The organism is Pedobacter punctiformis, from assembly GCF_027213715.1.
Lineage (GTDB): Bacteria > Bacteroidota > Bacteroidia > Sphingobacteriales > Sphingobacteriaceae > Pedobacter > Pedobacter punctiformis.
In genome coordinates this window covers 1-57671 of record NZ_JAPWGM010000008.1, presented here as the reverse complement: position 1 = coordinate 57671, position 57671 = coordinate 1, and the positions used below count along the sequence as shown (strand labels likewise).

Here is a 57671-nt window from a genome sequence, read left to right as displayed (position 1 = left end):
TCCAAAAAGATTGTAATAAAGGGCAGGGCTGGAGCAGCTATAAAATGCTGACACTCGTTTCCTAATAAAAATCAGACCATCTGATTTAAATGAAATCTAAAGTATTGAATTTCTTATTCAAAATATCTGCATTGTTAGCATCCAGCCATTTATCTAAAATGGTTCCATATACCTGTCTGAAATCGAGTTGATATTTTAAATCACCTGTATCTAAATCGCCCAGGTTAGGTGCTGAATTATAAATCCCTTGTTTTTTTAAACGCCCCCCAAAAACAAATAGGTTATTTGCGGTTCCATGATCGGTTCCGTTGCTTGCATTTTGTTCTACGCGTCTGCCAAATTCAGAGAAAGTGATGACCAGTGTATCTTCCAGTTTATTGTTACTCTTCAAATCTTTTAAAAATGCAGCCATGCCCTCGCTATATTGCTTAAGCAAATTGCCCTGCTGCTGATTTTGGTTTACGTGAGTATCAAATCCACTTAGTGAAACATAATAAACCCGGGTTTTTAAGCCTGATGAAATAAATTTAGATACGGTTTTTAACTGATTGGCAAAACCAGATGTAGGGTAAGTATATTTTGACTGATAAACCTTAGAGGTATTTTGAATGTAGCTGGCAGAGGATGAGGTTTCAATCATGGTTTTATACAGATAGCCTAAATTATCTTCGTCCAGATGTTCCTTATCGTTTTGCAACATCGTTTTAAAGAAAGGATCATTCGTGTTTCTGAATAGAGCGGCCGGATCTTTTAGCGCAATTCCTTTTTTGGTTTGTCCTTTTAAAGCAAGTGATAAAGAATCATCCACTTCAATAGCGGTATAAGGGAATTTACAGGTTTGACAATTGCTATCGAGGTAGCGGCCTATCCAGCCGGTAGATAAAAATTGATTACTATCGCTGCCAGTTTGCCAAATATCCATCGATCTGAAATGAGAACGATCCGGGTTGGGGTAGCCCACATCATTGATAATGGTCATCCAACCCTGATCATAAATTTCCTGCAATGCAGCCATATTAGGGTTTAAGCCCTGCATATCGTTTAGCTTAATAACATTTTCAGGCTTAATGGCTATACTTTTACGTTTTTGATAGTAGATATCATTTCCGAAGGGAACAACTGTATTTAAGCCATCGTTTCCACCTGATAGCTGTACAACAACCAAATTTTTATACAAACTTAATTCATCCAAAGCCATGGCTTCAAGCGGTTTCATAAAAGCTGGAACGAATAAAGAACCTGCTGCAACAAAACCTGTATTTCTTAAAAAATTTCTTCTGTTCATCTTTTTAACGGTTATGGATGTTAACAAAGTTGATATTCGGGCATACTGGTAATTTCGATTGTGGTACTTCTCAGTCCTTTATTATCAGCAACCATATTGGTTATTTTGGAGTTTAATTTTGGCTGTAATAAAAATTCAGCTAAATCTAAAGGTCTGAAATCCTTTGGAAAAGTGTCTAAAAATTTTGGCCAGTCTGCTTTGGCATTTACAAATGATTTAACCACATTTTGTTTGGTTGTTCTGTTCAGGGCAATTACAGCTTCATCTTCGGGGTCGGCTTTACCACTAAAATCTATCTCTCCATCGTTTAATATAAGCGAAGGGATTCTCATGCGCAGCATTAACGAAGAACTATCTATCCAGCTTTGTCCGCCGGGCCAGCCTGCAACATTTGGTGGATTAAATAAATATTGCCCCAAACTGCTTTGTAACTGGATTAAAACCTGTGGTTTATTATAGGTAACATAAAACTCACGACTTAAACCGACAAGAAATTCTGCAGGCGATTTAATTTTGGAACCTACATTTTCAGGGCTGTAAAACCAATCAGAAGTGAACATCTTTTTCATCAGTTCGGCAATATCATATTTAGAATTATAGAAATGCGCAGCCAATTCTTTAACATGATCTTCATTTGGCGTATCGTTAACAAAAAACTTATAAATTTTCCTGGAAATGAAAGAAGCCGTTTCAGGTTTTTCTAAAATTAAATCTATAATGTTTTCGCCTTGAAAATTGCCAATCTTTCCGAAAAAGGTTTTCGTGTTGGCATCATGCAAATTTGGCCTGAAAATAAATGAACCATCTTTATCGTACATCCAGCCGGTAAAAGAACGGGCTGATTCTTTTATGTCCTGCTCCGTATAATTTCCCCTTCCTAAAGTAAACAGCTCCATAAGTTCGCGAGCAAAGTTCTCATTAGGCTTCCCTTTTCTGTTTTGCTGATTATTGAGGTATTGCAACATAGCAGGCGATTTAGAAACCTCGACTAACAACGTTTTAAAGCTTCCTAAAGCATTTTCTCTTTGTATATTATTAAGCTGTTGAGCAAAAAAAGGGTTGTTGCTACGACAGGCAAAATGACCGTGCCAAAAGAGCGTCATTTTTTCTCTTAATGGATTTGCCGTATTAATCATCTGGTTGATCCAGGCAATGTTAAGGTCCCTGCTTTTTTCATTCTGTGTTCTGATAATTTCCTGGCGTTGCTTTCTTTCATCATCTGTCAGATCCTTTTTGGCATATAGTCCTAGCTGAGCCAAGAGCTGTTTTTTAGATTCTGCCGTATCAATTAGGGTAATATCCATGTTCTGCTTAGGTTCTTTAAGCAGGCCACTAACTACTTTATCTAGATTTTTTTTACTCAGTTTGTGCAAATCGGGATAAGATATGCCGAAGCCAGCCCGGTTGTAAAGATGTTTAACTTTAAGGAAATTATCTTTTGCATTCATGTTGGACCATTTTACTGTATGACATTAATTAAACGTTAGGGTTTAATCTTTGTTTTCTTTGTTATTTTCGCTTATGTTTTTTCAACTACTTGATGATGACCCGGGTTTTCCAGACCCTGCACTGGCAGAAGAGGATGGTTTGCTGGCCGTTGGTGGCGATTTAAGCCTTGAAAGATTACTTATTGCCTATTCGCATGGAATATTTCCATGGTTTAGTGAAGGAGAGCCTATTTTATGGTATTCGCCACATGAACGTTGTGTAATTTATCCCGGAAAGATAAAAATAAGCAAGAGTATGACCAAAATTTTAAATAATGAGCAATTTAAGGTAACCGTTAATACCGCATTTGAAGAGGTCATAAAAAATTGTGCAAATACGGTACGTAAAGATCAGGATGGTACCTGGATTACAGACGATATGCAAAAAGCATATATTAATTTACATAAAAATGGCTATGCACACAGTGTGGAGGTTTGGGAAAAGGAAAAGTTGGTTGGCGGATTGTATGGAATAAAAGTTAACCGGGTTTTTTGTGGAGAAAGTATGTTTAGCCTGGTCAGCAATGCTTCAAAAACGGCGCTTATTTATTTAAGTAAACTGAATATTGATTTGATAGATTGTCAGTTACCAAACGACCATTTAATGAGCATGGGGGCTGAAATGATTGACAGGAAGCAATACTTGAGCGTATTAAATGCTTAAATATTTAAAATAATCATGTTAAGTTTCCATTTCAAAACCTTAATTAATTTTAGTTGAGTTTTCCTGTTCAAATAAATGTTCAATCCGCTTATCAGGAATAAACCAGATGCAGGCTACAATAAAATACATAAACATGCCAAGCCAGGGGCTTATAAAACTTAGGCCGATGCCCGCAATATAAAATAATAATGAAAGTTTACCCTTACTATCATTGCCAATAGCCTCCACAATAAGCGAATTTTCTCCATTACTTTTGATAACCATAACGAGAATGGTATAGCCAATTGCAGCTAAAAAAAGTACAATTCCATAAACGATTACCGGCCAAAGGGCAAAATGATTTTCTCCCATCCACCCTGCAGCCACCGGAAATAAGGAAAGCCAAAAGAGAAAGAATAAGTTGGCCCACAATATTTTTCCATTAATTTTTTTTACCGCATGTAATAAATGGTGATGGTTATTCCAGTAGATGCCCACATAGGTAAAGCTTAACACATAACTGATGAATTTAGGAATAAGCGGTTTTAAGGTTGCCAGAGCGACACCTTCAGGCACTTTAATTTCTAAAACCATAATGGTAATAATGATGGCAATAACACCATCGCTAAAAGCTTCTAACCTCGCTTTATTCATAATACGCTGCTCTTGTGTTTAACAGATACAATATCTATTAATTCCTCCAAAAAACAAAACCCATAATGAGCAGATCATTACGGGTTTTTTAATATGATTTGTTTTGTTGTTAAAGCTCTCTGATCCAGATGTTTTTAAAACTAATGGCCGGGCTTGGATCGCCGTGGTCCTGTAGTTTAATAGAAGCTGCGCCATGTTTTTTATATTCGGGCGCCCCAATCCATCTTGTTTCTCCTTTAAGTTCGAAATTGTTTTGCAGCAACACTCCATTTAAAAACACAGTAACATGAGCCGGAGATTTTAAACTTCCATCTTCATTAAAACGCGGAGCATTCCAAATGATATCATAATACTGCCATTCGCCTGGTTTTTTATTGGCATTTGCCAAAGGAATACCTTGTTTATAAACACTTCCGGTTTGGCCGTTAACATAGGTTTTATTGTTGTAGGTATCCATAATCTGAATTTCGTAACCATCATCACCAGGGCCTGTGGAAGCTAAAAAAACACCGCTATTTCCCCTGGCCTGACTTGTGCCTGTAATATTTGTTGGTATTTTCCATTCCAGGTGAAGCTGATAATCCGTAAATTTTTTATTGGTTTCAATATTACCTGTACCTTTTTTAACGGTAAAAAAACCATCATCTATAGTCCAGGCAGCTGGTTTTGAAGGGTCTTTAACCGAATGCCATGCATCCAGATTGCGGCCATTAAAAAGAATAATAGCATCCGAAGGTGCATCCTGAGGGGTATTACCCGGTGTTATAATTTTAGGAACAGGTTCCCAAATTTCAGTTTTGGCTGCTTCTGTTGCCGGATCAATTTTTTTATCCTGTGCCAACGCTTGCACTGCAAATAAAGTGGGGATAAATAATAATGCGTATTTGCTCATAATTGTGGATTAACTTTTCTAAAGTTAGCCAGTTTATTAAGAAATGGAAATTTCGTATTCAATTTATTACCTATCAGGCCAGCTCATCCACAACATAGGTTTCTCTTACTAAAATTTCATCTGCAAAAATCTCCTCTTTCTCTGTAAGCTCTTTAATCGGACAATAACCCGTTATGGCTCTGTATAGTAAACCCGTGCCTACAGCAATACTGGCTAAGCCAATTACCGGGTGAGAAAAGACCGAAGTGATTCCTTTAAAGAGAAAATAGCCACCTGTAGCTGACGATAAAATTCGTTCAGATTTAGATACGTTAGTGAAAAAATCAGGGTTTTTCCAGGCTTCCTTTGCATTAGAAATAACATTGTTTATTTCTTGATTTGTCATAGTTGTACATTTTTATAATAAGTATAACAAACCAGAAGCAATTGAGTTTTAAATGTTTATTCTTAAATGAAATAAATTTTTAATTCAGGATATCGCGGATATCTTCTTTACTTAAAGATTTAAAGAAACTTTCTTCTGTAGTAATTAAAGAGTTGGCCAGTGATTTTTTACGGTTTTGCAGGGCAAGAATTTTTTCTTCAACCGTATCTTTCGCAATAAATTTATAAATAAACACCTTTTTATCTTGTCCTATGCGGTGTGTACGGTCAATGGCTTGTTGTTCTACTGCCGGATTCCACCAGGGGTCGAGAATAAAAACATAATCTGCCTGGGTTAAATTTAAACCTACACCACCGGCTTTTATAGAGATCAGAAAAACCTTGAGTTCCGTATTTTGTTGAAATTCGGAAACAATTTCACCACGGTTGCGCGTAGCGCCATCTAAATAGGCAAAGGGAATATGCTCTGCTTCGAAATGTTTTTTAAAAATATCGAGGTGTTTTACAAATTGCGAAAATACCAAAACCTTATGTCCGCCTTTAAGCACATTATCGAGTGTATGGATCACATTTTCAAATTTACCTGAGTCTGAAATGTAAGCACCATCAATCATAACCGGATGGTTGGCCAGCTGACGTAATGCAGTTAAGCCTTGTAAAAGCTGAACTTGTTTTTGAGCAAAAGTGCCATCATCCATACTTTGCAAAAGATCGTTACGGTAGGCCGACTTCGTTTTTTCGTAGTAAGCCGCCTGATCTTCGCTCATATCACAATAAATAACCTGTTCGGTTTTTGGCGGTAATTCTGCCGCAACCTGTTCTTTTGTTCTGCGTAAAACAAATGGTTTTATAATCGATTGTAGTTTTCGGGCCTTTTCTTCATCTTTTCTTTTTTCAATCGCCTGAACGTATTCTTCATTGAAAAAGGCCTGCGTTCCGAGTAAACCCGGGTTTAAAAAAGTAAGCTGCGACCATAAATCACCTACAGAATTTTCAACCGGTGTACCACTTAAAATTAATTTATGCTTCGATTTTAAACTTCTTACCGCCTTGAAAGATTTTGAAGATGGGTTTTTAATATTTTGACTTTCATCCAGGATAATGTAGTTAAAGTAGAAGTTTTTTAATTCTTCAACATCAACCCTTGTTACCCCATAAGTCGTAATCACAATATCGTAATTGGCAAAATTTGCAACATCTTTATTCCGGTTAGTGCCGGTATGCGCTAATATTTTAAGCTTGGGCGTAAATTTCTTTGCTTCAGTTAACCAGTTATAAATTAACGAAGTTGGCATAATAATTAATGAGGTTGTTTGGGTTTGTGCCAGCTGATCGTCTTCCTTAACTTTTTGCAACATGGCAAGGGTTTGAATGGTTTTTCCCAAACCCATATCATCAGCCAGGCAACCACCAAAATTGTATTCACGCAAAAAGCTGAACCAATTGTAACCCGCTTTTTGGTAATCACGCAAACTGCCCTTAAAGTGCACAGGCATTAAAGTATCTGCTATATTTTCGAAGTCAGAAAGGCGCTGTAATTTTCTTTCCAGCGTAACATTAGCCAGGCTATCTTCAGCTAAATCGTTAATCAGGCCAATGTGATGTTTCTTTAATTTTAATGATTTACCAGCTTCGGCGAGGCTGAATAAACTGCCATATTGCGCAAACCACTTATCCGGAATAATAGCGACCTCTCCATCAGGCAATAAAAATTCACGTCTTTTATGTAAAATATGCTGCTTTAATGAAAGGAAGGGGATTTGATATTTTCCAAACCAAACGGTGGCATAAATGTCAAACCAATCATTACCTTCTTTTACTTCCAGATCGATTTTATTGGCCCCAAAAACAAAACGCTTTTGCCCTGTAGCCTGTTCTATTTCAAAACCGGCAGCTTCTAAAATCTCAATATGTTCGTTAATCCAGTTGATTGCACCGTAACTGGGATTTTCTTCTTCAGCTGCTACTTCCAGATTACTGAATAATGCGCTGGTTTTTTTAAGGCCGAGTGAAAGAAGCAGGTTAAGTTGTTTCTTTTCCCATTCAGCTGATCTTTTAATCCGATGGAAAATATAATTATCTGTTGTTTTTTCTAAACGGACAGTAACGCGGTGTGCATTTTCGACCGGAAAAACATATTCTCCGTATTTAAAATAAAGTTGTAACTGAGACAGGCCGCCATCTACATATAAAACTTTTATAACAGGAATAGCCTCAAACTGCTCGGTTTTAATCTCAAACCCTTCTGCATAAACATGATGTTTTTCAATAAGCGGTGCTACAAATTTTTCGAAATAGGTTGCTTCTGTAGCCTTTGGGATTGCGATGTAACGTTTAGCCAAAAACGGTTGCAATTTTTTACCCTCAATATCCTGATCAAAGAAATACAAAACGTCATTCAGTAAAAGCCATGCCGGTTTATTACTAATGATCTGTGCATCTTTAAACATAAATTCAATACGCAGATTCTGATATTTTATGGTTGGAAAATAGCGGGTTTCCGTTTCGTTTCGCCTAAAATGGAAAAGTATAGATGCAGGTTCGGCGGCAAGTTCGATTTTACGTTCAACAGGCCATCCGTCCTTATCCATCACATACAATTCGTTTTTAACTTTTAACAGCTCTAATGCTTCGGCAAGTTTTTTCTCAATCTTCGGTCTTACACTGTCATAAAATTTAGCATCAAAAACCCTGGTGAAGAATTCTGTAGGGCGGATTAGTTTTTTATAATACTTTTTAATCAGCGAATCCTGCTCAATATCATCTAAAATTTTAATCAGTTTTAAATCGATCTCGGTAAGAGAAGCCCTGAACTCCTGCGCAGTATGTGTAAAAATACGCTGGTATGTAAAGGAAAAATCGCCCTGTGGATTTAATTGAACTACATGAGGTTCAATTAAATAGCCTAAATACTCATGTTTGCATAATGAGTAAACAATTTTGCAGGCTTTAGAACTATCGACGCGTAACATTAGTGAGGCTAAAATTTTTAGAAGTTATGCTTCTAAAAAACTCTAAACTTACAAAATAATCGGGCTTTTCGGAATTGAAAAACGGTTTTTTTTATAATTATCTTCTTTTTATGATGGACGGTCAAATTTTAAGCAAATTACTATTGAGATGAAAAATTTTAAATTAACAATTTAGTAATCATAGGAAATTAATCGTTTACCAGGATGCATGATGTTTCCTGAAATTTGCATCATTTCATTTTTTAATATTCATGCTTTTTTGTGCTGATTAGCATTTGTTAAATTAGATATTCTGTATGTAGCCATTATTTTGTCTATTATTCGTTATTTTTATTTATATTTTGAATATAATTCGTTTTTGTTTGTATATTTATGAATGATTTTAGAAAACGAATTTTCTTTAGACAAGATCGATTTACAGATATTGTCCTTATTACAGGATAATGCACGGATCTCAAATGCTGATTTAGCCCGTGAACTTGGAATGGCGCCTTCGGGTATATTGGAGCGTGTAAAAAAACTGGAACAAAAAAATGTGATCCAGCAATATACCACACGCATTAATCCTGCGGCACTGGAACAGAAATTATTGGCTTTCATATTTATAAAAGTTAACGCAGGTCCAGGTGGTGATATGAAAATTACCGAGGGATTAACCGGAATTCCTCAGGTACAGGAAGTACATCACATTGCCGGTGATGATTGTTATCTGGTTAAAATCCGGACTTACGATTCTGCATCCCTTATGGAGATTATGCGAACGCATTTTAGCCAAATTCCAAACATGTTAAGTACCCGAACCACCATTGTACTGGAAACCGTTAAAGAACAGCAACAATTGGTCATCCCTGAAAAATAAAATTAACCAAAATGACATCTGCACCTCAAAAACCGTCAACATTAAAAGTTATAATTGCCTTTGCCTTAGTTTACATTGTGTGGGGCTCTACTTATTTCTTCATTCGTATTTCTGTACATAGTATTCCACCATTTATGCTGGGGGCTTTACGTTTTACAACCGCCGGGTTAATTATGCTGGTCTGGTGTATAATAAAGCGGGAGAAAATTTGGGTAATTAAAGATATTAAACAATCGGGTATTAGCGGTTTAATGATTCTTTTTGGTGCCAATGGGAGTTTAATTTGGGCTGAACAAATGGTGCCCAGCGCTGTAGCTGCTATTCTGGTATCTGCTGCTCCGGTATGGTTTGTACTGCTGGATGTTTCAAACTGGAGGGTTAATTTCAAAAATACCTCTACAATTTTAGGTTTGATTATAGGCTTTTTAGGTGTATTACTGCTTTTTGGTGAGCAATTTTCAAATTCTTTAAAAGGAGGAGGAGCAGAAAATCTTCCTGCTATGATGGTTATTATTTTAGGTTCGATGTTATGGGCTGGCGGTTCATTATATTCCAAGTACAAAGCCAGTGGAAGTTCAGCAACGGTAAATACCACCTGGCAAATGTTAATTGCTGGAATTGCATTTATTCCGGTTAGCTTAATTGCGGGAGAGCCTGAGCATTTTGATCCCTCTTCTGTACCTGCTGAGGCCTGGTATTCCTTAATTTATTTGATCATATTTGGTTCTATCGTTGCTTTTAGTGCCTATGTATGGCTGCTTAAAGTTAAGTCTGCTACTCAGGTAAGTACCTATGCTTATGTTAATCCGGTTATCGCATTGTTACTAGGCGTGCTAATCGCTAACGAAGAAATTTCATGGTTACAGGCCGGAGGTTTGTTTGTAATACTGGCCAGTGTTTTATTGATTAATTTTTCCAAGTACCGAAAAGCAAAACAACCGGTGTTAAGTGTTGAATAATATATTTGTATAAAAACAAAGCAGGCATCCCGATCATCAGGATGCCTGCTTTGTTTAATGTTGTTGTGGCTTATTTCCAGCCGCCACCTAATGCTCGGTACAAATTTACGATAGATTGTAATTTCTGTAAACGATCATTAATGCTGCTTAACTGGGCTGATAATAAACTTTGTTCAGATGTTAAAACATCTGTATAATTTGTTGATGAACTGTAGCGCAATAATTCTTTTGTAAAATCTACGGCCTTGGTTAATGAAGCAACCTGTTTTGTTCTGGTTATTTCTTTTTCCTCAGCGGTTTGATACGCATATAAAGCATTTGATACTTCCTGACCACCAGTTAAAAGTGTTTGCTGGAAAGTATAAAAAGCCTGTTGTTGCTGTGCTTGTGCAGTTTTTAAACGTGCTTTATTCTGGCCTTTAGCAAAAATAGGTTGTGTTAAACCACCTACAAGGTTGTAAAAAACAGAATTACTGAAAAAATCTTTTAGTTGTAAACTCGATAAGCCACCACTTGCTGTTAAAGTTAAAGCGGGGTAAAAGTAAGTTTTAGCTACGTTTGTGTTTTCAAATGCAGCCCTGAAACCTAATTCAGCAGCAATTACATCAGGACGGTTTTGCAGCAATTGTGCAGAAACACCCGTTTGTAAATTGTTAAAAGGGACTTGCTGATCTAAAGATGTACGGTTAATGCTACCCGGACCTCTGGCCAACAAAATACTCAGCGCATTTTCAGTTTCTTTAATGCTTCTTTTTAAATCAGGCAATGTTACCTGTGCCGCATATAAATTGGCTTCACTTTGTACTACAGCAGCACCATTTACAATAGCACCTTCTTTTAGGGCTTTCATGGTTTCTACATCAGTCTGCCTTATTTTAATGGTTTGCTGCGTAATGGCCAGTTGTTTATCCAAAGCCAAAAGGCTGTAATAAGTATTGGCAATGTTGGCAATTAATTGTGTTTGCACAGCTCTTTTTGCAGCATCACTTTGCAATAAAGTAGCATACGCTCCACGTTTGGCACTGCTTAATTTGCCCCAAATATCAGCTTCCCAGCTGGTGCTGAGTTGTGCTTTGTAAGTTTGGGTTTCTAAATTAATATTTACACCTGCCGGAAAATTTAAGGCTGCTTGTGATTGTTTAGTGTCCGTTACAGATAAATCACCCTGTAAACTTGGAAAAAGTGCAGCACGGCTTTGTTGTAAAGTCGCTTCTGCAATCTTAATCCTTTCAATAGCCTGTTTAAGGTCTAAATTTTCATTTATACCCTGTTGTATCAACGATTGAAGTGTTGTATCCGTAAAAAGGCTTTTCCAGGGTAAATCAGCAATGGTAGCCGTATCCGTTGTATTTTGATCCCGGTAAAGATTATCATTTTTCACCTGAGGGCGTTCGTATTTTTGAGTTACGCAGGCACTAAGGGTTAGAATGGCTAAACCGATTAATATGGAATGCTTATATCTAAATGTCATGGTTTTAAAATTAATGAGGGCGGTTAACCGCTAACTCGTACTCTTCTTCTGTTTGTTCGCGATTGATGCCTTCATCAAAAGGAGATTTGTTGCTTATTTTTTCCTGCAAAGTCTGGAAGATGATAAACAAAGCCGGAATTACAAATACCCCGAATATAGTACCGATTAACATACCACCTATGGCACCGGTACCAATTGATGTATTACCTGCCGCACCAACACCTGATGATAACATTAAAGGTAACAAGCCCAGGATAAAGGCAAAAGAGGTCATTAAAATTGGGCGTAAACGGGCTGTTGCACCATCAATGGCTGCATTAGTAATGCTCATGCCCTTTCGCCGTCTGTCTACTGCATACTCTACAATTAAAATGGCATTCTTGGCAAGTAAACCAACCAGCATAATCAAAGTAATTTGAGTATAGATGTTATTGTCTATCCCGAATATCTTATCGAAAATAAATACACCAGCTAAACCAATTGGCAATGAAAATAATACCGCTAATGGTAAAATATAACTTTCGTATTGTGCCGAAAGCAGGAAGTAAACAAAGATTACACAAAGCAGGAAGATAAAAATGGTTTGACTGCCACTGGTTACTTCCTCACGGGATAAACCAGAGAATTCATACCCATAACCTGCCGGAAGATGGATAGCAGCTTCTTCTTGTATAGCCTTAATTGCATCACCCGAACTAAAGCCCGCATTAGGGTTACCTGTAACTGCGATGGAGGTATATAAATTGAAGCGGGAAATGGCCTGCGGTCCGTAAACTTTTTCTAAGGTAATAAATTCCGAAATTGGCGCCATTGTACCGCTGTTGTTGCGGACATAAATGCTCGTTAAGCTTTGCTGATTAGCCCGATACTTGGCATCTGCCTGGAACATTACCCTATATTGTTTGCCAAATTTATTAAAGTTTGAGGCATAAACACCACCATAATAACCCTGCAAAACACCTAACACATCGCTAACGGTTAGGCCAGCCTGTTTAACCTTTGCTACATTCACATCAATTCGGTATTGTGGAAAGTTTGGGTTAAATGAGGTAGATGCATATTGAACTTCAGGACGTTTACTCAACGCGGCTAAAAATGCGTTACCAACTTCGTTGAATTTTTTAATATCACCACCGGTTTTATCCTGCAACTGAAATTCGAAACCACCACCGGTACCGAAACCCTGAATAGTTGGTGGCGCAAAGAAAATCACTTTTGCACCTTTAATACTCGCCGCTTTAGCAAATAATTCTCCAACAATGGCTTTAACATCTCTTTGACGTTTATCCCAGGGTTTAAGCCTTGCGATAACCATCCCGTAAGAACTCCCCGAACCGCTAATTAAACTTCGGCCAACAACTCTGAACGTAGCCTCTACTTCGGGAACCTTACTTACAATATCGTTGATTTTTACAATAATTTTATCCGTTTCTTCCTGCGAAGTAGAAGGTGGCAGGGAGATGTCAGAGAAAATTGTTCCTAAATCTTCGTTTGGTACGAAACCTTTAGGTGTGGTATTCATAATCCAAACCAGCAAAACTGCAAAAACAGCAATTCCTAAACCGGCAAGCCATCTTTTTTTACCTAAAAAGCTAACCGAGCGTTTATACTTTTGGGTTACAGCATCAAATGAGGTATTAAAAGCTGTATAAAAACGCTGTAAAAAGCTTTTGCTTTTTTCGTGGTCCTCTTTGTGTGGTTTTAAAAACATAGCACACAATGCCGGACTTAATGTTAAGGCATTAATGGCCGATAAAATGATTGATATGGCCAATGTTAAACCGAATTGTTTATAAAATACACCGGATGAACCCTGGATAAAACTTACCGGGATAAATACCGCAGCCATTACAAGAGTGATGGAAATGATTGCACCACTAATGTCATCCATGGCATCTTTTGTCGCCTTTTTAGGGTCCTTATAACCCGCATCGAGCTTGGCATGGACGGCCTCGACGACCACAATAGCATCATCTACTACGATACCAATAGCCAGTACCAATGCAAATAAGGTTAATAAGTTAATGGTAAAACCGAATAAACTTAAGAAGAAAAAGGTACCAATAATGGCTACCGGAACACTGATGGCCGGAATTAAGGTTGAACGAAAATCCTGTAAGAAAATAAATACAACGAGGAATACTAAAATAAATGCTTCAATCAGCGTGTGAATTACCTTTTCAATAGATGCATCAAGGAAGTTGTTTACGTTAACAACCGTTTCGTAATGAACACCTTTAGGGAAAGAAATTGCCGCTTTATCTAGGGTTTTGATTGAATTTTCAATAACTTCTTTGGCATTTGAACCTGCCGTTTGACTAATGGCGATACCTAATGCAGGTTTACCATTAAACTTTACGTAGCTGGCATAACTTTGCGCACCAAGCTCTATTCTGGCTACATCTTTTAGGCGAAGAATTTGCCCGTTTGCATCGGCTTTGATAATGATGTTGCTAAACTCTGTTTCAGTTTTTAAACGGCCGCTATATTTTAAAGTATATTGGAAAGCCTGATTTCCCTGTTCACCAAACTGACCTGGCGCAGCTTCAATATTTTGTTCGGCAAGGGCAACATTTACATCATTCGGAACCAGGCCGTAAACCGCCATAACATCTGGCTTAAGCCAAATCCGCATGGTATAATCCAAAGTACCAAATGCACTTGCATCACCCACGCCACTAATTCTCTTAATTTCGGGGATGATATTGATGTTTGCGTAATTCTGTAAAAACTTCTGATCGTAAGATGGATCATCACTGTAAATGGCAAAAATAAGTAAGTTACTGGCCTGTCTTTTGGCCGTAATTACACCAGATCTGGTTACCTCTGCAGGTAATAAACTGGTTGCCCTGGCTACACGGTTTTGTACGTTAACGGCTGCTAAATCGGGGTTTGTACCCAATTTAAAATTAACAGTAATCGTTGCAGTACCATCATTACTGGCAGTAGAAGTCATGTATGTCATGTTTTCCACACCATTTATTTGCTCTTCCAGCGGAACAACAACACTACTCATAACCACATCGGCATTTGCACCCTGGTAAGAGGCAGATACCTGAACGGTTGGTGGCGCAATTTCCGGATACTGAGAGATGGGTAAAGTTACAAGGCCTAATATTCCCAGTATTACAATTATAATGGATATAACGGTTGATAAAACGGGCCTGTCTATAAATTTCTTAAACATATATGCTAATTTCATCCGGTTGTAAAAACCGGTAAGGATTTAAATGTTATTTTTTTATTTCAACATAAACGGAATCGGTGTTTTTTATATCAGGTTTAATTTTTGTTCCGTCTTTTAACGATTGAAAACCTTCTAAAACAACTTTATCACCTGCTTTAAGCCCTTTGGTAACTACGTAGAAATTTCCTTTAGCCAATTCCATAACCTCAATTTGGGTGTTAATCACTTTGGCCGAATCACCTAAAATGTACACGAATTTCTTGCCCTGTAAATCGATTGTTGATTTTTGAGGAATTAAAATTGCATTTTCAACGTGCTGAGGGATTCTAACAGAAGCACTTGCTCCATTTTTTAATAAGAAAACCGGATTAGGAAATGTTGCCCTTAAACTTGCTGAACCAGTGCTGGTGTTAATCTGACCATTGATGGATTCGATTTTACCATTCTGACTGTAGATTGTTCCGTCGGCTAGAACCAAACTAACTGCCGGAATGTTTTTCATCTGTTGCGCAAGTGTATTTCCTTTGTAAGTGTTAGAAAAATCTAAAAGTTGTTTCTCATTTAACGAGAAGTAAGCGTAAACCTTAGCGGTATTTGAAACAGTGGTTAATGGCTGTGCACTCGAGCTGCTTACCAAACTTCCATTTCTGAAAGGAATACTTCCAACAACACCATTAACCGGACTGGTAATTGAAGTGTAACCGAGGTTAACCTGTGCGTTCGCCAATTCGGCTTTTGCCTGTGCCAATGCAGCTTTTCTGCTTTGAAGGGTGAGCAGGGCAGCATCCAGGTCGTATTTGCTGATAATATCTTTCTCTACCAGCGGCCTGGTTTTATTAACCGTTAACTGAGCGGAATTAACATCGGCCTCTGCACTGCTTATTGCTGCTCTTGCTGTTCTAACTTGCTGCTCATATTGTGGTGCATTAATGGTAAAAAGCAATTGCCCCTTCTTTACCACAGTGCCTTCATCCACCAATATTTTTTCTATAAAACCATCAACTTTTGGGCGGATATCAATATTTTGAATCCCTTCTATTGTTGCAGGATAATCAGAATCAAGTGTTGTAGATTGTTCGTTAACGGCAAATACAGGATAGGCTTGGGGGCCGGCTGCTGCTGCGGCAGCAGCTTTTTTCGCATCATCATTATTTCCGCATGATGCTAAAAGCATACCAATGCTTATGCTAAAAAAGAGAGTTGTTACTTTTCTCATGGATTATTTCTGTGTATTTAAATTTAAATTTCCGGAGGTTAATTATTGTCAAAAAACAGGGTTTTGAATTTCCGCAATAAAGGCCCAAAAATAGAGCCTGAAAAAATATAAATCTGTCGAAATTCTGTCATTTAATCAATCGATTGATTTATTTTTGAATTTAAAATGACTTAAAATCAATATAAATGTACTGATTTTAAGTGTATTAGCCATGTATGTCTTCCAGGGCTTTATGTGTAAATAAATTGCGACAGATGTTAAAGGGTTGTTAAAACAGCCTTTTTATACATTGATTAATGTCCTTAAAATGGACTATTACTGTCGGATTTCAAGACTTCGGTTTAATACCTTTAAAAGGTAAGACAGGGGCAATTAAAGTTTATAAGGGTACATTGCTAACGTCTCCTTCGAAAACCAGTTTTGCAGGTCCGCACAGAAATACGTTGGTAAATGATTTCCCATCGTAATCAAATTCTATTTTAATATCACCCCCTAAAACCTTAATGTCTGTTTTAATATGGCCGGTTTGGTTTTTATAATTTGCAATGGCCATGGCTACCGCGGTTACTCCGGTGCCGCAAGCATAGGTTTCATCTTCAACGCCACGTTCGTAGGTGCGCACAAACAAATGGTCACCCTTATCCTCCACAAAATTGACGTTAATTCCTTCAGTTTTGTAAGTTTCATTATAACGAATGCTTTTCCCCTCATTAAAAACATCGAGATTTTGCAAATCTTCTTTCAGGGCAACATAATGAGGCGATCCAGTATTTAAAACAAAGGCATTTCCATCTGTATTAATGGTATTTACATCAATCATTTGCAGATCGATCCATTCGCCACTTTCTGAAATTCTGGCATGATGCGGCCCGTCAACAGCTAAAAAATCTGTCTCTTTGTCAATGATTCCCAGATGCTTGGCAAAAGCTACAATACACCGGCCTCCATTGCCACACATGGTTCCGGGTTTACCATCTGCATTAAAATAAAGCATCTCAAAATCATAATCTTTATGGCTTTGCAAAAACATCAATCCATCCGCACCAATACCAAAACGACGGTGGCAAAGTTGTGCAACGAGCTCGTAATCAATGTTTTTAACAGGGCTTACCCTGTGGTCGATTAAAATAAAATCATTGCCGGCACCTTGATATTTATAAAAATTAATTTTCATGAAAGCTTCATTTTTAAATTTAATATTTGAGTTGCGAAAGGCCTCTTTGTTATTGAGTTGTTTGATTTAACATTTTTTAACAAAGAACCAACGCTTTTAGTATACAAATATCGTTTATATGGTATTAAATTTGAATAAATTTACGAAAGAAAAATTTTAAGCAGATAAATACTGCTTGGGCATCTCTGCTTAAACAAAGATTAATCTGATGCTCTTGCAACCTTACGAAGTAAAAATTTTTAACACATGAAAAAAATATTAGGAATCACAGTATTGGCTGCATTTATAGGTGGTGCAGCTGCTATAGGTGGTTACAAGCTCTTTGAGCGTAACCAATCTGGCGGTACAATTTCAGAAAAACAACAATTATACTTTGCCAATAATCCACTTAAAGTTTCTTCATCAGGTGAAGTTGATTTTGTACAGGCATCTGCTGCGGTTGCACCGGGTGTTGTGCACATTAAAACAACTTATGCAGCATCAAATAAGAAATCGCAATCTTCTCCTTTTGATATGTTTGATGACTTCTTCGGTGGCGGTGGCCGTCAAATGCAGCGTCAACCATCTGCAGCATCAGGTTCGGGGGTAATTATTAGCCAGGATGGTTACATCATTACCAATAATCACGTGGTGGATAACGCTGAAAAGGTAGAAGTAATTTTAACGGACAGAAGAAAGGTTGAAGCTAAAGTGATTGGCCGTGATCCGAATACTGATTTAGCTTTGATTAAAGTTAATGAAACTGGTTTACCCGTTGTAAAAATGGGTAACTCTGATAATGTTCAGGTTGGTGAGTGGGTTTTAGCCGTAGGTTTCCCGCTTGATTTGAATACTACAGTTACTGCTGGTATTGTAAGTGCAAAAAATCGAAGCATTGGTATTATCGGTCGTGAGCAACAAGGAAATGAAATTACTGAAGAAGAATACCGCGAATATCAGCGTACCGGAAAAAGACCAGATCGTCCGGCAAATACGAGTATTGAATCTTTTATTCAAACAGATGCTGCAATTAACCCGGGAAACAGTGGTGGTGCTTTAGTAAATGCCAGTGGTGAATTAATTGGTATTAACTCTGCAATTGCATCGCAAAGTGGTTATAATCAGGGTTATGGTTTTGCAATTCCAATTAACCTTGCCCGTAAAATTGTAGATGATTTTATGAAATACGGCTCTGTTAAACGTGGTTACATTGGCGTTAACTTTGTACCATTGAGTGCTGATAATTCTTCGGAAATTAAAACCAGTGAAGTAAGTGGATTATATGTTAATGATGTGGTTGCCGGCGGTGGCGCAGCAGCAGCAGGTTTAAAACAAGGTGATGTAATTAAGAAAGTGGATGGTGTGGTTATTAATGATTCACCGGATTTACAGGAAAGAATTGGTCGCTTAAACCCTGGAGATAAAGTGAAGTTGAGTGTATTGAGAGATGGATCTTTAAAAGATTTTACCGTAACTTTAAAAGGCGAGCCCAATGCAGGTGTTTTAGCCAGCAACGCACCAAAAACAGTAGAAGTTTCAAAATTAGGTGCTAGTTTTGCCCCAGCCACTGCGGCCCAAAAATCTAAGTATGGTATTGATAACGGTGTTGTTGTAACATCAGTGGTTACCGGAAAAGCTTTTGATAATATTGGTGTAGAAAAAGGCTTAATTATTACCAAAGTAAATGGACAAGCTGTTAATAGTGTAACCGATGTTCAAAAAGCTTTGCCTCAAACCAGAAACAACATGATTTATATGTCGGGTGTGAGTCCGGAAGGAACGTTTAATTTCAGTTTCCCCGCCCAGTAATAAAAGATTAAGAAAAATGCCTCCAAATTTTGGAGGCATTTTTTATGTGAAGGCTAATCCTGATAAATCGGTTCATGATTTTTATGACAAGCGTCGGCACAGGTTCTGCATGCTTTAGCGCAAGCCTGGCAATGTTCATGATGGTGTTTAACACATTCTTCAGCACATAAGCGACAAACCTCCTCACATAATAATAAATATTGATGGGCGATTACAGAATCTCTTTGCAATAAACGTGCTGCCTGCACACATAAATCAGCACAATCGCGGTCAAGCTTTATACATTTTACCATCATTTTAACGTGTCCCTCTTCAAGACAGGATGAGGCACAATACTCACAAGCCAGCGCACAATCCAAAAGGGTTTGAATTAATGCCTTATGATTTCGTTGTTCCATATCATTATATAATTAATTATAAATGTTTTGTTAATTAATTAACGCCCACCATTTTAAACTGTTTTAAAAAAATAACATCTATAGCATTAAACATGTTCATGTATTTTTCATGTTAAGGATTTAGTTTTGTTGTTGATCGACTGATAGTCAATGTTTACCGATGCTTAATTATATCTTTTTTAATTGTTACCTAATTTGAATCAGCAATAAAAACCAAATTATATGGCTTTAGCTCAAATCAACATCAGCTCTAAACAATATTTCAATTTTATGTGTAAAACAGATTTTGAAAGAAGAATTTATCATGATAGCTATAAAGAGTTTCAAAAGAAATCTAAAGCATATAGTTATGGTCAAAGCTTACATACGTTTAGTGAAATGTGTGCGGCAAATGAAAAAGCAAATTCTTTACACCAAAAACTTAATTATGCAGTTATAAATACCATTGAGGCTTTGGATAAAGAAATGCCTGTGCTAAGCGATACCGATAATAAACCCATATTATTTGAGTTGGCGGAACTTCATATTTATGCTTCGGACTTGCTGAATAAAGCCGGACATGTGGTTTCCATTACGTACGTGAACCCGAAACTTATTTTACATGAGGTTATAGGTGATTTATTGATGCTGAGTTATGACACGAACCACAATGGTGAAACTTTTATGGTAAAAATAAATGCCGATATGATTATAAACTATGAAAAAATAAACGAATTGGTTTACCATTAATGTGTACACTCTATTTTGTATGCTGATTATGGCTGTTTTTAAGCAGAAATACAGAGGGCAACACTTATTTTGAAGGTGCTTTACTGATAAAATCGGATAGATAATATGAAATATCTGCTCGATAAAATAGCCCTAACAGACAATCAATCAATATATTTAGCCTAAAATTTACTTTAAAAAATAAAAAATTGATTTATAGGGATTTAACAGTATCTTTGTCAAAATTAAATAGAATACAATGCAACAAGGAACAGTAAAATTTTTTAATGAAACTAAAGGTTTCGGATTTATCACACCTTCAAATGGCGATGCCGAAATTTTTGTTCATGCTTCAGGCTTAATCGATAACATTCGCGAGAATGATTCTGTAACCTACGACGTAGAAGAAGGAAGAAAAGGCCTAAACGCGGTAAATGTTAAAGTAGCTTAATAAAACTCAACACATAAATCGTAAAAAGTCCCGGTGCAAACCGGGACTTTTTTTATGCCTTAAAATTCCGTTTAAACTATTTAACAATCGGGCATCCCCAACCATCGTATGTGCCATTAAAATTTGCAGCACTTTCTGCTAAGTTTATGGTGCGCTCATTTATACTGTCATAATCTACCGGATCAAGAATGGTTAAATGCAGCATATACCGATAGTCGCCATCCGCTTTGGTATCTTTATTTCTAACCGTAAACCCACTGTCTTCAATACTGGCAACAAAATTTTCGCGGTCATCTTCTGTATTAAAATATAAATAATGATCTACCTGTCTGGGTTTATGATGATCATCACCATGGCTTTCCAGATTCATTAATACCTTTCGGTTGTGCATGGTTTGTAATTGCGCAGGAAGCGGATATAAAAAATCCAGGTAAACAGACCAGTGCGGATCTTCTTTTGTCCCAAAATCATACTCATAATTCGGGTAGTTGATCATTACATCTGCAATAGTTTTATCGTATAAAAATTGATTGTCGAAATAGAAATATAAATCACGGCTTCCATTAGAAGTCAGCCGGCCAATATATATGCTGTCGAATTTATTTTTTAGCTGTCCTGTCAAATGATCTTCAATTTCATAAAGCTTTTCACTCTCCTCGTTTGATGACAAACCATCTGCTCTCGGATCATTCATTTTAACTGAAACCCAGATCAGCACAGGTTTTTCAGCAACCGGAGCTATTTTTCTTATACCCAAATCAACCATTATAGATCCAAGCTGATGATCTACATTTGTAAAATAGGTATCCCAGTCTTCTGTATATTGAATCGGATTTTCCTTTTCAGGTTGTTTTTTATCTCCAAAGAATTTGTCAAAAAGTCCCATACTTATTTTTTATTGTTCATTAAAATCTAAACTTTAGCCTGCATACAAAGGCAATTAACCCAATGTAATTTTATTATTTCTATTTGGATATTTCAATTTTATTTAAGGATTTTAATTTTTCAGAACTTTCTTTTGATAACGGATTGTTCTTTAAATTAAGTTTTTTTAGGTTTTTTAGTTCTAAAAGTTTTTCTACCGGTAAATCTTTCAGGTCATTATTTTCTAAATCAATTTCTTCCAGGTTTTTAAGTTTCCATACGAAAGGAGGTAATTCCTCTAAATAATTATCCTTTAAAACGATTTTATAATAACTGTTTAGAACCTTTTCACTACTATAATTTATGTGATCAGCCATAACAGATAATGTTCCTGTTCTTTCTCCCGAAGGAGTTGTAATAGATTCTGGTGTTTTAACCGGATCAGCCTTTGAGGATAAAACTATAAAATCTTGTTTATCCGTTATTCTTTTGTTTAAATGAATTCCCAGAAATTTATCTGAAAAAGTATAAAGTGGAAGGATTAAAAATAAAACCCCTATTGTCCCCATCAGCAACCTTGAGCCATTATAACCTAGAATCTGCCTAATTATCTTGGTTTTCATTTTTTTAGGAATGTAATCTCTGTCCCACCCTTTTACCGATTTGTATATAAAAAACAAACCAGCAAATAACATTACAACTAAAAAAAGCATTAAAAAAGTTTTGAAATCCATTTTGTATTACATTTTATTTATTTGAGCTCCGTTTATTTTCAATATCTCTTGCTTTTACAATCTGAAAAAGCAAATCAATACAACAACGCCATGGTTTATAAGAATTGAATTATAGTGTTTTGGGATATTAAAAATTAAGGGAAGGGTTTAACCAAAAGACAGAGCGATTGTTAATTACCTTAAAAATATAAATTTTAGATAAAAAATGAAATTTTGGCTATAGAAAGTCCTGAATACGATTTCTGTTTTTCTTAAACAGGGCTTAGAATGTTTCTAAATAAATACTTTATCGCTGTTTTGTCATAATGCTTTATAAATTAAAACTATAATTAGATACTTTTGCAGAAAATAGTTATAAAATCCTAATCAAATGAGTGGTTTCGGAAATGCTCTTTCATCCTCAATCGGGAAGAAATTCATCATGGGTATTACAGGTTTATTCCTGGTACTTTTCTTGGTAGTACATTGTTTCATCAATGCGTTAATCTTTTTTAACGATGGTGGTTTAACTTTTAACATTGGCGCACACTTTATGGCCTCCAACTGGATTATCCGGGCAGGCGAAATAGTGTTGTTTATTGGTTTGCTTGCGCATATTTTTCAGGCGTTAAGGTTAACATTACAAAACCAAAAAGCACGGCCAGTTAAATATGCGGTAAACAATGGTAAAGCAAACAGTAAGTGGTATAGCCGCTCAATGGGCTTGCTTGGTACTTTATTGCTGATTTTCTTAATTGTTCACTTATCTAACTTCTGGGTAGTTTCCCGTTTTACAGGAATTCCTACGGTGGATGCAAACGGACATGAAGATTTGTATGCAGTAATGCGTGAAACTTTTAAAAACCCTTTAATTGTGTTGCTTTATACCTTAGCAATGATTTCTTTATGTTATCACTTATTACATGGTTTCGCTTCGGCATTCCAAACTTTAGGTTGGAACCACACAAAATATAACGGTATAATTAAAGGTGCAGGCGTTTGGTATTCTATTATTATATCAGTGCTTTTTGCAGCTATGCCAATCGCAGTCCACTTTGGTTTAATTAAATAATTTTAGCACGAAAGATATGTCAGATTTGAATTCAAATATTCCAGAAGGCGAATTAACCAGTAAATGGACTAAATTTAAGTCTTCTGTGCCGTTGGTTAATCCATCGAATAAAAGAAGTATAGAAGTAATTATTGTAGGTTCTGGTTTAGCAGGTGCTTCGGCAGCGGCAACCTTAGCCGAAATGGGTTATAAAGTTAAATGTTTTTGTTTCCAGGATTCACCCCGCAGAGCGCACTCTATTGCAGCTCAGGGTGGTATTAACGCGGCAAAAAACTATCAGAACGATGGCGATAGTACTTATCGCTTATTTTACGATACCATTAAAGGAGGCGATTACCGTGCCCGCGAAGCCAATGTGCATCGTTTAGCCGAAGTAAGTGCCAACATTATAGATCAGTGTGTGGCGCAAGGTGTGCCTTTAGCCCGCGAATACGGAGGCTTGCTGGATAACCGTTCATTCGGGGGTACACAAGTTCAGCGTACTTTTTATGCGGCAGGTCAAACCGGTCAACAGTTATTATTAGGTGCATACTCTGCTTTAGAGCGTCAGATTGGTATGGGTAAAGTAGAAATGTTTACCCGCCACGAAATGCTTGAAGTTGTTAAAATCGATGGTAAAGCCCGTGGTATTATTGCCCGTAACTTAATTACAGGCGAAATCGAGCGTCACTTCGGCCATGCAGTCGTATTAGGAACAGGTGGTTACGGAAACGTATTTTATCTTTCTACCAATGCAATGGGAAGTAACGTAACTGCAGCATGGAAAGCACACAAACAAGGTGCTTATTTTGCAAATCCCTGCTATACTCAAATTCACCCAACCTGTATTCCGGTTTCAGGAGATCACCAGTCTAAATTAACCCTGATGTCTGAGTCGTTGCGTAACGATGGACGTATCTGGGTTCCTAAAAAGAAAGATGATACCCGCAAAGCTTCAGAAATTCCTGAAGATGAAAGAGATTATTATTTAGAGCGTCGTTACCCTGCTTTTGGTAACCTTGTTCCGCGTGATGTGGCTTCGAGAGCTGCCAAAGAGCGTTGCGATGCAGGTTATGGTGTAGGTGCATCTAAACTGGCGGTTTATTTAGATTTTAAAGCCAATACAGAACGTTATGGTAAAATTGAAGCTTCTAAAGCGGGTAACCATAATCCTGATAAAGAAACCTGCATGCGTTTAGGTACAGAGGTAATTAAGGAAAAATATGGTAACCTGTTTGATATGTATGCACAGATTACCGGTGAAAATCCTTACGAAACACCAATGCGTATTTATCCGGCGGTTCACTATACAATGGGCGGGCTTTGGGTTGATTATAATTTAATGACAAGTGTACAGGGTCTATATTGTACTGGTGAGGCCAACTTTTCAGATCATGGTGCCAACCGCTTAGGTGCATCTGCGCTAATGCAAGGTTTAGCTGATGGTTATTTCGTACTTCCATACACTATTGGTGCTTATCTTTCTAAAGAGATTTCGGTAAAAGCGATTCCTACGGATCACCCTGCATTTGTGGAGGCTGAAGAAAGAGCAAAAGGTATTTTAGACAAACTGATCAACATTAAAGGAACAAAATCAGTAGATCATTTCCATAAACGTTTAGGACACATCATGTGGGAAAAATGTGGTATGGCCCGTAACGCAAAAGGTTTAAATGAAGCAATTCAGGAAATCAGAGCTTTACGTGAAGAATTCTGGAGTAACGTTCGTGTACCAGGTTCTTCTGATGAATTGAACACAGAACTAGAAAAAGCAGGCCGTGTGGCGGACTTTATCGAACTGGGCGAATTAATGTGTATTGATGCATTAAACCGTAACGAAAGCTGTGGTGGTCACTTCCGTGAAGAATATCAAACGGAAGAGGGCGAAGCATTACGTGATGATGAAAACTACGCTTACGTTGCCGCATGGGAATTTAAAGAAGGCGTAAACTTCGAACTGCATAAAGAAGAGTTGAAGTTTGAAAATATTAAAGTAGCACAAAGAAGTTATAAATAGTAGCAATACCTAAGTATTAAGGTTCAGGTATTTAGTGTCAGGATTACAAACGGTCTTGACAATGAATACCACCACCAGATACTAATATTTGATACTTAAATCTCAATATCATGAGTACAGGAAATATGAACTTAACGCTAAAAGTTTGGCGTCAAAAAAATAACAAAACCAAAGGTGCTTTGGTAGACTATAAACTTGCTGATATTTCACCTGACATGTCTTTTTTAGAGATGTTCGATGTGTTAAATGAGCAATTAATTAATAAAGGTGAAGAACCCGTAGTTTTCGATCACGATTGTCGTGAAGGGATTTGCGGAATGTGTTCTATGTTTATAAATGGCCGTCCGCATGGACCAAAAGATTTGGTAACAACCTGCCAGTTGCACATGCGTTCTTTTAAAGATGGCGATACCATTACGGTAGAACCATGGAGAGCTGCTGCATTTCCGGTCGTTAAAGATTTAACTGTAGATCGTTCTGCATTTGACAGGGTTATTGCTGCTGGTGGTTTTATTTCGGTAAACACAGGTAATGCTCAGGATGCAAACAATTTACCAATCCCTAAAAAACAAGCTGATGCTGCTTTCGAAGCTGCTGCCTGTATTGGTTGCGGTGCTTGTGTTGCAACTTGTAAAAATGCTTCAGCCATGTTATTTGTATCTGCTAAGATTTCTCAGCTGGCTTTATTGCCACAAGGTCAGCCAGAGCGTTATCGTCGTGTACAAAGCATGGTTGCGCAGATGGATGCAGAAGGTTTTGGTAACTGTACCAACACCGGAGCTTGTGAAGCAGAATGCCCTAAAGGAATTTCATTGGAAAACATCGCCCGTATGAACCGTGATTTTGCAACTGCAAAATTTATTTCAGAAGAAGAAGTTTAAAAATATTGCCTTCAATTGTAAACCCAAATCGCGAAAGCAGTTTGGGTTTTTTTATGCGCTTTTAAAAATTATATAGTAAGGCTAAATTAATGTTGTGAAGTTATTTTAGACAAATTATAATTCGTTTTGACCGGAATAATTCTATGTAAGCATATTAAATTCAGGCTTTGTTAAAAATTTTATTTGGCAAAATTTGTTTATCAATTAAAGTTTTAATAAATTTAGTGCTCCGAGACAGGAGAGAGAACATAAAACCCCGGCTATTTTAGCTGGGGTTTTGTGCGCTTAGGGTTTTAGCTTGCTTTTTATCCTGGATTTGAAAAGTTAACATTAATGTTGTACTTCACTCTTACAGGTTGCCCTTTAACCAATGCGGCGTTCCATTTTGGTGAGGCTTTAAAAACCCTTACCGCTTCTGCATCTGTTTCCTTTGAAAGGCTTCGCATAACCTGTATATTCGATAAAGATCCATCTTTTTCTACAATAAAGGCAAGAAATACCTTGCCCTCGGTTTTATTTTTTTTAGCAATTTCAGGGTATTTGATATTCTGCCCCAGATATTGATAAAACTGTTTTATGCCGCCCGGATAAGAAGGTTGCTTATCTACAGATACAAAATCATACACTTTTTTACCTTTAACTTGTGCGTTCGCAGAATTAAAAGACATGGTAATGCCCAGTAGGGCTAAAATGATTAGCTTTCTCATTGTTATAATTTTATGTTTTTTACTTAATTGGTTCTTTTCAGGAGTGTTTTGCTTTTTTTGGTGGTAATGATTACGACTCCATTCTTTGCGCCTTCGCCATAGGTAAGTACAGACTCCCCATTCTTAAGAACATTAATAGATTCTATATCGTCTGGTTTAATGTTTTTAATCGCTGCTTTTTCAGTTTCAATTCCATCAACAATATATAACGGACTATTTTCAAAGTTTACAGGAGAATTAAACCGGCGATAGTTTGTGTTTTCTCTGCTTTTTAAATTTCCCGGAATAGCTATTGCACCAGAAGTGATTTTAGGATCCGGAACGAAAATTGACTTTTCCGGGTCCGAATAACCGGACTTAATTTCCTTTTTCGTTTTAATTTCGATAACACCATTAAGTCCTTCTGCTCCAAATTTGGCTATGGCAGCTGTATCTTTCCAAATTTTAATGGCTTCAATGTTTTGCGGGTCGATATTAAACAGTGAATTTGTGCCTCTTACAAACTGTTTGTTGCCATCAATTATAACTAATGGTTTAAAATTATCTGATAATGGTCCTTCTCTTAAATTAATTTTAAATTTTTTGACAGAATCCGTTTGTTGTGCCATGCTATTTAAAGCAAAACCGGTAAAGAATACCGCAATCATCATTAACTTTCTCATATTAATTTAAATGGGTTAGCGTCCAATTGGTTCAACGGTTTCCAGCTTTCTAAATAAAAAATTTCCCATGGTGGCCTTGCTGGTGATCACAATTGCACCGTCTCTGGCTTTAGATCCATAAATACTAACGGCCGATTGGTCTTTAAGTACCGAAATGGAAGCTATGTTTTGAGGATTTATACTATTTAATACGGAGTTATCTGTTTGTACTTCCCCATCCAAAACCACTATGCCCTTATAATCTGAAGGGCCAATCGTTACTTTATCTGTTTTGTAAAGCAAATTAGGCACTTTAAAAGCAGACTCAGATTTACTTTTTTTGGATTCTATACTGTTGGTTAAAGAAAAATTAACATTGATATTAAACTTTACACGAACTGGTTTACCACCAGTATATCCGGGATTCCACTTTGGACTTCCCCCAATTACACGCAGTGCTTCTTCATCAGTGCCACTACCTAAACCACGGGTAATGGCCACATCACTAAGGCTGCCATCGGTTTCGACTATGAAACTTAAAAATACTTTACCACTAACATTATTTTCCTGAGCGGCTTTGGGGTATTTTATAGATTTGGATAAATACTCATAAAATTTAGTGATTCCGCCCGGAAACGTTGGCTGTTTATCGATAGAAACAAAGTCGTAAATCTTATTGTCTTTCTCTTCATTTTTAGGCGGCGTTTCTATTAAAATCGGTTCAGTAAGATTCTTTGAATGTTTCAGGTTTTTAGCTGAAACACTCAGAGGCGCTGGTGCATTTTTAACATGCTCAGCTAAAACTACTGAACTGCCTGCTAAAGGCTGGCTTACAATTTCCTGTACCATTTCAATGGGCTTTTCCATTGGAATTTGATCGGTAATGGAGATTAACTGCTTATTCTTGCGAATCGTTGCAGAAGAAAATACAATGAAAATGGCAAAAAGCGGAATAAAGATACCGTATTTTAAAATCGCTGCTTTTTTTGAAGGCTCTTTGTGAAGCATGTAAATTCTTTTTTTGATTAAAGATTTATCAAAAAAACCATTTGCAAGTGCATTTGGAGATATTCCGAAGGATTTACTTAGGATAAGCATGGCATATTCGGCTTTATCGCCCTGAAATTCTGCCGCCAGCTCGTCTGCTAAAAACTCGTGAATATTTTTAATGGCCTTTTTATAAAGATAAATAACCGGATTAATCCAGGCAATGATGCCCAGGATTTCAAAAAATAAAATGTCTGCAGTATGCCATTGTTTAATATGGGCTTCTTCGTGGATATCAATAATAGCTGTTTCAGGAAGCTCTGTATCAATAACTTTTTGACTAAAGAAGGAAAATGCAGAACCTGCTTTTGCTGTTTTAAGCAGTTTTTTAACAGTGAATAAATTGTACACTAACCTGCCCAGAAAAAACACAATACCCGCACAATAAATATAAACCAGTAAATTTCCCCAGTTAATGCCGGTTTTATTTTCGGTAACATTTGTTGCTTGTTGTAAAACAGCATCCCACTTTACGGTTGCATAAACCGATTGGGCTGCTTTTTGTTCTGTTAACCACTCCAGTCTTATAAATGGTATACAAAGTGATAAAATGCCTGCAGCAACCAGATAAATGCGGTTTAACGTAAAGTAGGTTTCCTTATCTAAAAGTAATTTGTAACAGCTGTAAAAAACAATTAAGTATAAGTTTACCTGGAGTAGGTAGTGGGCAAAACTCATCTTGGTCTATGTTTAATTTTATTGATCATTTTTAAAATCTCATCCACATCACTTAAATCCAGTTTTTCTTCTTTTACAAAGAAAGAGAACATGCTTTCTACAGAGTTTTCGAAATAATTTCCGAGTAGTTTTTCTGTTGCATGCCGCTTGTATTCTTCTTTACTGATCAGCGGATGATACTGATGCGCTTTGCCAAACGCTTCATGACCAACAAAACCTTTGGTTTCTAAAATTCTGATAATTGTTGAAACCGTATTGTAAGCCGGTTTGGGGATAGGTAGTTCATCAATTACATCCTTAACAAATGCTTTTTCCAACTGCCACAATACCTGCATAATCTGCTCTTCAGCCTTAGTTAAATCTTTAATTTCCATAATAATTGTATAATAATAAGGATAGGGAATATCGTTGCCCTGACTAAAACTAAAACTAATTATTTAGTTTTGCAAGTTTTTATGCAAAAAAAATGTCTGACTAAACTATTAGCCAGACATTTATCCTGTTAAAAAAGAAGCTTATGGTCTTGCTGGCTGCGCAGCAGGCAATTCTTTTCTAGGTATTTGAGCTTCACGCTGTGAAGTATTATAAACAAACGAAGCAATAATTGTAGCTGCTTGTTTTAAATCATCTTCAATAAGCCTGTCGTAAGTATCCTGGTTGCTGTGGTGCGTTCTTGTATTATAATCCATCGGATCCTGAATAAATTGAAACCCCGGAATACCTACAGCATCAAAAGCCTGGTGATCGGTACCTCCCGTATTGCTGGCCGTTATGGTTGTAGCGCCTAAATCATTAAAGGGTGCTAACCAGCTCTGAAAAATCGGACCGGCTGCAACATTACCCTGTAAGTAAATACCACGAATTTTTCCTGTTCCGTTATCTAAGTTGTAGTAAGCAGATACTTTTTTCTGATCAGGAGTTAGAGCCATGGTTTTAGGATCGCCAAAATGTTTTAGTACATAATTTCTGGATCCGAATAAGCCCTGCTCCTCCGAACTCCAAAGGGCAATTCGAATGGTGCGTTTTGGTTTAAAATCTATGGCTTTTAAAATACGCATGGCTTCCATCATTACGGTAGAACCTGCTGCATTATCTGTAGCACCTGTGGCGGCATGCCATGAATCAAAGTGACCGCCAATAATTACGACTTCATCTTTTAATTTTTTATCTGTACCGGGTATTTCTGCAATTACGTTGTAACCTTTAGGATCCTGATCGTAAAAAGAAGTTTTAACATCTGCTTCAATTTCTACAGGTTTGCCTGCACGTAATAAACGCAGTATGTGTAGATAATCTTCAGCTGAAACTTCTAATTCCGGAGAAACCGGTTTAGCATCCAAAGCATAAGAGGCACCGTTGCTGGTAAACAGGGTTCCTTGTCCGCCACGTGCGTAAGTTAAAATTAAACCTACTTTTTCTTCGGTTAGCATGGTAGAAATGGCCGCTCTAATTTCACGAAGTTTCATCATTTGAGCCATCATATTATTGCCATTGCCAGATCGCTGACGATCTCCGGCTGCCTGTGGTTTAGCCTCTGCCATTTTGGTTAAGGTCGTATCTGCATAGCGAACAAAATCAGGTTTAAGCCCGCTTTGTAAAGGATTGCCCTGATCCAGCATTACAATTTTGCCGGCCAGTTTGCCTTTGTACTTCGCTAAATCAGCAACACTGTCTGCTTTAATTAATATAACGTCAGATTTAATTGGCCCGTTGGTGCCAGGTGTCCATGCTTTTGGTGACGCGATAATGGCATGGTAATAAGGAAGCGTAGTTGCCGCATAATATTTATCAATCTGCCAGCCTTTACCAAAGGTACCCCATTCTTCTAAATGAGCATTTTTTAGTCCCCATTCTGTTAATTGTTTCACTGCCCATTCCTGTGCCCTCTTTAAACCGGGAGAGTTGGATAAACGCGGACCATTAACATCTGTTAAGTTAAAAGCAATATCCATCGCTTTTGAATTTTCTAATCCTTCTTTTCTGATTTTTTGAACAATGGCTGCATCTGGCGTGTCTTGTGCAAAAGCAGAAATATAAAAGGCAAAGGCTAATGCAGTTGCTGTAAATCTTTTAATCATACTTAATAATAGTTAGGTTATTTTTAAATATTAAAAATACGGTTTATGCTGTTTCCAATACATTTCTAGTAATATTTTTACATCGTTACCTAGTTGCATTTATATAAAAAATCCGATCCAAATAAATGGAACGGATTTGCCGTGAAAGATTGGAAATTCATTTTTTCAATCTTTTATTTTATACTTTTTCTGGATGCAATAAAATAACCGATAATAAAGAGTACAACAGCAAAGATTAAGCTGGTCCAAACCTCTTGCGTAAAAATTTCAAAGTCGGCAGGGTTTTTTAACTTCTTTACAGCAGTGCTGCTGCTTAACACTAAAGATGGATGACTGTACGGAATAAGGTAAGCATATTTCCAGCTAACATTAGCCGTTATAATGCCCATAATTGTTCCGACAAAGCCAATGCCCATTGGTTTTAGAAAGTCTGCCCAAACCAGGCTCAGAATAAACTGAATAGACAATATGCCCAGTGAAGAAAGAAACAGTTTAAAATAAAATTTGATCAACAAAACAGATGGGTCAAATTCATTTAAATTATATTTTGGAACCAGAACCTGTAATAAATGTCCGAATGCTAAGGTTAAAACAGCAAATAGAAAAAGACAGATAAATATGAGGATTACAGCATAAAGATATTTTGCTGTGTAGATGGAGAATTTGTTTAAGGGCTGTGCAAATAATGTTTTCCAGGTATCGTTTTTATGTTCAATATTGTTAACCGAGAAGGCCATGAAAATGACATAAAAAGGTAAAATAAGAACGCCCATTACACCTAAAGCGGCCCCAATGTAACGCAGCCATAAAAGCATGGGAGGGTAATGCATGGCCAATATTTTTTCTGAGCTGCTGTAAAAACCAAAAGTGATTAAACCACAAATAACAACAGGTAAAATTATGGCTGCCCAAAAGGCCAGGGTTTTTCTTGATTTGTAAAATTCGGAGAAAAGAGAGATGTAGAGTGAGCGCATAATTAGTTGTTTTTGGTAATGTCTAAAAATAAATTTTCAAGATCTTTTCTTTGCTGATACAGACTGCTAACCGTAAAACCATTTTGAATTAACAGGCTGTTTAAAATGCCACTGTCTTTTGCATTTGTAAAGGGAATCGTAATTCTTTTTTCAGTTTGCGCTGTAATACTGTAGCCAGCATTTTTTAAAAATTCGGATGCATTTTCTATGCGGTCAACCTCAATTTCAAGCATAGGTTTGCTCAGCTGATGAAGTTCATCAATGGTGCCCTGAAATAAAAGCTTGCCTCTGTTAATGATGCCTACATGTGTTGCTGTACGCTCAATTTCTGCCAGTAAATGGCTGGATACCAAAATGGTTTTGCCATGATTGGTTGCAAGATCGAGCATTAAATTTCTAATTTCGATAATGCCATTTGGATCAAGTCCGTTGGTGGGCTCATCTAAAAGTAGTAACTCAGGATCAGAAACCAGTGCAAGGGCAATGCCCAAACGCTGCTTCATACCCAAAGAATATTTAGAGGCTTTTTTATTAGCGGCTTCTGTTAGACCAACAAGCGCTAACATTTCATCCGTTTTGGTTTTTTTTATACCCAATAAAAGACAGCGGTTGTTTAAATTCTCTTTACCACTTAAATGCCCGTATATAGCAGGTTGTTCTACCAGTGCGCCAACTCTTTTTAATATGGCGATACGGTTATGATTGATTTCTTTGCCAAAAATAAAAACCTGATCGGAAGGCGATTTTAACAGGTTTAGTAATATTTTAATAGTCGTTGTTTTACCCGCTCCATTTGGCCCTAAAAAACCATATATGCTTCCTGTAGGAACCTGAAGTGATAAATCTTTAATAATGGGTTGGTTATCAAAATTAAAATTTAAACCAACCGTTTCGATCGCGTAATTATTCATGGGTTCTATTTGAAAATGGCTGTTGCCTGTTTCACTATAGCGCCTGAAGTTTTTGCTGGTTTCACAACGATTTCTCCATCATTATTTTGATTTGTATTGATTGTTAAGGTTAAAACAATCATCATAAATACAGGTAATAATAAAAGTAAAAATGGCGAGGTATTAGCTAACTTTTTCATGTCGTTTTGTTTTGATGATTCAAAGAAAGACAAGAAAATCAAGCTGCTAAAATCTATTATACCAAGTGTTAAAGAATCTAGATCAACAGACATTTTTGGCGTTTGTCGATAAATTTCGCCAGATGGACCGTTCGTAGAAAAAAAAAGCCAGTTGGTAGATTGTTTTATCTTTATTTTGAAAGTTTAGCTATTTTGGAAGCATGAAAAAAAATAGGGGAGTACTACTGCTCCACGGTTTATTCTGGAGTGTAATGCTGTTATTGATCATCATAGGAATTTTCCTTGATGAAGAGAAATTTAATGTTAAAGATTTTTTTTATGGTACAGTTATATTCGGAATAATTAATATCTCTTTATTTTATATTAATTATATTATTCTCATCCCACAGCTTGTGGAGAAAAAGAAACGTTATTTTATTTATGTACTTATTTTTATCGTACTACTCGGCTTAGTTCCTTTACTTAAAACAACATTAACAATATTATTTAGAGATCATGTTTTTGTTAATTTAAAAAATAGTAAGAAGCCAGAGCTCACAGTAACTACCTATTATTTTGCTCAGGTATTTATTTGTGGTTTCTTTTTAGTTTCGAGTTGCATTATAAAATTTACTATAGATTGGTTTAACAGTGAGCGAATACAGCGCAACCTGGAATCTGAACGCCGCGAAATGGAACTGCAGTTCCTGAAATCTCAGCTAAACCCACACTTTTTATTCAATTCACTTAATAATATCTACTCTTTGGCTTATCAGAAATCTGATAAAACCGCTGATGCCATTATGAAGCTCTCGGAAATTATGCGGTACATGATTTATGAAAGTAATACCCCAACGGTTTCTTTGAGTAAAGAGGTAGATTATTTAAAAAGTTATATTGAGCTTCAAAAAATAAGATTCAAAGATGGCGCTTATGTAGAAATGAATCTTAACGGCGAAATTGACGATCAGAAGATTGTGCCTTTAATGTTGATCTCTTTTGTTGAAAATGCTTTTAAACATGGTGTTGTTAACGATCCGGAAGAACCGATTAAAATAAATATTATTGCCAACCAGAAAATTTTGCACTTTAGCGTGATTAATAAGAAGAACCAGCAAAATAAAGATGCGCAAGGTGGCGTAGGTTTACCTAATGTAGAACGAAGATTACAACTGATATATCCGGACAGATATAAATTAAATGTTGTAAATTCGGCTACGCATTACAACTGTGAACTGATGATTGATATTTAATTAACAATCACTATATAAAACTGACCATAAAACTTTCCTTAAATGAACCTAAACTGTATTGTTGTTGATGATGAGCCTTTAGCGCTTGATATTTTAGAAGATTATATTTCTAAAGTACCATTTTTAACAATGGTTAAGCGATGTGAAAATCCTATTGAAGCTTTACAGGTTGTACAGGCCGGGGGAGTAGATTTGGTTTTTCTGGATATACAAATGCCAGAATTAACCGGGATACAGTTTTTAAAAATTGCCGGAAATAAATGTCATTATATTTTAACCACTGCCTATCCTGAATATGCACTGGAAAGCTACGATCTTAACGTATCCGATTATTTATTAAAACCGATTGCCTTTGATCGTTTTTATAAAGCAGTAGAAAAGGTACACAATCAATTTAAACCTGTTGAAGTCGCTGCAAGTCCGGCACAACCTATTATTACACCTGCTCCTTTTTCTGGTTCAGCAAACCCGGTTCAGGATTTTATCTTCGTAAAAACAGAACATAAAATACAAAAAATCTATCTGCACGACATTTTATACATTGAAGGCTTAAAAGATTATATCTCCATTTTTACTAAAGATGAGCGCATTATTACGCTACAGAGCATGAAAAAAATGGAAGAGGCTTTACCTCAGCGGCAGTTTATCCGTGTTCACAAATCTTATATTGTAGCCGTTGATAAAATAGAAAGTATAGAAAGAAGCCGCATTACCATTAACAATAAAATTATCCCGGTAGGCGATACATATCGTGATGAGTTTTTTAAAGTAATTGGCAATAAAAATATCTGATCGAAAAGGCGAAGTTAAGGATATCCGATTCAGATAATAAGAATAGTGTAAGAGTTAACTTAATGGCTGATTCAGAATTTTTCTGATTGCTGTTTCAATTTCTAATGTAATCTCATTAGCCGATTGATCAGCAGGCTCTATTGGTTTTAAAACCGTCCATCTTAAAGCATGACCTGTAGTGAGTGGAAACATTCCGAAGCGAACGATTTTCCACGAATTTTCAATAGCAACGGGTACAACAAGTGCGTTCGGCGCTGTTTTTAATAAAGTTGCTATACCACCAAACTGAAAGGTTTTTAATTTTCCATCTTTAGCTCTGGTACCCTCCGGAAAAATCACAGCGCTCCAGTTGTTGTCCTTCATTCTTCTGCCCAGCTTGATAATTTCCGAAATGGCCTGTTTATTATCTTTCCGGTCAATATTTGCCCCGCCACCCAATCTAAGGTTTATCGAAATAGAAGGAATGCCTTTGGTTAATTCTATTTTGGAAATGAATTTTGCATGATGTTTACGTAAAAACCAAATTAATGAGGGAATATCGTACATGCTTTGGTGATTGGCCGCAAATATGATTGGTCTGTCAGTCGGTAAATCGTGTTCGTTTTTAAAGCTAACCGAATTCAGGAGAAAAATTTGGCAATAAGTAAGGAAAAAATTAAGCACATCAACGGAAACCTTATGCGCTTTGTAGCCAAAAAACTTATGACAAATCCATTGTATTGGGTGAAAGACGCAAAGTGTTAATCCAAAAAAGAAATAAAATACTGGGCTTAAAATGTATCCGAAAAACTTGCTCATTTTTGTATTGAAATTTGGCAAATGTAAGAATTACAAATCACCGTTTAAAATCATCAGCTTTGCCTTTAAAATTGCAGCAACACTCATCGAGTCTGTAATTTCTCCTTTTAAAACCATTTGATAAGCTTCCTCAAAAGGGATTTTCTTTACAATAAGTTGTTCCGTTTCTTCAGGCATGGCTATACCCTCAATCAAATCTGTGGCTATATATAAAATGGATAATTCATCGCTCACCGAGTTTGATAAATGCAGGCGTTGAATTTCTTTCCAGTTTTTGGCACTTAATCCGGTTTCTTCCAGTAATTCTCTCCTTGCACTCTCCAGCGGATCTTCATTTAACGGACCGCCACCCTCAGGAATTTCCCAGCTATAGGCTTTTAAAGGATACCGGTACTGTCCAACCAGCCAGGTATTATAATTTCCGTCAAGTGGCAAAATGCCTATGGCATAGTTTTTAAAATGAATTTCTCCGTAAATACCTTTGCCTCCGGATGGGTTTATTACCTGATGCTCGGTAAGCTTTATCCAATTGTTATCGTATTTAATTTCGCTTGATAAAGTTTGCCAAGGATTAATTTCTTCCATGCCGCAATATATAAAATATGGCCGAAGCTTAGTGAACTAGTGGTGGTGGAATTTTGGTTTTTGCGACTTTGGTAAAACGGTAGTTCAAACTAAAAGTAACGTTTTGCGTATTGTTCGTAGAGATGTTTTCCAGTCTGAAATTTTCACCTTCATTAAAAAAAGTATTACTTCTGTCGCCAAAAATATCATTTACGGTTACCCTGAAATTTAACCTGTTAGAGAAAAACATTTTGCGGGCAGAAAAACTTGTTGTTGCAGAACCTTTATTTCTGCCCTGTGCATTGGCATTGTTGGCATAATTCAGGTTAGATTCAAAGGCTGTTTTATAGGGCAACTGCATCGAAAATCCAAGGCTTCCTCTTACACTAATTCCATCCCGGTTTAGCGAATTGTTTATTTTTGAGGTGTAATTACTCTGGATCACACTGAAATTTCCGTTGGTCGAAATTTTATTGGTTGGCCGGTAATTTCCGATTAAGATTAAAGCCAAAGAATTATTAGTGCCCACATTATCAAATGTTGTTTCAGATCGGGCAACATTAGTTCCTGGCGTAAGTGTTACTGTTCGGTACCGCTCAATCACTCCTCTGCTGGTCGAATAAGAAAGTCTTGGCGTAAAAGACCACTTTTGCCCAAAAGCACCAAAACTAATATCCATTTGATGGGTATAAGAAGGGGATAAATTTGGATTTCCGTAGGAAATATTTAAGGTATCTACATTGTTGACTTGTGGGTTGAGTGCATTTTCTCTCGGTCTGTTTATACGAATGCTGTATGTTGCACCGAAGTTATATCTTTTCCGGAAAAAGCGGTTTAAAGAAAGATTAGGAAATAAACTTAAGTAGGGGTTAACGTGGTAATTTTGCCCTGTAGAAAGATCAAAATTTACGTTAGTCAGCTCGGCTCTGAGACCTGTTTTTACACCCCAACCGTTGTTGCGGTAATTATATGATGCATAACCGGAAAAGATATTCTCCTTATAAAAAAACTGATTGGTTAATTTTGCATTGGTTATAAATTGCTGCGTATTGAAATTGAAATTCTCTACCAACAAATCATTATCGTTTTTTCTGTAATTATAGGCCAGTCCAAGTTCAAGACGATCCCGCTTTTTAAAAACAGGCTTATCGTAATCCAGGTTAAAGTTTAAACCCTGATTTCCAACATCATTATTGTTTTGCTGCAGCGTAGGCACTGATGTGGCCAAAGGAACGTAGGTTGTACTGTACAATCTCTGATCAATATTGCCACTTGTGTTGAAAGTTAAACCAACACTTAGTTTACCTCCGCTGGTATCTGTTTGTAAGTTATAATCGGCATTAAAAACAAAGTTATTGCTGCTCCCATCACCTGTATTTAGCTGATTGCGTAATCTTTTTTCCAGTAAGGATTCATTTAGATAATGTAACTCATTACTGGAGTTTGTTGTTGAGTTATTATGGTTGTAATTGGTTGATAAACGCAGGTTTTGTTTTGGTGTAATGTCCCAGTCAAGGCCTAATCTAAAATTTGAACCTTTGTTTTTATTTTTATACCGGCCATACTGATCGTAGTAAAACGTTGTATCCGGAAAGAAATTCTCCCGGTAATTATGATTATTTCCTTTGCCTGTATTAAACCGATAGGCTCCACTACCATTTACAGAGAAAGATTTGCCCCGATAAGAAGCATTTGCATTGGTATTGCCATTTCCCTGCAAACCTGCTGCTACTCCAATATTGCCATTAAAACCAATTTTGAAACCTTTTTTCATCACAATATTGATGATTCCTTCACCATCACCACTATATTTTACAGGTGGATTGGTTAAAACCTCTATCTTTTCAATTGCATCCGAAGGTAAAACATTCAGCAGGTCGGCTATGTTTGAAGTCATGTAATCAGATGGCTTGCCGTCAATAAAAATACGGGTACTTTTCTTTCCGGCTATCGTTGCATTGCCATCAATATCAACCTGAACCATAGGAACATTTTTGAGCAGGTCGTTTGCTGTACTTCCTTCTGCCAAAAGAGTGGAGCCTACATTATAAGTTACCCCGTCTGCTCCAAATTCTATTGCTGGTTTTTGCACGGTTATGGTTACTTCCTGCAACGAGTTTTGCTCCGAACTTAACTTTAAGTTTCCCAGGTTTTTATCGTAATCTTTTTCGGTGATGGTAATTCCATTCACAATAAGCGGGGCATAACCCACAAAACTTATCTTTATTTTATAATTCCCGGCTTTTAGGTTTTTAATGCTAAAAAAACCATTTTCATCCGTTGCGGATGTATGTATGGCTTGCTCGGACCCTTCAGTATAAACAGAAATTACAGCCGACGGGATAGACAATCCACCCACTTCTTCAATTACTCTTCCACTAATTGTACCTTTTTCAGCGGCAGGGGCAAATGAGCTGCCCAACAGGATCAAGGAAAAGAGTAAGATATAAAGCAGTGTTGTTTTCAAAGTTTAATAATAATTAAAAAGGCCACTTAAAATAAATTTAAGCGGCCTGGTAAAAATTAGAATGAACCTTCATCAGGTCTGTTATCCTGCTGATCGTCTGTTTTTTTAGTTTTCTTAAAGTTAAATGTACTTTTCCCGAAACGGTATGAGAATGTTAAGTTTCCCATTGTACCCTGCATGCGGCGGGCAAAATCTACATTGGTATAATCATCATCTGTAGTCATGCTCCATTTTCGGCTATTAAAAATGTCTCTCACATTAAAGCTAAGCGAAGCTTTTTTATTAGGAAAATCGTATTTGGCACCACCATCTATTCCATACATTGCATTACGTTTACCCTGAGCCATTACTTCTGCAGCTCTGTAATCTCCACGCATTTGAAGGGAAACATTTTTAGCCACAGTCAGGTTTCCGGTCAGGTTTGCATTCCAGCTAAAACCACTGCTGTTTGGAATGTTGTATCGGGCATCACCAGCAAATTTGCTTTGATATACGTTAACATTGGTTGTAAAACTTAGTGTTTTAATTAGATCAAACCGGCCAATTAATTCTAAACCACTATTAATCTGATGGCTTAAATTTTGAGGCGTTGTGGTAAAGATTCCGTTTACAGGAATGCTTCTTACTCTTTGAATCACATCATTGGTTTGTCGGAAATATAAACTGGAAGTTAGTGTTATTTTTTTCCAGTATTTACTGTAACCCAATTCAAACGAGTGCACATCTTCCGGCAATAAATTCGGATTACCAGCTCTATAGTTTAAGCGGTCAGAAACATCTAAAAATGGGTTTGTATCCCAGGGCCGAGGGCGATTAACACGTCGTGTATAACTTAATTGTACTTGCTGATCGCCTTTTAATTTTTGAGTTAAAAATACACTTGGGTACAATCTTTTATAAGCAATTTTACCATCAGTACCGGTTAATACATTACCGGTATAGCCATTTAAATGAGTGTTTAGTTGGGCATCTTCTGCTCTTAAACCAATTTGGTAGCCGAAATCTTTAATCTGGTTTTGGTAGTTTAAATACAAGGCATGTACCTGATCTTTACTTTCAAAATCATTGGTTAGTTTAGTGTTTTGTACATAAACATTAGTTGCATTTAAAATGGAATCCGCATACTGGCTGTTGTCACCTAAACGAATCTGGCTCCGGTATCCGGCTTCAACTTTACCTGCCTTTCCTACAGGTACGCTATAATCTAGCTGAATATTGTAGTTTGTGTTGTTCCCGGTATTGTTGGTGCGCTGCAAGCTCTGGTTCAGGTTTACGGCATTTCCATTTAAATTAGTGACATTGCTGTTGTAAGTTTGAAAATTGTCATTGTCGCCATGCGAATAACCAAAATTAAAAGTTAGTTCTTCTTTGGGTTTCTTAAGCTTCTGGTTAAAATCCAGGTTTAAATCATAACTGTTTCCTCCACCCGTATTTTTATTATTGGTATAACTGTTTAAAACAGGATTCCTGCTTGAGTTTAACTGCCTGATATCGGTAAGCTCATCGCGATCATTCTCTCTGGAATTGTAACTGCCTGATAAGCTTATAACACTTTTTTGAGTAAGGTAATAGTCTAATCCGGCTTTAACATTATGCCCTTTATCTAAGGAAGTAGAGCTTGTATTTTGATTTGCAAATACCGTACTATCTGTTGGCTTTTTATAAAAAATATCCTGATAACCACCGCCAACACGATTGCCATAACGAAAACTATAATTTCCATAAAGATTTACCTTACTGTTTTGAAAACTCAGGTTGGTATTGGCATTATAATTATCACGGTTTCCGGCAGTTACCGCTGCGGAGCCATTAAAACCCAGCTTAGTATTTTTCTTTAATACAATATTAATAATGCCCGACTGACCTTCTGCATCGTATTTTGCTGATGGATTAGTAATTACTTCAACACTTTCTATGGAGCTTGCCGGAATAGACTGAAGAATTTGCGCTACATTTCCACCTGCAATTAATGAAGGTTTACCATCAATTAAAACTTTTACACCGGTTGAACCCCGCAGACTTACATTTCCATCGATATCAGTAGAAACTGACGGTACATTTTGCAATAAATCTCCTGCCGAGCCGCCTTCACTCACTAAACTCTGATCTACCGAAAAAACCTTTTTATCGATGCCCATTTGCATCGTTGCCTTTTGCGCCGTAACGGTAACCTCACTTAATACATTTCCCTTTGAAGCATTCATTTTAATGTCCCCAAAATTTAATGTACCTGTACTTGCGGTAATGACTACATTATCTCTAACCATGGTTTGATAGCCAACGTAGCTAATTTTAAAAGTAAATGTTCCAGCCGGAAGGTCAGCCATTACAAAAGCACCATTTACATCCGTTTGTGCAACTTTTACATTGGCCTTTGTGGTTTTGTTAATTAATATTGCCGATGCAAACGGGATGGTTTCCTGTGTTTGGGCGTCTTTTAATGTGCCGGTAATTTTTGCTTTTCCGCCGGTTTGTGCCAGTAAGTTAAATGATATACAAAAAAGAAGAAGGAATATTTTTATTGTTTTTGATTGAAGTATTCTCATTAAATATTAAAAATTTGTGTGTTTTTGTAAAGGGAGACAAAGTAACGGCTTGGAAGTTTAAAAAAACTGCCGTAACTATTTTATTACAGCAATTTCAGGGTAATATTTTTGTTGGGTATTAAAACCTGAATAAATAATATTTCAAGCCTTAATAATCACATATTTATCTTCCTGGAAAAGCAAATGAATAATGACACAATTTTGCCAGAATAAGCTGTTTGTAAATGTTACTTTTGCCTTATCATGAGTAAAAAAATATTAATTGTTGATGATTTGCATCCTGCCTTTAAAGAGCAGGCCATAGCGCTGGGCTACGAAGTTGATGACGAACCTTTAATTACCAGACAGCAAACTTTAGATAAAATAAAGGATTATGCTGGTATTGCAGTTAGAACCAAATTTAGAATAGACGCTGAAATTTTTAATGCCGCACCTCATCTAAAGTTTGTTGCCCGTGCAGGTGCAGGTTTGGATAATATCGATGATAAAATTGCTTTTGAACGCAATATTCAATTAATTAATGCACCCGAAGGCAATTGCGATGCCGTTGGCGAACATGCGGTTGGTTTGCTTTTATCATTAATGAATAACTTTCGCAGAGCAGATATCGAGATCAGAAATGGCATTTGGGATCGTGAAGGGAGTCGTGGTTACGAACTTAAAGGTAAAAAAGTTGGTATAATAGGTTATGGTTTTATGGGCCAGAGTTTTGCTAAAAAACTTGCTGGTTTTGAGGTTGATGTTATGGCGTATGATAAATATAAAACCGGTTTTAGTGATGCTTTTGCCCGCGAGGTAAGCATGGAAGAAATTGTGAAACATAGTGATGTATTAAGTTTGCATATTCCACTTACTACCGAAACGAAGCAAATGGTTACAGATGAATATTTTTTCCACTTTAAAAAACCTATTTTCTTTATTAATACGGCCAGGGGAGAAATTGTTAATACATCAGCAGTACTTAATAACCTTAAATCAGGAAAAATTTTAGGCGCAGGTTTAGATGTTTTAGAAACGGAAAAATTTCCAGCACTTGGAGAACAAAGCTGGTATAACGACTTAAAAATAAATGATCAGGTAATTTTAACCCCACATCTGGGCGGCTGGACATTTGATTCTTACCGCAAAATTTCGGAAGTGCTGGCAGAGAAACTGAAAAATATCTAATGCATAAATTTCTCTATCTATTTTGGGCTTAATTTCTTAAATTGGCTATACAATTCTAACTAATTATATCATGCCGAAAGATCATCTATACAAAACTACTGTAACCTGGACGGGTAATAAAGGTTCAGGCACAATGGATTACCGTTCATACGATCGCGATTACATTATTTCTGTTAATGGCAAAGCCGATATTTCAGGTTCGTCCGATTCAGCCTTTTTAGGAGATAAATCAAAATACAATCCTGAAGATTTATTACTTTCTTCTATATCGAGCTGCCACATGCTATGGTATTTGCATTTATGCTCGAAGAATGAAATTGTAGTAATTGATTATAAAGATGATGCAACAGGCATTATGGAAGAATTGGCGGATGGAAGTGGCAAATTTAAAGAGGTTACTTTACATCCTGAGGTTTTAATAGCAGATAAAGCGCATTACGAACTGGCTAACGCTTTACACCATGAAGCCAATAAAATGTGTTTCATTGCTAATTCACTTAACTTTCCGGTTAAACACGAACCAAGTTGTAAGGCCGAAAACAGTTAACCGTTTTCAATTAATAATTTTCAGTTGACGGTTCTTCATATTGAAAACCGTCAACTGAAATAATAGTAGTTTTAAAATTATTTAAGCTCGTAGCTATTGTCTTTTGGTGTAGCATCCATAAAGATTCCTCCATCAATAGCAATACTCTTCATCGCTTTCCCATTATTTTTAATCACTACTGAAGCTGTTTTTAAATTGTTCTTCCATATTGCCGGGGTATAATGAATCCGGTCTGATTTTCCATCTTCATAGGTAATAACCAGATCAAAAGGAATTGCAAAACCACCAACATTTTCTACCGTAGCAGGAGAGTTGGCCATTTTCATTTTAGTATAGTTTAACTTTAAATCAATATAGTTGTTGCTGAAAAACCAGTTGTTAAAAAACCAGTTCAAATTTTGGCCTGAACCACTATTCATTGAGTTGAAATAATCCCATGGAATTGGATGTTTCCCATTCCAGTTGTTCATATAAGTGTGTAAAGCCTTTTTAAATAAATCATCTCCAAGCATATCTTTTAAGGCTAAATATGATAGCGAAGCTTTACCATAAGAGTTATTTCCATAACCTGCACCCGAAACCTGATCAGACATAGAAATAACCGGCTGATCTTCTTCAGCAGATTTATCATTGATGTATTGATTAACCCTGAAAGATTTATAAAATTTATCCGCAGCCTCTTTACCATGCTCTGCAATACCAATTAAATATTCAAAAGTTGTTGCCCAACCTTCATCCATGTACGCATAACGGGTTTCGTTTATCCCCATGTAAAATGGAAAATAGGTATGTGCCACTTCATGATCCTGTACTAATTGCGCAAACACCGGATCGCCAAAGTTAGAATCGTTTACCATCATTGGATATTCCATGTCTGCAAATCCCTGAAAAGCAGTCATTTTGGAGAATGGGTAGGGAACACCAGGCCAGTTGTTTGAGAACCAGGCTAAAGCATAGATGTTATTTTTTACAGAGTTGATAAAATCTTTACCTGTAGCACCATTGTAAGCTGCTTGTGCACTCGCTCTGCGGTTGGTTTTTGAATCTACAACCACACTTGCTGCATCCCATAAATAATGATTACTTAACGCAAAGCACACATCGGTAATGTGGTTAGCCGAAAATTTCCAGGTATTCCAGTCGTTTTGCAGGGTAACTTTTCCATCTTTTAATTCTTGCTCAGTGGCAATATGCATAACCTCATCGCTTAAATAAGATTTTTTTAAACGGGCAGAAATCTCCGGTTGAAGAACTTCATCAGGGTTTAAAAAATCACCGGTGGCATAAACAACATAATTTTTAGGTGCTTTAACTGAGAAAACATAATCGTTGAAATCATTATAAAACTCTGCCCTATCGGTATGCGGAATTCTGTCCCATCCGTTGTAATCATCATAAACAGAAATGCGTGGGTAGCTATAGGCCGCATAAAAAGAATTAGGGTCTATTTGTCCCTCACGACCACTTTCTTTTGATAAAGGATAATCCCAGTCTATTTTTACAGTAATTTTTGTGCCTGGAGCCAAAGGTTTTTTTAGCTTTACATTACCAACAGTTCCCCAGTTTTTACTATCTACTTTATATACCTCGCCATCCACAGAAAATGCCTGGATATTTAATCCTGTGCTTAAAAAATCTTCACTTACGCCACCACCTCTAGGAGAAGTTGGTTTATGCAGGTTGTTTACAAAACGGATGGCCAGGTTTCTTAAAGTATCTGTACTGTTATTGCTGTATACAATTTCTTCCTTACCACTTACTATTTTGGTTTCGGCATCAACGGCAAGCTCCATATTATATTTGCCGTGGTTTTGCCAATAGTTTTTACCGGGTTTCCCGTCATAAGACCGGGTGCCTTTATCATACGCAGCCTTAATGTTTCGCGGCATGTAGAGTGACTGAGCAAAGATGCTTCCGCTGGCTAAAAATAGAACCACCGATAGAGAGAATAACTTCTTCATGATTTTTTTTGTGAATAATTTAAAGCTAAGCTAAATAAAAATGAGCGAATGTTTTAAACTGTAAGCCGAAAGTTATTGCATTGTCTTAAATTAATAAACCTGATATCAGTGTAAAGCCCACAGCGTAGCGAGGACTTGCAACGTTAGCAGGAGCACATTTTTAAAAAGGTTACAGGCGCTGCTTTTCTAAATATTGGATTAACAATAACAATTTGGAAATTAACGTTTGTGGCTTTTGGCTTCAGGAAGCCCCGCCCTTTGCTAAGTCCAGGTGAAGAATCGGGGATACCGCTGTTGGTCGGGTTTATTTAATAAGCGGTAGCGCGCCTTTCAAATGCTTATCCGTTTAGTCTTAATAAGATTCAAATCTGTTTCTTTTTGATGGTTTAGCAGGAGATAAACCTAAAAACATGATTATTTATTTGCTTTTGTAATTTCAGCATTTTATCTTCGTTATAATTGAAGCAAGACTATGTAGGCCTAAAGCCGATGTAGTCTTGTTTGTTTTTTATAGGATTACATAAAAATTAATTGAGCAATGACAGAGGTAACATACTATACCCAAGAGGGTTTAGATAAACTAAAAGAGGAAGTACATTATTTAACTACCACCGGCCGTCAGCTAATATCTAAAGCAATTGCTGAGGCGAGAGATAAGGGTGATTTATCGGAAAATGCAGAATACGATGCAGCCAAAGAGGCGCAGGGTTTGCATGAAGCTAAAATATCAAAGTTGAAAAATACACTTGCTAACGCACGTTTAATTGATGAATCTAAACTGGATACGTCAAAAGTACTTGCATTATCAATAGTGAAAATTAAAAATGTTAAAAACGGGGCTACCATGACCTATCAATTGGTTGCTGAAACAGAGGCCGATTTAAAAACGGGTAAAATATCGGTGAAATCTCCTATTGCACAAGGCTTACTTGGTAAATCGGTTGGAGAATTTGCCGAAATTGAAGTTCCTGCAGGTAAAATGCAGTTTGAAGTTTTAGAAATCTCCAGATAAGGTAAAAGGCGAAGAGTTTAAGGCTTAACGGGCTGCTCTTCGCTATGAAAACCCTAAGCTTTATACCTTTAACCTTACACTTTAAATGACTATATTTTCAAAAATTGTTGCCGGCGAAATCAGTGCTCATGTAGTGGCTGAAACGGTAGAATATTTAGCTTTTTTAGATGTTCAGCCTTTAACGGCCGGACATGTACTGGTTATTCCTAAGATCGAAACAGATTATATTTTCGATATGGAAGAAGATTTATATGTTGGATTATGGATGTTTGCCAAAATTGTAGCCAAAGGATTGAAAATTGCTTTTCCTTGTAAAAAGATAGGCGTTTCGGTTATTGGTTTAGAGGTTCCACATGCACATATTCACCTGATTCCGATGAATAATGTGAGTGACATGAATTTTAGTAAAGAAAAACTAAGTCCAACACCCGAAGAACTGGCAGAAGCTGCTGCAAAAATCAGAGAAGCCTTGCTTGGTCAATAAAATAAAAACCGGCAGATTTATAATCATGCCGGTTTTCTCAATTTCTGATTGCTAAATCAGAATCCCCCAAACCTACCTGCCAGATAAAGAATTTAATTTACAGGTGCTGCAATACTCGTTGGTGTAAGTACAGGCCAAACGGTGCCAATGCCGCCAACGGTGATGCCTTTATTATCGCCCCTTTTAGTATCAGAGCCAAAGTAATAAAGCGGCCAACCCTTGTAAGTCATTTGTTTTTTGCCAAAAACATCAATCACACTAATTTGATCTTTGGTAATGACCGATGGCAGCTCTTTAAGTTCTGCCTCGTAAACCGGCCAGATGGAATTGTTGCTTAAATCGGGTTTGGTATAGGTGTTTTTATTGCTTTTGTCGGGTCCATAAGCATACAGTGTTCTGCCTTGCGCATCGGTAAAGTAATTCGTATTTCCGGTACCTTCTGCATAAGTGCTGGTATAAGATTTTCCATTGGCACCTACAAGTTGTGCATTGGCAAGCATTAATGAATAATCAGGCTTGGCAACAAACCAAATTCCGCCAACACCATCACCTTTTACATCACCCGCAGCCGCATCGTTTTGATAATAGTATAAAGGGTAACCCCAGTAAGTACTTTGTTTACGCCCATCGGTACGCGTAACTTCGCCAACCTCGCTTGCATTTACTCTGGTGTCGCTACTTAAATCGGCAGAATAATATAAAGGCCAAACGGTTTCACAACCGCCTGTGCAGGTGGGTATGCCGGCCGCATCAGAAGAGAAGAAATAAAGGGTTTTACCAGATTTATCAGTGATGATTGTTCCAAATTTGGCATCTGTAGCCAGCTGAATGCCCTTTTTTTCAGGGGTTGGTACAATTGGCGTTTCGGGATCCATCGCACTTTTTTTTGAGCAGGAAACCGTAAATACTAAAGCCAGGCATAGCGCAGGCAATAAGTTTTTTTTGAAGTAGACTAACATGATTTTATTTCGGTTTTAAAACTGTTTATGCCCCTATTACGTCTGCATTTTGAAATAGGTTGCCTGCATTTTTTTAATTTTATTAGCTTAAATTTGATCAAACGAGAATCGTCAAACTAAACCGATCAATCCGAAAAAAAATATTTTTTATTCAGGCAACCTTTTATAATTCTAAACCGTAATGTGTTTCGAAAGGAGAACATGTTGACCACTAATCGCGATGGTGAAACTATAATATTACAGCACATTCAAGGATGCACACGAAATGAAAGAGAGAGTCAGCAGGCACTTTATAAACATTTCTATGGCTTTGCCATGGCCATTTGTTTGCGTTATGCAAATAACCGGTCTGACGCGTCAGGAATATTAAACGATGGATTTTTTAAGGTATTTACCAATATTGCCAAATATGAAGAAAATAAGCCTTTTAAGCCCTGGTTAGGAAGGATTATTACGAATACTGCGATCGATCATTATAGGGCTAATTTGAAGTTTTCTGATCACCTGGATATTAACGACCACGAAGATATTATACAGGAAAATACGGTTTACGATAAACTGGCTTATAATGACCTGCTCTTACTCATCCAAAACTTATCTCCCGCGTACCGTACGGTATTTAATCTTTATGCTATCGATGGATATGGACATGAAGAAATTGGCCAAATGCTGAATATATCTGCCGGTACTTCAAAATCCAATTTATTTAAGGCAAGACAAAAATTACAGGAGATGCTAAAAATAGCTGAGCAGCATTTGAGTAATGGTGAAGTGGTACAATTAAAATTAAATACAAACATCTAATGAACGAGCGAAACGATATAGATAAATTATTTAAGGAAGGATTGGAGCATCCGGATATTCCTTTTAACGAAGCAGATTGGCAATCGTTGGAAGAGCGTATGCATCCAAAAGAGAAAAGGAAAATAATTCCTGTTGTATGGTTCTCTGCAATTGGCGGGATCGCAGCGCTTTTATTAATCGTTTTTTTATTTCAAAAACCTAAAAACCAAAATGTTAATCCTTCGGGTCGGCTGACTAAAGAAAATAAACAACATTCAAACAAGCCAACAACACATCCGAAACAAATTGAAGATACCGCGGATAAAACCAATCATTCAATCCAAAATGAGAATTTTGTGGTTAAAGAACCATTAAAAGGAAAAACACAGCAAGAGATTTATAAAAATGCAGGGCAACCAATCAATGCTCAGTTAGGTGTGCTTTCAGAAAATAACCAGCTGGCTCAGCTGTCTAATGCTCAAAGTTTAAACCTGACTAATGATCATATATTTAATCTTAATCTGAGCAGGACTGTACAAAAAAATCCTGCAAGCACTAAAACGCCAACTGAAAAACATAATCCGGAAGTTATTTTAAAAAAGAAAACCAGATTCGTCTTAAGTATTTCGGCGGCACCAGATTTAACGAGTGTACAAACATCAGGCAGGAGTAATTTAAGTGGCGGTATTGGCGCCGAATTGACTGTTTTCTTTACTAAAAAGTTAAGTGTAACAACAGGGGCAGCCTATGCAAAGAAGATTTACGATTCTGACTTTAACTTATACAACCCTAATTCGAACTATGTTTTTAAGCAACAGCCATCCAATATTCATGCAAATTGCGATGTGATTGATATTCCCCTAAATGTAAATTATAAGGTTTTTGAAAATAAAAGGAATTCCATAACAGTAAGCACAGGTTTATCAAGTTATTTAATGCTGAAAGAAAAATACAGTTACTCTTACAATGCTGATAACGGCTATAATTCAGGGCCTAAATCTTATGAGGTAAGGAATCAAAATCAGCATTATTTTGGAGTGGCGAACATAGGGGTAGAGTTTCAGCATAAAATTAACGATAAGATTAGTATTGGCGCTAAACCTTTTGTGAAGTTACCTTTAACAGAAATTGGTTATGGTAATTCTAAACTGTCGTCTACAGGCCTTTCCGTTTCTGTAAACATGAATTTGTTTAAGAAATAAAAGATTGCCTGAATACCGTTGATAAATGTTTATTGCTTAATTATTTGAGGTGCGGATGCTGTTCAGGCAGGGGAACAAAATCAGTTTCGCCAGGTACAGGCTCAAAAGTTTGTTCCAGCCACTTGGTTTTAGCCTTTTCAATTAATTCACGATCCGAAGCCACAAAATTCCAGTAAATAAACCGTTCTTCAGGAAAAGGTTCTCCGCCAAAAATGTAGATTGTTGTATTTTCATGCATTTCAAAGGCGCAAAGCTTAGCATCATTAGCAATTAGAATTTGTTTTGGTTCATAAACGTACCCCTCACTTTCAATTGCACCTTCTAAAATGTACAGGGCACTTTCGCCGAACAAATCGTGACCAATGTTGATGGCTTGTCTTTTACTGCTTTTTAACTCTAAAAAATATAAAGGACTGTAAACCGGAACAGGAGATTTTCTGCCAAAGGCTTCTCCTGCAATTAATTTAATGTCGACACCATCCTGCTGCCATTTTGGAATATCGGTTTCATCGGCATGAAAAAATGCAGGCTCCATCTGTTCTAAATCTTTTGGCAATGCCACCCAAATTTGTAATCCATGGAGCATTTTATCTGTATGCCGCAAATATTCCGGTGTTCTTTCAGAATGAACAATACCCTTTCCGGAAGTCATCCAGTTTACCTGGCCGGGTTTAATAACCACATCAGAGCCTAAACTATCTTTGTGGGTAATTTCTCCTTCGAAAAGAAAAGTTAAAGTAGACAAGCCAATATGCGGATGTGGCGGTACATCAAGATTTTGATGGTCTTTCATTGCTGTCGGTCCCATGTGATCGATAAAAGAAAACGGGCCAACCATTCTTTTTTCTCTGAAAGGCAATAAGCGGCCAACCATAAAATTGCCAATATTGGCTGGCCTTTCTTCTATTATGAGCTTGATATTCGACATGATTTATAGTGATGATTTGACAATGTAATTTAAGCAATCTTCCCGGTTACCTAAAATTGAAATTACCAATTGAGCTAAATACTCTTTGCTAAAGCCTTTTAATTGTCCGGTATCAACGGTAAAAGGGAAGATAAGAAATTTATGATTTGTTTAGAGCGATCTGTTTCAGATCAGAATTGGATTAAAAAAGGAACGGGGATAAATCATACCGACCTATCCCCGTCATCTAAATTAACGCTCTCGTATATATAGACGCTTATAAATTCGATTTAGTATATACGGGCGCAATTATTTTTATTTTTTTTCAGCAGTTTTTTTTGCGGGAGCTTTAGCTTTCTTTGATTCAGCTTTGATAACTTCCTCTTTTTTCAGCTTTTTTCTTAACTGCAGCCTTAGGTTTTTTTACCTCTACAGATGCTTCTTTTGTTACCTCAATTTTCTTTTTTGCAGGTGCTTTGGCTTTTTTAACTTCAGCAACCGGTTCTGCAATAACTTCTTTAACTACTGCTTTTGGCTCATCCACCTGTTGCAAATAAGAAGTTAAAATTTGTTTTAAATAAATATCCGGTTTAGGCATGTTAATAATTGTTCCCGGTTCTTTATCCTGCGATTGTTTGATGTAAGCCGATTTAATTTTACCCCAATCTTTAGAGTAAATTTTAATAAACATCTCTACAAATTGTTCATGTGTATATTTTTTAGGCAACCTACCCAGCACTGCCTGAATTTTTTCTTCTTTTTTATGTAATACCGCCATCGATTTTAAATTTCCTCAAAGATAGCCGATATTACAGATAATCATGTATATAAGGAATTTAAACTTTTAAGTAATCCGAAAGGTGAGTTTAAGTTGCATCCAAAACAGGTTCATCTGCAATGGGTTTGTTTCGCCGGTTGGCAACCAATCTTTCGCGATGTTGTAAGCCCCAGTTTCTCAACTCGTCAATAACTTTTTCCAGGGTTTGGCTGTAAGGGGTAAGTTCGTAGGTTATGGTAACGGGCGTAGTAGAAAACACCCTGCGGATTACAAACTCGTTTAACTCCAGGTCTTTTAACTCTTTGGATAAAATTTTAGGTGTAATTTCTCCCAGCGATTTTTGGATTTCATTGAAACGCTTTGGACCTTCCTGCAAAGAAATAATCAAAGGAAGTTTCCATTTACCATTCAATACATAAAGCGCATCCTTTACTGCATTTAAATTTGCAGTGCAGACTTCTTTACTCAAATGTGCTCTGCCTTTTCTCATGAGGCAAAGTTACAAAGCTTTCCTAAAGAATGTCGCTTTCCTTTAGGAAACTAAACTCTTTGAGATAGTAAAATGCTTAAGTTGGTTTAACACTTTAAGCTTACCAAAGGGATGTGGATTTCTCATTCATTATTTCGAGGTTTTGCGTAATCTAAAAATTGATAAAGAATGGTTGTTTTACCAGTTCCATAGATAAAACCGGATAAGGTTTGCCGGATGCATCGTATGCTGATCTTTCTGATACAGAGAATCCCATTCGTTCATAAAAGCCCACGGCCTGCTCATTTTGCTCATTTACATCAACCTTTGTTATATTTTTTTGATCGATTGCAAATTCGATTAACTTTTTGCCAACCCCTTTACTTCTTGCATCAGGATGTACAAAAAGCATTTGGATCATATCTTCATTAATGCCCATAAAAGCAATAATCTGGTTATCATCCACAGCACAATATAAATCAACCTGGTGCAGGTATTCGTTATAAATTAAACTTTTGTAATCGAGGATATCTTCTTCGGCTAAAAAATGATGTGTGGCCCTTACTGAAGCTTCCCACACTTTAATAATTTGAAGATAATCGGCAGGGAGGGGGATATAGATTTCAAGATTATTCATAAACGTAATGGATCGGCTTTTTAATGTACTGTAATAAATATTTTAAACCCGTTTACATTACAAAACGGGTTTAAAGGCAATAAAGTACTAGATATTTATAATAATTTTACCCACAGTGGTGCCACTCTCAATTTGTAAATGTGCCTCAGGTATCTGATTAAAAGAATAAGTTTTGTAAATCACAGATTTTATAATTCTTTTTTCCAGGTAGGACGCAATTTCGTCAATATGATGATCATTTGAATTAACCATCATGACAAAACCTTTCATGCCTTTTGCCTCAGCTTTTTCTCCAACCAGATCATTTTTGCCCGCTGGAATACTCAGAATAATTCCGCCAGGTTTCATAACTTCTAATGACTCATCAATGTTTTCGCCACCAATGGCATCCAGTACTTTGTCAATACCAGAAGTCGCCTCTGCAAGTTTCTGAGATTTATAGTCTATAAACTCATCTGCTCCTAATTCCTTAACCAATGCTCTGTTTTTTTCAGATGCTGTGCCTGTTACCCGTGCACCAATATGCTTAGCCATTTGTACAGCATAATGCCCAACACCTCCGGCTGCAGCATGGATTAATATTTTTTCGCCTTTTTTAAGTTCCAGCAATTCCAAAGCTTTATATGCGGTTAGTGCGGCTAAAGTTGCTGCTGCGGCTTCTTCATGGGTGATATTGCCAGGCTTGAGTGCAAAATGCGCCGCTGGAGCAGTTACATATTCAGCATAAGCTTTTCCTTGCCCAGGAAAATCAATCATTCCAAAAACCTCATCACCTTTCTTAAATTTTGTGACTTTAGCACCCACTTCCTTCACCACACCGGAAACATCCCATCCTAAAATAATTGGATTGACATCCTTATAGAAGCTTGCTCTGCCTTTTCCAACTCTTGTTTTGGCATCAACAGGATTTATACTAATTGATTTTACCTGTACCAACACTTCATTTTCTCTTGCCGAAGGCATTTCTATATCGATGGTTTCAAAGTTTTCGACTCCACCAAATCCATTTAAAATAATTGCTTTCATTTTTTGCTTTTTTAATTACAAGTCAAAATTATACCAATAAATCTAAAATTAGTTGTATAATTTTTCTTTAATTTGGTATTTTTGTGCTAATGTTAAAAGAAAATTTATACGAGCCATTTACAATAGTAAGTAAAACGCTGGATGAGTGTCCGAAGGAGGGACATCAACACAGTTTTTTTGAATTTATTTACATTAAATCGGGTACCGGTAAGCAATGCATCAATAAAAATAATTTCCAATACCATGCCGGGCATATGTTTTTAATAACACCTGAAGATTGCCATTCGTTTGATATTGAAACGACAACCACTTTTTTCTTTCTTCGGTTTAACGATATTTATTTGAAAAATAGTGGCTTACTGGCAGAAAACATTGAACGTTTAGAATTTATTCTGCATAATGCCAATCATAAACCGGGCTGTATTCTTAAAAATCAAAGTGATAAAGCTTTGGTAGAACCAATGGTTGATGCGATTCTTAGGGAGTATACCAACAGAGATTTATACAACAAAGAATTGGTGCAACAACTGGTTAATACCTTAATTATTATTGTTGCCCGCAACATTGCCCGCTATCTGCCTGAACAGGTGAATATGGGAAACGAAGAAAAAGCGATGGATATTTTACAATACATCCAAAGCAATATTTATTATCCTGAAAAACTAAAAGCTGAAAAAATCAGCAATCATTTTAATATTTCAGGGGCTTATTTTGGTCGCTATTTTAAAAAACATGCTAATGAAACGCTTCAACGATACATCACAAATTACAAAACGAGATTAATCGAGCACCGTTTGCAATTTAGCGATAAACGGTTAAATGAAATTGCCGGAGAATTCGGATTTACAGATGAAAGCCATTTTAATAAGTTCTTTAAAAAACAAAAAGGAAACAGCCCTAAGGCCTACCGAAAAATGGTTCGGGTATAACACCCACGCTTATATACTTTGATTATATTTAGCAAAAAAATTAATAAAAATGATTTCACACCACGTTTTATTCTGGCTGAAAGCCGATACTACAACAGAACAAAAAATTGCTTTTCGTAACAGTCTGCAAACGCTTGAAAATATCGAAGTAGTTAAAACTTTTCACATCGGAACCCCGGCACCAATTGAGCGTGCTGTTGTTGATACTACTTATACGTTTAGTTTAGTATTGTTTTTTGAAGACCTTGCTGCGCATGATGTTTATCAGGTACATCCATTGCACAAGGCTTTTTTGGATGAGTTTCGCGGATTATTTGAAAGGGTAATTATTTACGACGCCCAATAAAAAAACAATCCAATAATCGTCCTGATTAACGGAGGATTATTGGATTGTTTGATCTGTTGTTAAACTTTTTTAGGAGGCAGGTCAAAAGCGATTGCTTCATGTTCAAAATGTCCGTTATGCGAACCATCACAAAAGGGTTTGTTTTTTGAAAGCCCACATCTGCAAATCGAAAGAACAGTTCTTCCCTGTAATCCATATGTATCTCCATTGCGATCAACGATCTCAAAATCACCTTCAATTTTTACCGATCCATTATTGTTAATCGTAAGTTTTGTTTTTGACATAAATTTATTTTGTTAGTGCTGCAAAACTAAAATATTGAACCTGAAGAACACAATCTCATTTCTATTTAGATACATTCTCCATTGCAGAGTGAAAATGATAAATTCTGCATTTATTATTGATATTTTTATCCATATTAAATATTGCAAACCATATAATTTTGAATACCGTAAAATTTATAGTTAAAAATATAGGCATTTATTTGTTGCTGTGCCTGGCTACCTTTTTAATGCTAAAAGGGATTGTACGGTATTACCCGATGGAGGATACAATTGGTTTTTTGCAATTTAAACAGGATTATATTCATATCCTTCCCTGGAAAATTGCTTTCTATGTTCATGTATTTACCATCATATTTGCCTTGCTTGCTGGTTTTACTCAGTTTTCAAACACCATTTTAAAAAAGTTCAGATCCCTGCATCGCATTATCGGTAAAATATATATTATCGATATTTTACTAGTCAATTTTCCGGCAGCATTTATTATGGCTGTTTATGCAAATGGTTTAATTCCGGGTAAAGCGGCTTTTATTATACTGGATTGTTTATGGTTCTGGTTTACGCTGAAAGCCTTAATAGAAGTTAAAAAAGGAAATATTAAAGGCCATAAAGAATACATGATCAGGAGTTATGCGCTTACACTTTCTGCTGTTACGCTGCGGGCCTGGAAAATTATTTTCTTAAGTTTTGCAACAATAGATCCCCTGCATTTATATATGATTAATGCATGGCTTGGCTTTATCCCCAACTTAATTTTTGCAGAATGGTTAATTAGACGAAAGCGAAGAACCTTATCGCTCAAAGCTGACATTGGCTAATATCAGCCAAAAAATTGCAAACCCAATAAGCAGGAAACTTACAATAAATGTAATAATAGTGATCAGCAAAGCATGAGCATTAGCCGCTTTCTGTAATTTATTATAGGTAAAGAAGGAAATAAAAAAGGCTGCCAATCCTGCAATAAGGCATGGTACTAAAAGAAGCATCATTATGTTTTTAGAGTTTAAAATTAAAAATAATGATTTTTATGATCATTACACTTATAAAACATTAGAATTACAAAGGAAATTCATGAGATCGGTGTTGTAAATCTGTCGGGAGCAGCATACGTTGTTCCCGACAGATTATTTTGCTCTTCAATAGTATTTTACCTACTGTTTAGTTATTTTAAACTCAGTTCTTCTGTTGAGCTGATGTTCAGCAGGGGTGCATTTAACCCCGTTGGTACAGCGGTTCAGTAATCTCGTTTCTCCATAACCTTTCGCCTCAATCCGGTTTTTATTGATGCCCCGGCTAATGATGTATTGTACCGCAGATTCTGCCCTTCGCTGTGATAAAGCTAAATTATAAGCATCATTGCCCCTGCTGTCGGTATGAGAGCCCAGCTCAATCCACATCGTCGGGTTATCCTGCATAATCTTCACCAGCTTATCCAGCTCCACAGCTGCATCCGCCCTAATGTTCGATTTATCGAAATCATAATAAATGTTCTCCAGCCTGATCGCTTTGTTCAGCTCAACAGGTTCCAGGTACAGATCCTTTTTGATTTCTGCTGAGCTGGTCAGGTTTTTTGTCGTTAAATCCGTACCATCACTCCTGAAGTTTGTCTTTTCACCCGTTAACCCATAATCAGATGCCTTTTCCAGCTTAAACTTAAAAGCACCCGTTTCATCCGTTTCCACCCTCAGCACCGAACCGCCCGTTTTATTCAGCGTAACCATGGCCCCGCTAAGCGGCTGCCCCGTAACTTTGTTGTACACTTTCCCGCTTAAGCTAAAAGCCAGCACCTGCTCCCGGGTAAAGCTGTAAATATCATCCGATCCCAAGCCATCTGTCCGGTTCGAAGAAAAGTAACCGCTGCCGGCCGTATTCAAGTTAAAAGTAAAATCATCCTGGGGAGAGTTCACCGGATAACCCAGGTTTTGTGGTTCAGAAATCTTCCCCCCAATCACCTTTGCACTAAAGATATCCAGTCCGCCCATACCCACTCTGCCATCACTGCTGAAGTAAAAGTTATTGTCTGCATCAAAAAAAGGACTCCGTTCATTCCCCGGCGTATTCACCTCTTTCAGGTTAACCGGAAGTCCCCAGTCCCCTTTATCGGTTTGCTGGCTCACATAAAGGTCTGTGCCTCCTTTACCTCCAGGCATATTCGAGCTAAAGTACAGGCGCTGCCCGTCTGAGCTGATAAAAGGGTCCCCAACCGAATAGTCATTTACTTTATTGTAGCTAAAAGGTACTGCCGTACCCCAGTTCCCTGATCCATCTTTCCTGCTGCTGTAAATCTCGATGTTCACCGTAGCCAGTTTCCCTTTCAGGATCTTCACCTTCGTATAATCTAAATGCTCAGGGATCCGTGTCAGCGTGAAATACATCTGCTGCCCGTCAGCGCTAAAGCTTGCCGGACCAACATGGTATTCGGTACCCGCATTTAAGGGAAACAAAGACACACTGTCGCTCCCCGTTTTAGAATATAACCGCAGGTAAGGGTTACCCGTCCAGCCATAAATGCTTT

At 36.9% G+C, this 57671-nt stretch carries 54 protein-coding genes; 20 read left to right on the top strand and 34 right to left on the bottom strand.

Annotation, left to right across the window (positions count from 1 at the left end; all coding sequences use genetic code 11):
• Positions 1–85: 85 nt before the first annotated feature.
• Positions 86–1285, bottom strand: coding sequence for a DUF1501 domain-containing protein (locus tag O0955_RS17990; protein ID WP_269428950.1), 1200 nt, complete (start codon positions 1283–1285; stop codon positions 86–88).
• A 20-nt stretch (positions 1286–1305) separates the two neighbouring features.
• Positions 1306–2733, bottom strand: coding sequence for a DUF1800 domain-containing protein (locus O0955_RS17985; protein WP_269428949.1), 1428 nt, complete (start codon positions 2731–2733; stop codon positions 1306–1308).
• Positions 2734–2806: 73 nt separating this feature from the next.
• Here O0955_RS17985 and aat point away from each other — a divergent pair, with 73 nt between their 5' ends.
• Complete coding sequence (gene aat, locus O0955_RS17980; protein WP_269428948.1) at positions 2807–3436, top strand: leucyl/phenylalanyl-tRNA--protein transferase; 630 nt, start codon at positions 2807–2809, stop codon at positions 3434–3436.
• Positions 3437–3475: 39 nt separating this feature from the next.
• Here aat and O0955_RS17975 read toward each other — a convergent pair whose 3' ends face one another.
• The 4 genes from O0955_RS17975 to O0955_RS17960 form a co-directional block, all read right to left on the bottom strand.
• Positions 3476–4069, bottom strand: a complete 594-nt coding sequence (locus O0955_RS17975; RefSeq protein ID WP_269428947.1) for a TMEM175 family protein — start codon at positions 4067–4069, stop codon at positions 3476–3478.
• A gap of 109 nt (positions 4070–4178) precedes the next feature.
• Complete coding sequence (locus O0955_RS17970; RefSeq protein ID WP_269428946.1) at positions 4179–4961, bottom strand: 3-keto-disaccharide hydrolase; 783 nt, start codon at positions 4959–4961, stop codon at positions 4179–4181.
• Positions 4962–5034: 73 nt separating this feature from the next.
• Positions 5035–5346, bottom strand: a complete 312-nt coding sequence (locus tag O0955_RS17965) for a YgaP family membrane protein (protein ID WP_269428945.1) — start codon at positions 5344–5346, stop codon at positions 5035–5037.
• Between the two features lie 79 nt (positions 5347–5425).
• Positions 5426–8317, bottom strand: coding sequence for a DEAD/DEAH box helicase (locus O0955_RS17960; RefSeq protein WP_269428944.1), 2892 nt, complete (start codon positions 8315–8317; stop codon positions 5426–5428).
• Positions 8318–8693: 376 nt separating this feature from the next.
• Here O0955_RS17960 and O0955_RS17955 point away from each other — a divergent pair, with 376 nt between their 5' ends.
• Entirely contained in the window at positions 8694–9176 is a 483-nt protein-coding gene (locus tag O0955_RS17955) for an Lrp/AsnC family transcriptional regulator (RefSeq protein WP_269428943.1), read from the top strand.
• An 11-nt stretch (positions 9177–9187) separates the two neighbouring features.
• Positions 9188–10135 carry an EamA family transporter gene (locus O0955_RS17950; RefSeq protein WP_269428942.1) on the top strand — a complete coding sequence of 316 codons (948 nt, stop codon included), beginning with the start codon at positions 9188–9190 and terminating at the stop codon, positions 10133–10135.
• 70 nt (positions 10136–10205) lie between these two features.
• Here the strand turns inward: O0955_RS17950 and O0955_RS17945 are convergent, their stop codons facing one another.
• From O0955_RS17945 to dapF, 4 genes are all read right to left on the bottom strand, one after another.
• On the bottom strand, positions 10206–11606 hold the full coding sequence (locus tag O0955_RS17945; protein WP_269428941.1) for an efflux transporter outer membrane subunit: 1401 nt from the start codon (positions 11604–11606) through the stop codon (positions 10206–10208).
• 10 nt (positions 11607–11616) lie between these two features.
• Entirely contained in the window at positions 11617–14793 is a 3177-nt protein-coding gene (locus O0955_RS17940; RefSeq protein ID WP_269428951.1) for an efflux RND transporter permease subunit, read from the bottom strand.
• 46 nt (positions 14794–14839) lie between these two features.
• Entirely contained in the window at positions 14840–16009 is a 1170-nt protein-coding gene (locus O0955_RS17935; protein WP_269428940.1) for an efflux RND transporter periplasmic adaptor subunit, read from the bottom strand.
• A 379-nt stretch (positions 16010–16388) separates the two neighbouring features.
• Positions 16389–17183, bottom strand: a complete 795-nt coding sequence (gene dapF, locus O0955_RS17930) for a diaminopimelate epimerase (RefSeq protein ID WP_269428939.1) — start codon at positions 17181–17183, stop codon at positions 16389–16391.
• A 246-nt stretch (positions 17184–17429) separates the two neighbouring features.
• Here dapF and O0955_RS17925 point away from each other — a divergent pair, with 246 nt between their 5' ends.
• Complete coding sequence (locus O0955_RS17925; protein ID WP_269428938.1) at positions 17430–18971, top strand: trypsin-like peptidase domain-containing protein; 1542 nt, start codon at positions 17430–17432, stop codon at positions 18969–18971.
• 53 nt (positions 18972–19024) lie between these two features.
• On the opposite strand, the gene O0955_RS17920 is transcribed toward O0955_RS17925, so the two are convergent.
• Positions 19025–19369, bottom strand: a complete 345-nt coding sequence (locus O0955_RS17920) for a four-helix bundle copper-binding protein (RefSeq protein WP_269428937.1) — start codon at positions 19367–19369, stop codon at positions 19025–19027.
• A 222-nt stretch (positions 19370–19591) separates the two neighbouring features.
• Between O0955_RS17920 and O0955_RS17915 the strand changes: the two genes are divergently transcribed.
• A complete protein-coding gene (locus tag O0955_RS17915; RefSeq protein WP_269428936.1) occupies positions 19592–20098 on the top strand; it encodes a hypothetical protein in 507 nt (168 codons plus the stop codon).
• Positions 20099–20336: 238 nt separating this feature from the next.
• Entirely contained in the window at positions 20337–20528 is a 192-nt protein-coding gene (locus O0955_RS17910; protein ID WP_121952386.1) for a cold-shock protein, read from the top strand.
• Between the two features lie 76 nt (positions 20529–20604).
• Here the strand turns inward: O0955_RS17910 and O0955_RS17905 are convergent, their stop codons facing one another.
• Positions 20605–21414: a DUF695 domain-containing protein gene (locus O0955_RS17905; protein WP_269428935.1), complete on the bottom strand. Its 810-nt coding sequence runs from the start codon at positions 21412–21414 to the stop codon at positions 20605–20607.
• A gap of 79 nt (positions 21415–21493) precedes the next feature.
• A complete protein-coding gene (locus tag O0955_RS17900) occupies positions 21494–22126 on the bottom strand; it encodes a hypothetical protein (protein ID WP_269428934.1) in 633 nt (210 codons plus the stop codon).
• Positions 22127–22496: 370 nt separating this feature from the next.
• Between O0955_RS17900 and O0955_RS17895 the strand changes: the two genes are divergently transcribed.
• The 3 genes from O0955_RS17895 to O0955_RS17885 all read left to right on the top strand — a co-directional run bounded on the left by O0955_RS17895 (position 22497) and on the right by O0955_RS17885 (position 26054).
• Positions 22497–23177 (top strand): succinate dehydrogenase cytochrome b subunit, encoded by a 681-nt coding sequence (locus O0955_RS17895; protein ID WP_269428933.1) that lies wholly within the window; start codon positions 22497–22499, stop codon positions 23175–23177.
• A gap of 16 nt (positions 23178–23193) precedes the next feature.
• Positions 23194–25173: a fumarate reductase/succinate dehydrogenase flavoprotein subunit gene (locus O0955_RS17890; protein WP_269428932.1), complete on the top strand. Its 1980-nt coding sequence runs from the start codon at positions 23194–23196 to the stop codon at positions 25171–25173.
• Positions 25174–25283: 110 nt separating this feature from the next.
• Entirely contained in the window at positions 25284–26054 is a 771-nt protein-coding gene (locus tag O0955_RS17885; RefSeq protein ID WP_269428931.1) for a succinate dehydrogenase/fumarate reductase iron-sulfur subunit, read from the top strand.
• 305 nt (positions 26055–26359) lie between these two features.
• On the opposite strand, the gene O0955_RS17880 is transcribed toward O0955_RS17885, so the two are convergent.
• The 8 genes from O0955_RS17880 to O0955_RS17845 form a co-directional block, all read right to left on the bottom strand.
• Positions 26360–26761, bottom strand: coding sequence for an energy transducer TonB (locus O0955_RS17880; RefSeq protein ID WP_269428930.1), 402 nt, complete (start codon positions 26759–26761; stop codon positions 26360–26362).
• Between the two features lie 23 nt (positions 26762–26784).
• Positions 26785–27423, bottom strand: a complete 639-nt coding sequence (locus O0955_RS17875) for a TonB-dependent receptor plug domain-containing protein (RefSeq protein WP_269428929.1) — start codon at positions 27421–27423, stop codon at positions 26785–26787.
• Positions 27424–27438: 15 nt separating this feature from the next.
• A complete protein-coding gene (locus O0955_RS17870; protein WP_269428928.1) occupies positions 27439–29127 on the bottom strand; it encodes a TonB family protein in 1689 nt (562 codons plus the stop codon).
• Complete coding sequence (locus O0955_RS17865; RefSeq protein ID WP_269428927.1) at positions 29124–29501, bottom strand: BlaI/MecI/CopY family transcriptional regulator; 378 nt, start codon at positions 29499–29501, stop codon at positions 29124–29126. The genes O0955_RS17870 and O0955_RS17865 overlap by 4 nt, the downstream gene beginning before the upstream one ends.
• A gap of 141 nt (positions 29502–29642) precedes the next feature.
• Entirely contained in the window at positions 29643–31205 is a 1563-nt protein-coding gene (locus tag O0955_RS17860) for a M28 family metallopeptidase (RefSeq protein WP_269428926.1), read from the bottom strand.
• Between the two features lie 173 nt (positions 31206–31378).
• Positions 31379–32179: an ABC transporter permease gene (locus O0955_RS17855; RefSeq protein ID WP_269428925.1), complete on the bottom strand. Its 801-nt coding sequence runs from the start codon at positions 32177–32179 to the stop codon at positions 31379–31381.
• A 2-nt stretch (positions 32180–32181) separates the two neighbouring features.
• Positions 32182–33090, bottom strand: a complete 909-nt coding sequence (locus O0955_RS17850) for an ABC transporter ATP-binding protein (protein ID WP_269428924.1) — start codon at positions 33088–33090, stop codon at positions 32182–32184.
• 5 nt (positions 33091–33095) lie between these two features.
• A complete protein-coding gene (locus O0955_RS17845) occupies positions 33096–33269 on the bottom strand; it encodes a hypothetical protein (RefSeq protein ID WP_269428923.1) in 174 nt (57 codons plus the stop codon).
• Between the two features lie 200 nt (positions 33270–33469).
• On the opposite strand from O0955_RS17845, the gene O0955_RS17840 reads away from it, so the two are divergent.
• Positions 33470–34501, top strand: a complete 1032-nt coding sequence (locus tag O0955_RS17840; RefSeq protein ID WP_269428922.1) for a sensor histidine kinase — start codon at positions 33470–33472, stop codon at positions 34499–34501.
• Between the two features lie 42 nt (positions 34502–34543).
• On the top strand, positions 34544–35293 hold the full coding sequence (locus tag O0955_RS17835) for a LytR/AlgR family response regulator transcription factor (RefSeq protein ID WP_269428921.1): 750 nt from the start codon (positions 34544–34546) through the stop codon (positions 35291–35293).
• A 54-nt stretch (positions 35294–35347) separates the two neighbouring features.
• Here O0955_RS17835 and O0955_RS17830 read toward each other — a convergent pair whose 3' ends face one another.
• The 4 genes from O0955_RS17830 to O0955_RS17815 are packed head-to-tail and all read right to left on the bottom strand — an operon-like array spanning position 35348 to position 41668.
• Positions 35348–36091, bottom strand: a complete 744-nt coding sequence (locus O0955_RS17830; protein WP_269428920.1) for a lysophospholipid acyltransferase family protein — start codon at positions 36089–36091, stop codon at positions 35348–35350.
• 30 nt (positions 36092–36121) lie between these two features.
• A complete protein-coding gene (locus O0955_RS17825; RefSeq protein WP_269428919.1) occupies positions 36122–36676 on the bottom strand; it encodes an NUDIX domain-containing protein in 555 nt (184 codons plus the stop codon).
• A 28-nt stretch (positions 36677–36704) separates the two neighbouring features.
• A complete protein-coding gene (locus tag O0955_RS17820) occupies positions 36705–39122 on the bottom strand; it encodes a TonB-dependent receptor (RefSeq protein ID WP_269428918.1) in 2418 nt (805 codons plus the stop codon).
• 56 nt (positions 39123–39178) lie between these two features.
• Positions 39179–41668, bottom strand: a complete 2490-nt coding sequence (locus tag O0955_RS17815; protein ID WP_269428917.1) for a TonB-dependent receptor — start codon at positions 41666–41668, stop codon at positions 39179–39181.
• Positions 41669–41911: 243 nt separating this feature from the next.
• Here O0955_RS17815 and O0955_RS17810 point away from each other — a divergent pair, with 243 nt between their 5' ends.
• Together O0955_RS17810 and O0955_RS17805 are read left to right on the top strand one after the other, a co-directional pair.
• Positions 41912–42835: an NAD(P)-dependent oxidoreductase gene (locus O0955_RS17810; RefSeq protein WP_269428916.1), complete on the top strand. Its 924-nt coding sequence runs from the start codon at positions 41912–41914 to the stop codon at positions 42833–42835.
• Between the two features lie 70 nt (positions 42836–42905).
• On the top strand, positions 42906–43382 hold the full coding sequence (locus O0955_RS17805; protein WP_269428915.1) for an OsmC family protein: 477 nt from the start codon (positions 42906–42908) through the stop codon (positions 43380–43382).
• Positions 43383–43459: 77 nt separating this feature from the next.
• Here the strand turns inward: O0955_RS17805 and O0955_RS17800 are convergent, their stop codons facing one another.
• Complete coding sequence (locus tag O0955_RS17800; RefSeq protein ID WP_269428914.1) at positions 43460–45343, bottom strand: M1 family metallopeptidase; 1884 nt, start codon at positions 45341–45343, stop codon at positions 43460–43462.
• Between the two features lie 538 nt (positions 45344–45881).
• Here O0955_RS17800 and greA point away from each other — a divergent pair.
• Entirely contained in the window at positions 45882–46355 is a 474-nt protein-coding gene (greA, locus tag O0955_RS17795) for a transcription elongation factor GreA (RefSeq protein WP_269428913.1), read from the top strand.
• 85 nt (positions 46356–46440) lie between these two features.
• Positions 46441–46839 (top strand): HIT family protein, encoded by a 399-nt coding sequence (locus O0955_RS17790; RefSeq protein WP_269428912.1) that lies wholly within the window; start codon positions 46441–46443, stop codon positions 46837–46839.
• Positions 46840–46931: 92 nt separating this feature from the next.
• On the opposite strand, the gene O0955_RS17785 is transcribed toward O0955_RS17790, so the two are convergent.
• Positions 46932–47798, bottom strand: a complete 867-nt coding sequence (locus tag O0955_RS17785; RefSeq protein WP_269428911.1) for a hypothetical protein — start codon at positions 47796–47798, stop codon at positions 46932–46934.
• Positions 47799–47999: 201 nt separating this feature from the next.
• On the opposite strand from O0955_RS17785, the gene O0955_RS17780 reads away from it, so the two are divergent.
• Both O0955_RS17780 and O0955_RS17775 read left to right on the top strand, forming a co-directional pair.
• Positions 48000–48602, top strand: a complete 603-nt coding sequence (locus O0955_RS17780) for an RNA polymerase sigma factor (RefSeq protein WP_269428910.1) — start codon at positions 48000–48002, stop codon at positions 48600–48602.
• Positions 48602–49783, top strand: a complete 1182-nt coding sequence (locus tag O0955_RS17775; RefSeq protein WP_269428909.1) for a porin family protein — start codon at positions 48602–48604, stop codon at positions 49781–49783. Before O0955_RS17780 ends, O0955_RS17775 begins: the two co-directional genes overlap by 1 nt.
• Before the next feature lie 40 nt (positions 49784–49823).
• On the opposite strand, the gene O0955_RS17770 is transcribed toward O0955_RS17775, so the two are convergent.
• The 5 genes from O0955_RS17770 to O0955_RS17750 all read right to left on the bottom strand — a co-directional run bounded on the left by O0955_RS17770 (position 49824) and on the right by O0955_RS17750 (position 53600).
• Positions 49824–50711, bottom strand: a complete 888-nt coding sequence (locus O0955_RS17770; RefSeq protein ID WP_269428908.1) for a pirin family protein — start codon at positions 50709–50711, stop codon at positions 49824–49826.
• A gap of 343 nt (positions 50712–51054) precedes the next feature.
• A complete protein-coding gene (locus tag O0955_RS17765; RefSeq protein ID WP_269428907.1) occupies positions 51055–51468 on the bottom strand; it encodes a hypothetical protein in 414 nt (137 codons plus the stop codon).
• An 88-nt stretch (positions 51469–51556) separates the two neighbouring features.
• Complete coding sequence (locus O0955_RS17760) at positions 51557–51958, bottom strand: winged helix-turn-helix transcriptional regulator (RefSeq protein ID WP_269428906.1); 402 nt, start codon at positions 51956–51958, stop codon at positions 51557–51559.
• 151 nt (positions 51959–52109) lie between these two features.
• Positions 52110–52574 (bottom strand): acetyltransferase, encoded by a 465-nt coding sequence (locus O0955_RS17755; protein ID WP_269428905.1) that lies wholly within the window; start codon positions 52572–52574, stop codon positions 52110–52112.
• Positions 52575–52661: 87 nt separating this feature from the next.
• Positions 52662–53600 carry an NADP-dependent oxidoreductase gene (locus O0955_RS17750; protein ID WP_269428904.1) on the bottom strand — a complete coding sequence of 313 codons (939 nt, stop codon included), beginning with the start codon at positions 53598–53600 and terminating at the stop codon, positions 52662–52664.
• Positions 53601–53689: 89 nt separating this feature from the next.
• On the opposite strand from O0955_RS17750, the gene O0955_RS17745 reads away from it, so the two are divergent.
• Both O0955_RS17745 and O0955_RS17740 read left to right on the top strand, forming a co-directional pair.
• Positions 53690–54529: an AraC family transcriptional regulator gene (locus O0955_RS17745; RefSeq protein ID WP_269428903.1), complete on the top strand. Its 840-nt coding sequence runs from the start codon at positions 53690–53692 to the stop codon at positions 54527–54529.
• A 49-nt stretch (positions 54530–54578) separates the two neighbouring features.
• Complete coding sequence (locus O0955_RS17740) at positions 54579–54875, top strand: Dabb family protein (RefSeq protein ID WP_269428902.1); 297 nt, start codon at positions 54579–54581, stop codon at positions 54873–54875.
• A gap of 59 nt (positions 54876–54934) precedes the next feature.
• Here the strand turns inward: O0955_RS17740 and O0955_RS17735 are convergent, their stop codons facing one another.
• On the bottom strand, positions 54935–55159 hold the full coding sequence (locus tag O0955_RS17735) for a CDGSH iron-sulfur domain-containing protein (RefSeq protein ID WP_136839296.1): 225 nt from the start codon (positions 55157–55159) through the stop codon (positions 54935–54937).
• Between the two features lie 158 nt (positions 55160–55317).
• On the opposite strand from O0955_RS17735, the gene O0955_RS17730 reads away from it, so the two are divergent.
• Positions 55318–55974, top strand: a complete 657-nt coding sequence (locus tag O0955_RS17730) for a DUF2306 domain-containing protein (protein WP_269428901.1) — start codon at positions 55318–55320, stop codon at positions 55972–55974.
• Between the two features lie 333 nt (positions 55975–56307).
• On the opposite strand, the gene O0955_RS17725 is transcribed toward O0955_RS17730, so the two are convergent.
• Positions 56308–57671: OmpA family protein (locus O0955_RS17725; RefSeq protein ID WP_269428900.1), on the bottom strand; the 1364-nt coding region annotated here is incomplete at its 5' end.

Bases quoted from the DNA above. Each gene is read 5' to 3' on its own strand.
- O0955_RS17990 (WP_269428950.1), bottom strand. From the start codon at position 1,285: ATGAACAGAAGAAATTTTTTAAGAAATACAGGTTTTGTTGCAGCAGGT.
- O0955_RS17985 (WP_269428949.1), bottom strand. From the start codon at position 2,733: ATGAATGCAAAAGATAATTTCCTTAAAGTTAAACATCTTTACAACCGG.
- aat (WP_269428948.1), top strand. From the start codon at position 2,807: ATGTTTTTTCAACTACTTGATGATGACCCGGGTTTTCCAGACCCTGCA.
- O0955_RS17975 (WP_269428947.1), bottom strand. From the start codon at position 4,069: ATGAATAAAGCGAGGTTAGAAGCTTTTAGCGATGGTGTTATTGCCATC.
- O0955_RS17970 (WP_269428946.1), bottom strand. From the start codon at position 4,961: ATGAGCAAATACGCATTATTATTTATCCCCACTTTATTTGCAGTGCAA.
- O0955_RS17965 (WP_269428945.1), bottom strand. From the start codon at position 5,346: ATGACAAATCAAGAAATAAACAATGTTATTTCTAATGCAAAGGAAGCC.
- O0955_RS17960 (WP_269428944.1), bottom strand. From the start codon at position 8,317: ATGTTACGCGTCGATAGTTCTAAAGCCTGCAAAATTGTTTACTCATTA.
- O0955_RS17955 (WP_269428943.1), top strand. From the start codon at position 8,694: ATGATTTTAGAAAACGAATTTTCTTTAGACAAGATCGATTTACAGATA.
- O0955_RS17950 (WP_269428942.1), top strand. From the start codon at position 9,188: ATGACATCTGCACCTCAAAAACCGTCAACATTAAAAGTTATAATTGCC.
- O0955_RS17945 (WP_269428941.1), bottom strand. From the start codon at position 11,606: ATGACATTTAGATATAAGCATTCCATATTAATCGGTTTAGCCATTCTA.
- O0955_RS17940 (WP_269428951.1), bottom strand. From the start codon at position 14,793: ATGTTTAAGAAATTTATAGACAGGCCCGTTTTATCAACCGTTATATCC.
- O0955_RS17935 (WP_269428940.1), bottom strand. From the start codon at position 16,009: ATGAGAAAAGTAACAACTCTCTTTTTTAGCATAAGCATTGGTATGCTT.
- dapF (WP_269428939.1), bottom strand. From the start codon at position 17,183: ATGAAAATTAATTTTTATAAATATCAAGGTGCCGGCAATGATTTTATT.
- O0955_RS17925 (WP_269428938.1), top strand. From the start codon at position 17,430: ATGAAAAAAATATTAGGAATCACAGTATTGGCTGCATTTATAGGTGGT.
- O0955_RS17920 (WP_269428937.1), bottom strand. From the start codon at position 19,369: ATGGAACAACGAAATCATAAGGCATTAATTCAAACCCTTTTGGATTGT.
- O0955_RS17915 (WP_269428936.1), top strand. From the start codon at position 19,592: ATGGCTTTAGCTCAAATCAACATCAGCTCTAAACAATATTTCAATTTT.
- O0955_RS17910 (WP_121952386.1), top strand. From the start codon at position 20,337: ATGCAACAAGGAACAGTAAAATTTTTTAATGAAACTAAAGGTTTCGGA.
- O0955_RS17905 (WP_269428935.1), bottom strand. From the start codon at position 21,414: ATGGGACTTTTTGACAAATTCTTTGGAGATAAAAAACAACCTGAAAAG.
- O0955_RS17900 (WP_269428934.1), bottom strand. From the start codon at position 22,126: ATGGATTTCAAAACTTTTTTAATGCTTTTTTTAGTTGTAATGTTATTT.
- O0955_RS17895 (WP_269428933.1), top strand. From the start codon at position 22,497: ATGAGTGGTTTCGGAAATGCTCTTTCATCCTCAATCGGGAAGAAATTC.
- O0955_RS17890 (WP_269428932.1), top strand. From the start codon at position 23,194: ATGTCAGATTTGAATTCAAATATTCCAGAAGGCGAATTAACCAGTAAA.
- O0955_RS17885 (WP_269428931.1), top strand. From the start codon at position 25,284: ATGAGTACAGGAAATATGAACTTAACGCTAAAAGTTTGGCGTCAAAAA.
- O0955_RS17880 (WP_269428930.1), bottom strand. From the start codon at position 26,761: ATGAGAAAGCTAATCATTTTAGCCCTACTGGGCATTACCATGTCTTTT.
- O0955_RS17875 (WP_269428929.1), bottom strand. From the start codon at position 27,423: ATGAGAAAGTTAATGATGATTGCGGTATTCTTTACCGGTTTTGCTTTA.
- O0955_RS17870 (WP_269428928.1), bottom strand. From the start codon at position 29,127: ATGAGTTTTGCCCACTACCTACTCCAGGTAAACTTATACTTAATTGTT.
- O0955_RS17865 (WP_269428927.1), bottom strand. From the start codon at position 29,501: ATGGAAATTAAAGATTTAACTAAGGCTGAAGAGCAGATTATGCAGGTA.
- O0955_RS17860 (WP_269428926.1), bottom strand. From the start codon at position 31,205: ATGATTAAAAGATTTACAGCAACTGCATTAGCCTTTGCCTTTTATATT.
- O0955_RS17855 (WP_269428925.1), bottom strand. From the start codon at position 32,179: ATGCGCTCACTCTACATCTCTCTTTTCTCCGAATTTTACAAATCAAGA.
- O0955_RS17850 (WP_269428924.1), bottom strand. From the start codon at position 33,090: ATGAATAATTACGCGATCGAAACGGTTGGTTTAAATTTTAATTTTGAT.
- O0955_RS17845 (WP_269428923.1), bottom strand. From the start codon at position 33,269: ATGAAAAAGTTAGCTAATACCTCGCCATTTTTACTTTTATTATTACCT.
- O0955_RS17840 (WP_269428922.1), top strand. From the start codon at position 33,470: ATGAAAAAAAATAGGGGAGTACTACTGCTCCACGGTTTATTCTGGAGT.
- O0955_RS17835 (WP_269428921.1), top strand. From the start codon at position 34,544: ATGAACCTAAACTGTATTGTTGTTGATGATGAGCCTTTAGCGCTTGAT.
- O0955_RS17830 (WP_269428920.1), bottom strand. From the start codon at position 36,091: ATGAGCAAGTTTTTCGGATACATTTTAAGCCCAGTATTTTATTTCTTT.
- O0955_RS17825 (WP_269428919.1), bottom strand. From the start codon at position 36,676: ATGGAAGAAATTAATCCTTGGCAAACTTTATCAAGCGAAATTAAATAC.
- O0955_RS17815 (WP_269428917.1), bottom strand. From the start codon at position 41,668: ATGAGAATACTTCAATCAAAAACAATAAAAATATTCCTTCTTCTTTTT.
- O0955_RS17810 (WP_269428916.1), top strand. From the start codon at position 41,912: ATGAGTAAAAAAATATTAATTGTTGATGATTTGCATCCTGCCTTTAAA.
- O0955_RS17805 (WP_269428915.1), top strand. From the start codon at position 42,906: ATGCCGAAAGATCATCTATACAAAACTACTGTAACCTGGACGGGTAAT.
- O0955_RS17800 (WP_269428914.1), bottom strand. From the start codon at position 45,343: ATGAAGAAGTTATTCTCTCTATCGGTGGTTCTATTTTTAGCCAGCGGA.
- greA (WP_269428913.1), top strand. From the start codon at position 45,882: ATGACAGAGGTAACATACTATACCCAAGAGGGTTTAGATAAACTAAAA.
- O0955_RS17790 (WP_269428912.1), top strand. From the start codon at position 46,441: ATGACTATATTTTCAAAAATTGTTGCCGGCGAAATCAGTGCTCATGTA.
- O0955_RS17785 (WP_269428911.1), bottom strand. From the start codon at position 47,798: ATGTTAGTCTACTTCAAAAAAAACTTATTGCCTGCGCTATGCCTGGCT.
- O0955_RS17780 (WP_269428910.1), top strand. From the start codon at position 48,000: ATGTTGACCACTAATCGCGATGGTGAAACTATAATATTACAGCACATT.
- O0955_RS17775 (WP_269428909.1), top strand. From the start codon at position 48,602: ATGAACGAGCGAAACGATATAGATAAATTATTTAAGGAAGGATTGGAG.
- O0955_RS17770 (WP_269428908.1), bottom strand. From the start codon at position 50,711: ATGTCGAATATCAAGCTCATAATAGAAGAAAGGCCAGCCAATATTGGC.
- O0955_RS17765 (WP_269428907.1), bottom strand. From the start codon at position 51,468: ATGGCGGTATTACATAAAAAAGAAGAAAAAATTCAGGCAGTGCTGGGT.
- O0955_RS17760 (WP_269428906.1), bottom strand. From the start codon at position 51,958: ATGAGAAAAGGCAGAGCACATTTGAGTAAAGAAGTCTGCACTGCAAAT.
- O0955_RS17755 (WP_269428905.1), bottom strand. From the start codon at position 52,574: ATGAATAATCTTGAAATCTATATCCCCCTCCCTGCCGATTATCTTCAA.
- O0955_RS17750 (WP_269428904.1), bottom strand. From the start codon at position 53,600: ATGAAAGCAATTATTTTAAATGGATTTGGTGGAGTCGAAAACTTTGAA.
- O0955_RS17745 (WP_269428903.1), top strand. From the start codon at position 53,690: ATGTTAAAAGAAAATTTATACGAGCCATTTACAATAGTAAGTAAAACG.
- O0955_RS17740 (WP_269428902.1), top strand. From the start codon at position 54,579: ATGATTTCACACCACGTTTTATTCTGGCTGAAAGCCGATACTACAACA.
- O0955_RS17735 (WP_136839296.1), bottom strand. From the start codon at position 55,159: ATGTCAAAAACAAAACTTACGATTAACAATAATGGATCGGTAAAAATT.